The following is a 45,912-nucleotide window of genomic DNA, read 5'->3' as shown; positions in this document are numbered from 1 at the left end:
GTCCGAGCGTTCGAGTCGCATGCGCCGCAGGCGCGAGACTCGAACGCTCGGACGCGAGACAATAGGGGGCCGCGAACACGCGCGCGCCAGCGCGCCAAAAACACAGCCCTGGACCACTGCACCCATCAACACAGCAAGTTCCCAGAAAAGGTCCAGCATCTTCGCAGCTGGCCGGCGCACCATGAATGCATGACTGGTGTGCCCGCGGAGCAGTCCCCCGAGGCCAGAGTGCTGGTGGTGGACGACGAGCCGATGATCCTCGAGCTGCTCTCGGTGAGCCTGCGCTACCAGGGCTTCGAGGTGGAGACCGCGGTCGACGGCGCGCAGGCGCTGGATCGGGCTCGCAGTTTCCGGCCGCAGGCCTTGATCGTCGACGTGATGATGCCCGGCATCGATGGCTTCGGCTTGCTGCCGAGGCTGCGCGCCGACGGCATCGACGCGCCGGTGCTCTTCCTGACCGCGCGCGACGACGTGCAGGACAAGGTGGCCGGCCTGACCTTGGGGGCCGACGACTACATCACCAAGCCGTTCAGCTTGGAGGAGGTGGTGGCCCGGCTGCGGGTGGTGCTGCGCCGCGCGGGGCCGTGCGAATCGGCGAAGGAGAGTTCGCGGATTCGCTTCGAGGACATCGAACTCGACGACGACACCCACGAGGTCTGGAAGGCGGGCGAGCCGGTCACCCTCTCCCCCACCGAGTTCACCCTGCTGCGGTATTTCATGGTCAACGCGGGCACCGTGCTGAGCAAGCCGCGCATCTTGGATCACGTGTGGCGCTACGACTTCGGCGGTGAGGTCGGCGTGGTGGAGACCTATGTGTCGTATCTGCGCAAGAAGGTGGACACCGGCGAGCAGCGACTGATCCACACCTTGCGCGGCGTCGGCTACGTGATGCGGACGTCCCAGCGCGGCCGCCCGACGGGCCCGTGAGCCTGGATTCGGTGCGCGCCGACGCGGATCGGACAGCGCCTGCCCCCAAGCGAATTCGCCCCTCGGCGCAGCGTCGCTCCGCCCGCGAGGCAGGACGGGCCCGCCGAGTCAGGGAAGCGCTCACCCAGCGGCTCGGCGCGGTCCCGCTGCGGGTGACGCTGGTGCTGGCTCTGGTGGCGTTGGCCGGGCTCGGCCTGCTGGCTTCCGGCATAGCGGTCACCTCGTCGCTGGAGGCGTCCCTGCTGAGCCGCACCGATCAGCAGCTGCACGATGCCGCGATGACCCGTGCCAGGACGACGCGCCCGCCGCTGCCGCCGCCGAATCCGCCGCTGGATCAGCGCACCGCGCCGAGCCCGTTCTACATCGTCACCGAGAACAAGAACGGCACGGGCTCTTTCGTGTTGCAGCCGTTCAATGTCGATGCCACGCCCGAGCTGCCGAATCCGCCGTCTCCCGGACCGATGACGGTGGGTTCGGTCGGTGATTCCGACGTCCAGTGGCGCGTGCTGACGATGCACCACCAGGACACGATCACCACGGTCGCATTGCCGCTGACCCACAATCAGCAGACTGTCCAGCGGCTGGTGATGCTCCAGCTGGTGATCGGTCTCGCCGTGCTCGCCGCGCTGGCGCTGGCCGCGTATTTCGTGATCCGGACCAGCCTGCGCCCGCTGCGCCGGGTGGAGAACATCGCGGCGGCCATCGCCAAGGGTGATCTGCACCGCCGGGTTCCGGTGCGCGGCACCGATACCGAGGTGGACCGGCTGTCCCGATCGCTGAACGGCATGCTGGCGCAGATCCAATCCGCGTTCGCCGCGACCGAGGCTTCCGAGGCCTCGGCCCGCGAATCCGAGTCCACCATGCGCCGTTTCGTCGCCGACGCCAGCCACGAACTCCGCACGCCTCTCACCACGATCCGCGGCTTCGCCGAGCTCTACCGCCAGGGCGCCACCGACGACCCTGCCCACTTCATGGACCGCATCGAACACGAGGCCCAGCGCATGGGCCTGCTCGTCGAGGATCTGCTCATGCTGGCCCGCCTGGACGCCCAGCGCCCCCTCGAACTCGGCCCGGTCGACCTGCTCGCCGTCGCCAGCGACGCCGTCCACAATGCCCGCGCCCGCGCAGCGGCGGCGAATCCGACCGGCCCGCGCCGCCCGATCGAACTCGAAATCCGCTCGGGTGAGGGCACGTTGGAAATCACCGGCGACGAAATGCGGCTCCGTCAGGTGCTCGCGAACCTCATCGAGAACGCGCTGACCCACACCCCGCAGGACGCCGCGGTCACCGTCCACCTCACCCCTGAATCGGACGAGGTCCTGCTCGAGGTCGCCGACACCGGCCCTGGCCTGCCCTCCGATCAGGCTGCCCGCGTCTTCGAACGCTTCTACCGCACCGATACCTCGCGCACCCGCGCCAGCGGCGGCACAGGTCTGGGCCTGTCCATCGTGCAGGCCTTGGTCACTGCCCACCGCGGCACCGTCGAAGTCACGAGCACCGTCGGTGTCGGCACAGCGTTCACCGTCCGTCTCCCCCGCGAAAACCCATGACCCCCGCCATATCGGCTGACACCGTCACCTCTATGCGAAATCCGGGGATGGGCCGTCGACGATCCAACGCCATACCGTGATCCCCGTGTGGCGCAGGGCGATCTCGGGCCACATTTGAATGCACTACGCGGGCAACGCATCCGCCAGCCGAACTGTTCCACCGGGGTTATGCGGAATACGGAGGAATATTCCGAATCGAATTTCCCGGCCAGAAGATTCGACCACTACACGGACCGGACGGATCGCACTCTGCGGGTATTCGAACTCACGGAACTGCCGCAGTGACAGCGGGCGGCTTCTTGCGGGCCGATTCGGCCGACCTCTCAGACCGGTGTGACCGCATCGATGAGCCAACGAGAATCCTCGCGCTCGAGCGTGACCCGCACTCGGCTGCCAGTGGTGGTGCCCTGGGCGTTTTCCTTGCTGGTGGTCACCTGATTCAGGAACAACAGGACTACGGCGCGGTCGGAGCTGGCCTCGACGACGCCGCCGGCCTGAGTGGTGGCGTTGACGGTGAGTTGCTTTTCCTTAGCGCCGGGAGCGATAGCCTGGTTGATGAGTTTGAGGTAGTCCGCGCGAAACTCCGGGGATAGGGCCTCGGCGGCTTTCGGGAGTTCCTTGTCGACGGTGTTGTAGTCGTAGGTGAACATGGCGGCGACCGAGCGGCTGGCCACATCGACAACTTCGGTGCGAGCCTTTTCGTCGCGTTCCTGGTCCCAGTAGCGGTAGCCGAAGTAGGCCGTGACAACCAGCGAGACGGCAGCCAGCACGCCGGCCAGGGCGCCGACGGTCAGGGCGAGCGGGCTGAGCTTCGAGATTTTCATGCCACGAACTCCACATTCGACGCGGACAGGCCGGAATCGGTGCGGGTCACGGTGATCCGGAACCGGTAGAAACGGGTCTGCGGCTCCGCGGAGCCCGCGTTGGTCAGGGTCTGCTTGGCGGCGATCAGCACGGTCGCCGAGTCCTCGTCGTCGCGCACCAGCGCGGACTCGACGACTTCGCCGGTGGAGACCACCTTGGCCTGCTTCACGACTTCCATGAAAGGGTCTACGCGGCCGTCGAATTCGTTCTTGAACTTACCCGAGGCGGTGGCCAGGATCCGATCGATGTCCTCTTTGGCGGAGTCGGCGCGGATGGTGGTCAGGTTGAGCACGGCCTGCCGGGCAGCCTGCAGGTACTCGGCCCTGCGGTCCTCGCGCACGTTGTTGTTGTGCACCAAGAAGACCATGACTCCTGCGCCGACCATCAGGGCCAGTACCAGCACCACGCTCGCGGCCAGTGCGACGATGCGCCTGGCACCGAGTTTCGGCTTCGAACCCGACGGGACATCTGCGGCTTCGGGCACATCGGCAGCGTCTGCCTTCGGCTCCACCGGGGATTCCTTGGTGAGCGCCACCTTCTCGGCAACAACTGTGTCCTTGGCGACTCGAGCCGCCGCGGTCACCTCGGCATCCGGCTCCGCGGGAGCGGGCTCGGCGGTAGCGGGCTGAGAGGTAGCGGGCTCCGGGGTCGCCGACTGGGTCTTGGCGACCGAGACAACGGCGGGACTCTTGACCGTGACTTCGCCGGTCCCGGTCTCATCGACCGGGGGCCCCGCTGGACGGCCCGCACGCCGACGCGTGCGGCGAGTGTCGCCGTTGTTCTGGGTCATCGTTGTTGCTCCTCGAACATTGCCTGCCAGCTCGCCGGAATCGTGCCCGATCCGCCGGGCCCGACATCGCCATTACGGTAGGTTCGGCCGTCGGTACCGATGTATACCCCGGTGTTCGGGTCGTAGTTCCGAGCCGCCGCGGGTGTCTGTCCACCATAGGACGCGGGTGCGACCTGAGTCACGTCCGGGGTTTGCGGATCCGTAGCCGGCGCTTGGTACGGGGTGACAGGACCCCAAGCCGGATTGTCACCCTCCGGCACGTAGCCCGTGCGGCAGAGCTCCGGAGTCGGCGCACGCCTGCCCGGGTATTCCATACACGGGGTGTTGCGGATACCGCGCACAGCGATATCCGAATCCTGCGGCACCTTGCAGTACAGCCCGTCAGGAGTATCCATAGGCGAGGTATCGGCGGGCGAGCGGCGCTCGTTCGCGGGCAGGAAGCCCGTCGTGCACGCGGGCGGATCATTCACCACCAGTTGGAAATCCACCATCGCGCCATACTTGGACGGTCCGCGGATAATGGTCTGCAGCGCCGCGATCAGAGGCGGGAATACCACCAGAATCTGCTCCAGCCCAGCGTGGTAAGTGACGCCCACCTGCCCGAGACCGACCAGATTGTTGAGCAGCAGCGGCAGCGTCGGCCGCAGCGATTCGAACTGCGCACTCACCGTCGGCAGGGCCGACGGACCGTTGCGCAGCAGATTGCGCAGCGACGGATCATGTTGGCGCAGTTGATCGGTCACTGTCGCGAGGTTCTGGGTCCAGGACCGGATGGCGGCGTCGGATTCGATCTGGGTGTCCAGCAGGGGCCCGATCTGATCGAGCAGTTTCTTGGTCGGTTCCGCGTTGTCGTTCGCCTCCTGGATCAGCAGCGCCGCCGAATCGATGAAGCGTTGCAGATCCGGGCCCGCGCCGTTGAACGCGAGGAAGGCCTCGTCGAGCACCTGCCGCAGCTGGGTGTCGGTGATCGTGGACAGCAGCTTGTCGGCCTGGTCCAGCAGGGCGCCGACATCCTGGGGCAGCTTGGTGCGTTCCTGTGGGATCACGGCGCCGTCGGACAGGTTGCCACCCTTGGGATCCTCGGCCGGAATCAGGTCGACGTACTGCTCGCCGATGGCGGACACACTGCGCACCCAGGCGTCGACATCGGCGGGGACCTTCTGATCGCTGTCGATGGACAGTTTCGCCTCGACACCATCCGGGGTGAGCCGGACCTCCTGCACCTTGCCGATATTCGTGCCGCGATAGGCAACGTTCGCGGTCTCGTAGAGCCCACCGGTGGCGGCCAGCCGAACCGTCACCTCGTAGCGGCCGATGCCGAACATGGCGGGCACGTGTACGTACACCCCGCCCATAACCACGAGGCCGATCACCGTGAGCACGGCGAAGATGGTCAGCTGGATCCGGACGAAGCGTGTCAGCGTCACCGCGGCCCTCCTTCCGGGGAAGTATTCTCCAGCGGCACCGTGAGACCGGGGATGGCCGGTAGTCCAGGAATCGGGGGCAGGCCGGGAATTGCCGGCGTCACGGTCGGCGCCAGCGGCGCGGTGGCCGGATTGCTCCCCTCGGCCGCGGTATTCGGCGCGAAGCTACCGATAACGCCTTCGACGCCCCCGAACCGGCCACCCAGCGGGGTACCGGTGAGCCAGTTGCTGTCCAACCGCTTTCCGGTCATGTCCACCGTGATCCAGAGGTTCATGTAGTCACCCTTGATCGCATTCCCGATGTTCTTCATCGGGAATGGGAAGGTGGGCAGGATCTTCAGCGCTTCGATGAGGTTGGTTCCGGTACCGGCGAGCGTGTCCAGGATCGGGGACAGGTTGGCCAGGTTGGTCTTCAGGTCCTCGCCGCTGGCCTGGATGATCCGGTCGGTGACGTCGCTGAGGTCGCCGAGTGCGCTGACCGCCGCGGTGATGTTCTTGGTGCGGTCGGCCAGTACGGTCAGCGCCGGGTGGATCTGATCGAGGGCCCTGTCGATGACGTCGGTTTGGTCGGCCAGTTGCCCGCCCAGGTAGTCCAAGCCCTCCATGGCTTCGATGATGTCCGCGGTCTGCTGGTTCAGCCCGGTGGTCAGCGCGTTCAGCTGCGGCAGCAGGTCGCGGATATCGTTCTCGCGCCCGCTCAGCGCCGTATTCAGTTCCCGGGTAATGGTTTCCAGCTGCGCGATACCGCCGCCGTTGAGTACCACCGACAACGACGACAGCACCTGCTCTGTGGTCGGGTAAGCTCCCGCGCGCTCCAGCGGAATGACATCGCCGGCCTTCAGCTCACCGACCGGTGCGACATCCGTCGGCGCGGACAGCTCGACATGATTACTCCCGAGCAGACTGGTCTGCCCGACCTTGGCGATCGCATTGGCGGGCAGCCGCACTCCGGGATCGATCGCGACGGTGACCAGCGCGTGCCAGCCCTCGACGTCGATATCGGTGACCGCTCCGACGACCACGTCCGACACTCGCACCGGCGAATTCCTGGTCAGTGTCGTGACATTCGGCATTTGGATCTTCACTTCGTAAGCCCCGGCCGCGATATCGGCGCCGGGCAGCGGCATCGAGTTCAGCCCGTCCCATTCGCAGCCGGAGACCGACAGCGTCACCGCGACGCCGAGCGCGAGCGCGACGAGACGGTGGGCTGATTTGGTGATCACCGTGCGCCTCCTGGAATAGCTAGTCCGGCCACGCCTTCGGGCACGGTGACCTGCGTCGAAACCTGGGCTTCCACCTGCGGCGTGGTGTACACCAGCTGGTCGGGGAAGGCATGCACGCCGCTCGCCGGGTTCGTCATGATCGGCACGTAGTTCATGGCCAGGGAAGAGATGAGCGGCGCTACCATTTCCGCGCACAGCTGGGCGCTGCGCTCGGAGTCGTTGGTCTCCAAGGCTTCGATCGATCCGCAGAGGAAGCTGAGCGGGTCGGCCGGGTTGTTCAGTGCGGCCATACCGCCGAGGGTGCCTTGCGCGGGGCTGTAGATCTGGTAGAAGTTCACCAGCGCCGTCGGCCCGGAGTGCAGCACCCGCTCGACCTCGGGACGCTTGTCCATCAGGATCTGGGTGACGCCGGCCAGCCGCTCCACACCCTCGGTGAGTTCGGTGCCGCTCCCCTCGATGAAGCGCTTCACATCGGCCAGCGCGATATCCAGATTGTCCAGCCCGGCACCGAGGTCGGTGGAGGTGTCGGCCAGCACCTGCGAGACCGAGGCCAAGCGCCCGCCGAACTGCACGATCTGCTCGTTGCTCGCCGAGAGCACCTCGACGAGCTTTTGCAGATTGCGAATCGTGCCGAACAGATCGGTGCGGCCGTCCGAGAGCGTGGTCAGTGTCGCGGACAGTTCGCGCAGCGCATCGCGGAACTTCTGGCCGTTGCCGTCGAGATTGTCCGCAGCGGTATTGACGAAGCGACCGAAGGACCCCTGCTCGTCGTCGCCGACCGGTCCCAATGTGGTTGCCAGCTTGGATAATTCGGCCTTGATGTCATCCCATTCGACCGGCACCGCGGTGCGCTCGATCGGGATCTCCGCGCCATCGCCGAGCTTCGCGCCGCCGGTGTAGGCCGGCGCCAGCTGAATGAAGCGGGCGGTCACCAGCGACGGCGAAATGATCACGGCCTTCGCGTCGGCGGGGATATCGATCCCCCGATCCAGGGTGAGCTCGACCTTCACCCGATCCCGGCCCGGCTCGATCGAATCGATTCTGCCGACCTTGACCCCGAGCACTCGGACGTCGTCACCCGCGTAAAGTCCGTTCGTGGACGGGAAATACGCGGTGATCGTGGTTTTACCGATCCGGGTGACGCCGTTGTACACCCCGACCACCACCAGCGCGGCGACCACCACACCGGCTACCACCAGCACCCAGCGCGGCAACTTGCCGACCTTGTTCTGCAACGTCATCGCGGCGGATCCTCTTCCGACGGGCGGATGGTGGTGAGGGGATTCGGGTTGAGGAACATGTTGCGCAGATCCTCCGGCAGGTGCTGTGGCCATACCAGCGCGTCCGAAAGCGTCTGCAGCGCCGCGGAGCTCGCGTTTACCACGTAGGCGTTGAACCACGGGCCGCCGCCGACCTGCTCGCCCAACGCGGCGGCGTATGGTCCGAGATTGTCGAGCGCGTCGTTGATGTTCTGTTTGTTGCGCTCGAGCAGTCTCAGCACCGAGTTCAACCGGTCCAGGGTGTTTTTCATCTGCGGTTCGTTGTCGTTGACCAGCCCGGTCAGCTGCTGTGCGACACCGTTGACGTTCACGATCAGCTGCGCGATGGCCGCACGGCGCCGATCCAGTTCACCGAGCAGGTTGTTGCCGTCGAGCAGCAGGGCGTTGATCTGGTTGCTGCGATCGGCCAGGGTCTCGGTGACGCTCTGGGCCCGGGTCAGCAGTTGCGAGAGCGCCTCGTCGCGAGCATTGATGCTGCGCGACAACGCGGTCACCCCGTCCAGCGCCGCGCGCAGCGGCGCTGGGGTGTCGGCGAAGGTCTCCGAGAGCGCGTCCAAGGTCTCGTCGACCTGCTGCATGTCCAGGCCCTGCACCGTGGCGCCCAGCTCGCTCAGTGCGTCGTTGAGCGAATACGGGGAAGTGGTGCGATCCAAAGGAATCGTGTCCGTGGCGCGCAGTGCGCCCTGGCCCTGTGGCAGCAGCTCCAGCGACTTGCGGCCGAGCACGGTGTTGGTCTTGATGGCGGCGGAGGTCTTGTCGCCCAACTCGATCGACTCGTCCAGGCTGAACTCGACAAGCACCTTGTCGCCATCCAGCTCGACCTTGTCCACCTGACCCGACCGGACACCGGCGACCTGCACCGGATCACCCGGCAGCAGTCCGCCCGCGTCGGCGAAGTGCGCGGTGAAGTTCGCGCCGCCCCGGATGAACGGCAGCTGCGTGAACTGCAACGCGCTCAGCGAGATACACACCGCCATCACGATGCCGACGACACCGATCGTGATGGCCGGCGACCTGTTGGTATCAGCCATCGGAGGAGCACCTCCCGGTCGACTGCCCACCTGGCAGCGTCATCTCGATCGGCTTTCCGTCCGGCCCGTCGACGAGCAGCCAGGTCCCGCAGATGTACATCTGCAGGAATGATCCGTAGGAGCCGATCCGGATCAGCTGCTTGTAGGTGTCGGGCAACCGCTCGAGCACCCACTGCATGGTGTCGCTGCCGTTGTCGAGATTGGTGGACAGCCGACCGAGGTTGCCGATGGTCCCCGCCAGATCCGGCCGGGCCTGCGCGAGCAGGTCGGTGAGGTCGCCGGTGGCGCCCGCGATGCGCGGCAACGCGTCGCCGATCGGATCCTTGTTCTCTGCCAAACCGGTTACCAGGCGCTGCAATTCGTCGATCGTGGTGCGGAACTGGTCGCCGCGCTGATCGATGGTCTGCAGCACCGTGTTCAAGTTGTCGATCACGTGGCCGATCAGCTCGTCCCGCTCGGCCAGCGTCTTGCCGAACGAACCGCCGCTGTTGAGCAGCGAGACCAGGGTGCCGCCCTGACCCTGAAAGATCTGTAGCAACGCCGCGGTCAGATCGTTCACCTGGCCCGGGTCGAGGCCGCGCAGCAACGGCTTGAAGCCGCCGAGCAGCATGTCCAGATCCAATGCGGGCGACGTCTTGTCCGTGCCGATGGTGCCGCCCTCGCGCAGCGTGTCCGCGCTACCGGGCCCCTCCAGCAGTTCCATATAGCGGTCGCCGACCAGGTTCTCGTATTTGATCATCGCGCGGGTGCTGGTGAGCAGCCGGTAGCGGCGATCGACATCGAATTCGACGTGCGCGAGATTGTCCTTGCCGACCTTCACCGAGGTGACCGAACCGACCGGCACACCGGCGATGCGGACCTTCGAACCGGGCAGCATGCCCGAGGAACTGGTGAAGACCGCCTTGTATCCGTATTCCCGTGCGAAACGCATCTGGCTGAAGACGACCACCAATCCGGCGAAGACCAGCGTCATCACCAGCGTGAAGATGGTCAGTTTGACCGTTGTCGCGGTGTTTTTCACGGCGTGGGCACCCCCGGCAGACCAGAGAACAGCAGTTGAAAGATCTTGGGCTGGGCGTCGTGGAACCGTGGCGGCGTCGCGTTCGGTGTGAACGGAGTGCCTTGACTGGTATCGGTGACCACGTAGTCGGCATGGCTGTCCGGCACTCGGTTCGTCACACCCTCACAGCGTGGACCGCCGGTCGCGTTCACCTTGGGCAGATCGTCCGGATAGGTGTAAGGCTTGGAGCCCAGCTGGAAGTTGGTGTTCATGCCGACGCCGTCGTACATGCCGCCGAAGATCTCTTCGGCCAGCGGCATCAGCTTGCCGATGCCGTTGATCAGGCATTCGGTGGCCGGGTTGTAGTCGTAGAGCAGCTGCACGGTCGGCGTCATCAAATCCAGCGCCGTGATCAACCGCTGTTCGTTGTCCCGCAGCACCGATCCGGTGGTGTCGGCGAGCCCGATCACATTGGTCAGCAGCTCGTCCACATTGCCGGATTCCGCGGCGATCGTCATGCTGGTGGTGGTGGCGTTGTCCACCGTGCGCAGCAGGTCCCCGACGGTGTCACCGTAAATGCTGGTGACCTCGGCGGTCTTGTTCAAATCCGTCTGCAGCGTAGGCAGATACGGGTTGACGGTGTCCCTCAGATACGCGTCGCTGGTGGACAGCAATTCACCCAGTTTCTGTCCCCGCCCCTGCAGCGCCGTTCCCAGGGCCGACAGGGTCGCGTTCAGCTTGTCCGGCTCCACTTTCGCCAGCAGATCCGACAGATGCTGGAACAATGTGTTGAACTCGACGGTCACCTTGCTCGCGGCGATGGTCGACCCCGGCTTCAGCGAGGATTTCGAAGGCTGTTCCGGCACAATGAAATTCACGTATTTGGCGCCGAACACGGTGGTGGACCGAATGTCCACGGCCACGTTCTCCGGCACCAGTTTCAACTGATCGGGGTCTATTTCCAGGCGCAGCTGCGCGAAATCAGCGCTGTGGTCGACCGAAGCGACCCGGCCGATCTCCACGCCACGGGCCTTCACCTTGGCATCGGTGTCGAGCACCAGGCCACTGCGCGGCGCGGTGACGGTAATGGTCTCGGTCGGGGTGAACCCGCCAACGAACATGATCATCGCGATCGCGACGATCGCGGCCAGCGCGAGCACCATCGCGGCACCGGCCAATTTGAGCTTCATTGTTCCCATACCGCTTATCCGGAGAGGTGGAAGTTGCCGGAGGTGCCGTAGATGGCCAGGGAGATCAGCAGGGTCACCGTGACCACCGCGACCAGGGAGGCACGCACCGCGTTGCCGACCGCGACGCCGACACCCACCGGGCCACCCGCAGCGTGATAGCCGTAGTAAGTGTGAATCATCATGACCGCCAGCGCCATAAAGATCGCTTGCGCGAACGACCACAGAATGTCGCTCGGAATCAGGAAGGTCGAGAAATAGTGGTCGTAGACGCCGGCTGATTGCCCGTAGATTACCACCGTGGCGAACCGTGCGGCCATGAACGAGGCGATCACGGCCAGTGCGTAGAGCGGCACGATCGCGATCATCCCCGCCAGCACCCGGGTGCCGACCAAGTAGGGCACCGGGCGGATCGCCATGGTCTCGAGCGCGTCGATCTCCTCCGAGACCCGCATGGCGCCGAGCTGCGCGGTGGAACCCGCGCCGATGGTGGCCGCGAGGCCGATGCCCGAGATCACCGGCGCGGCGATGCGCACGTTGATGAACGCGGCGAAGAAGCCGGTCAGCGCCTCGACACCGATATTGCCCAGCGAGCTGTAGCCCTGCACCGCGATGGTGCCGCCCGCGAACAGCGTCAGGAAGCCGACGATCACCACCGTGCCGCCGATGACGGCGAGCGCGCCGGTGCCCATGCTGATCTCGGCGATCAGCCGGATGGTCTCGGTCCGGTAGTGGATGAGGGCACGCGGCAGCGAGGCCAGCGCCTGCGCGTAGAACACGGCGTGCTTGCCCACCGTGTCCAGCGAATCCGACATCCGGCGCACCCGCCGCACCGTGCGGGGAAACCGGGACTGGATCACGAAAGCCATCGGATCACCGCACCGTGAACTTGATGCCGACGGCGGTGGCCACCACGTTCACCACGAACAGGGCCATGAAGGCGAAGACGACGGTCTGATTCACCGCATCACCGACACTCTTGGGACCGCCTTTGACGTTCAGGCCGAGGTAACAGGCCACCAGCCCGGCAATCAGCCCGAACAATCCGGCCTTCACTTCGGAGATGACCAGCTCGGGCAGGTGGGTGAGCAGCGTGATGCCGTTGACGAAGGCGCCGGGGTTCACGTCCTGGAGATAGACCGAGAACAAGAAGCCGCCGACGATGCCGATCGTGCACACCAGGCTGTTGAGCATGAGCGCGACGAACATCGAGGCCAGCACCCTTGGCACCACCAGCCGCTGGACCGGGTCGATGCCGAGGACGCGCATCGCGTCGATCTCTTCCCTGATGGTGCGCGCGCCGAGATCCGCGCAGATCGCGGTGGCGCCTGCGCCCGCGACGATGAGCACGGTGACGATCGGTCCGACCTGGGTGACCGAGCCGAAGGCCGCACCCGCGCCGCTGAGGTCGGCCGCGCCGATCTCGCGCAACAGGATGTTCAGCGTGAAGCTCACCAGAACGGTGAACGGGATCGCGACCAGCAGCGTCGGCACGATGGACACGCGCGCGATGAACCAGGACTGATCGATGAACTCACGCGCTTGAAAGGGCCTGCGGACACTCGCGCGGGCCACCTCCGCGGCGAGTTCGAAGAACCCTCCGACGGCCCGCAACGGGACAGCAAGGACCTCGTTCATTCGCGATCCTCCTTGCTCAACTGCACAAATGCTCATGGCGCGACTCGGCAGCATGGCCGCGTCGCCGGATTGATTAGAACATGTTCACATGGTCGCCGTGCAGGTTTTGTCACATTTGAACTGCACGTTTTCTAGTTGAGGGCCCTGGAATATGAAACGCGTGTCATAGAAGAGGGGTGACACCTTGTGAGGCGTCACACACCGGTACCCATGTCTACCAAGTGCCAGACTCATGATCAACAGCTGGACAGTTGATCAGTTGTTCGCCGACGACCGCGGCGAGTGATCGGCGATCAGCCGAGTTCGGTCACCGAGGAAGCCGAGAAGGTCTGCCCGGCGGGGCGCTCGGCGAAGTAGCCCGAGAGCGTGGCCGCGAGATCGGCGGAGTCCCATGCCGGCCCCTCGGCATCGAAGCGCCGCTCGACGACGGGCGCGGCCATCAGCGCCACCATCGGTCCGTAGACCACGAACAACTGCCCGTTGACCGAATCAGCGGCGGGCGAGGCCAGATAGGCGACCAGGCGCGCCACATGCTCGGGCGAAAGCGGATCGACTCCGGTCTCGGGAGCCGCGCTGAACACCGCCTCGGTCATCGCAGTGCGCGCGCGAGGCGCGATCGCATTGGCCCGCACGCCGTAGCGCGACAACGCGCGCGCGGCCGAGAGGGTGAGGGCGGTGATGCCCGCCTTGGCCGCGCCGTAGTTGGCCTGCCCCTCCGGACCGAGCAGGCCCGCCTCGGAGGAGGTGTTGATCAGGCGGCCGTAGACCGCCGCGCCCGCCTCCTTCGACTTCGCGCGCCAGTAGGCGGCGGCATTGCGGGACAAGAGGAAATGCCCGCGCAGATGGACCGCGAGCACCGCGTCGAAGTCCTCGTCGGACATGTTGAACAGCATCCGGTCGCGGGTGATGCCCGCGTTGTTGACCACGATGTCCACGCTGCCGAACGCCTCGTTCGCGGTGCGAATCAGCGCGTCGGCCGTGGCGCGCTCCGCGATGCTGCCCGCGACGAACTCCGCCTTGGCGCCCAGCGCCCGGATCTCGGCCAGCGTCTCGGCGACCGCGTCGGATTCCACGAGGTCGTTGACCACCACGGAGGCGCCCGCGCCCGCCAAGGCGAGCGCCTCGGCCTTGCCGAGTCCAGCGCCCGCGCCGGTCACGATCGCCACACGGCCCGCCAAGCTCAGATCAGTTTCGTTCACCGGCCCGACTTTAGAACGTGTTCCAACCTACTGGCAAGAAACTTTCAGAGAAGCTTCAGCGCGGCTTTCGGGCACTGCGCCACGGCATCCTCGACGTCGCCGAGGCGGTCCTCGGGCACCTCGCCGGTGAGGATGTGCAGTTGGTCCTCGTCATCGAGTTCGAACACGTCGGGGGCGATTCCGACACAGATTCCGTTCGCCTCGCACAGATCCCGATCGACACTGACCTTCATGGAAACTCCTTAACTGAGACTCATCCCAAAGCCTACAAGCCCACGCAGACACGCGCGCCGCCATCGGCCGGATTCCTGAGCAATACTGGAACATGTTTCAGTCGGTATGCAATCATCGGGACAAGCGAATCGAACGACATGAGGTTTTGCCATGCGCATTGCGTACACGCCGCAGCAAGAAGAGCTCCGCGCCGAGTTGCGCGACTACTTCGCGCGGCTGATCACACCGGAGCGCCGGGCCGCGCTGAGCGCGACGACCGGTGAGTACGGGCACGGCAATGTCTACCGCGAGGTCGTCCAAGAGATGGGCCGCGACGGCTGGCTGACGCTGGCCTGGCCCAAGGAGTACGGCGGCCAGGACCGGCCGACCATGGATCAGCTGATCTTCACCGACGAAGCCGCCATCGCGGGCGCGCCCGTGCCGTTCCTGACCATCAACTCGGTGGCGCCGACCATCATGCACTACGGCAGCGAGGAACAGAAGAAGTTCTTCCTGCCCAAGATCGCCGCGGGCGAGCTGCACTTCTCCATCGGCTACTCCGAGCCCGGCGCGGGCACCGACCTGGCCAGCCTGCGCACCTCCGCGGTGCGCGACGGCGACGAGTACGTGATCAACGGCCAGAAGATGTGGACCAGCCTGATCGCCTACGCCGACTACGTCTGGCTCGCGGTGCGCACCGACCCGAACGCCAAGAAGCACAAAGGCATCAGCATGCTCATCGTGCCGACCACCGCCGAGGGCTTCTCCTGGACGCCGGTGCACACGATGGCCGGGCCGGACACCAGCGCCACCTACTACCAGGACGTGCGCGTGCCGGTGAGCTCGCTGGTCGGTCAGGAGAACGGCGGCTGGGCGCTGATCACCAACCAGCTCAACCACGAACGCGTCGCGCTCACCTCGGCGGGCCCGCTGACGGTCGCGCTGAACCAGACCGTCGAGTGGGCGCGCACCACCAAGGCCGGGGACGGGTCGCGCGTCATCGACAAGGAATGGGTGCAGCTGAACCTGGCCAAGGTGCACGCGAAGGTCGAATACCTGAAGCTGCTGAACTGGGAGATCGCCAGCCGCGCCGACGCGGGCGGCGACGCGGCGCCGCGCCCGTGGGACGCATCGACCTGCAAGGTCTACGGCACCGAGCTGGCCACCGAGGCGTACCGGCTGCTGATGGAGGTCCTCGGCCCGCAGGCCTACCTGCGCCAGGACTCCCCCGGCGCCGAACTGCGCGGCCGCCTGGAGCGGTTCCACCGTGCCGCGCTGATCCTGACCTTCGGCGGCGGCACCAACGAGGTGCAGCGCGACATCATCGCCATGACCGCCCTCCGCCAGCCTGCCGCGGCGCGCTGAGCAGAAAGCAGAGACACCACCATGGATTTCACCCCCACCGAAGCCCAGCTCGATCTGGCCCGCCTGACCGGCGAGGTGTGCGGCAAGCTCGTCACCGCCGACCGGTTGCGCGCACTCGACGTGGCGGGCCGGTTCGACGAGCCGCTGTGGAAGTCGTTGGCCGAGACCGGCATTCTCGCCGCGGCGCTGCCGGAGAACGTCGGCGGCAGCGGCCTCGGCGCGCTCGAGCAGACGGCGGTGCTGCGCGAACTCGGCAAGTCGGTCGCCGCGGTGCCGTACCTGTGGTCGATCGTGGTCGGCGCGGGCGCGCTGGCGCGGTTCGGCTCCGAGGACCAGCGCGAACTGGCGACGCAGGCGGGCGAGGGCGGCGCGATCCTCACCGCGGCGCTGGCCGAGGAGCACAACTACGAGCCGGCCAAGCCGACCACCGTCGCCCGCGAGGTCGACGGCGCGTGGCGGCTGACCGGCGCCAAGACCACGGTGCCCTACGCCGACCGCGCCGCGCGAATCCTGGTGCCCGCCACGGTCTCCGGGGTGCCCGCGGTCTTCCTCGTCGACCCCGCCGACGCCTCGGTGCGGGTCACGGCGCAGCAGGTGGTTGACCTCAGCGCCGAATTCGGCGTCGAATTCACCGACACCCCGGCCGAATTGGTCGGCACGGTGGCGGACGGCGCGGAACTGCTGGACTGGATCCTCACCCGCGCCTGGCTCGGGCTCAGCGCCCAGCAGCTCGGCACCGTCGAGAAGGCGCTCGACCTGGTGGCCGACTACGCACGCGAGCGCGAGCAGTTCGGCAAGGCCGTCGGCAGCTTCCAGGCCGTCGCGCAGCGCCTGGCCGACGCCTACATCGACGTGCAGGGCCTGCGCCTCGCGGTCACCCAGGCCGCCTGGCGGCTGGCCGAGGACCTGCCCGCCGCCGAGGCGGTGCACACCGCCAAGTTCTGGGCCGCCGACGCGGGCCACCGCGTCGCCCACACCGTCGTGCACGTGCACGGCGGCGTCGGCATCGACCGCGACCACATCGTGCACAACTACTTCACCGCCGCCAAACACAACGAGTTCGCCCTCGGCGCAGGCACCGACCACCTCCGCGCCCTCGGCGCCCTCCTGGCCAACCCCGCCTGACCGAACCACCACCCCTCCCATCGGCCCGTCGGCACAACCGACGGGCCGATTTCGTTCCGGGGCACCTGCGGAAAAGGGCCGCCCTCGCTCAGCGCGCGAACTTTGTCAGCATCTCGGCGATCGCGGGGACGTCGAGCAATCCCTGGCAGACATCCAGCACGAATCGTTCGGCGGCGTCCACATCGAATCGACCATCCAACGGATGGCCGTTCATGTGCAGAAAGACCCAGGTGGCATACCAGGCCAGCCGCTTGTTGCCGTCGATCAAGCCGTGATTGCGTGCGATCGACTCCATCAACGCGGCTGCTTTCTGCCACACATCCGGATAGGCGTCCTGACCGAACACGCTGGACTGCGGCCTTGCCAGCGCAGAGTCGAGCAAACCGAAGTCACGTACCTCCGGAGTGCCCAGACGCTCAGCGAGCCTCAGCAACTCGGGCAGCGTCAGATACTCCATCAGGCAAGCCTTCGGTTCAGTTCCTCGCTCACTCGTAGAACATGATCAGCAGCCTCGTTGAACAACCGCGAGTGCTCATTGATCGCCCTGGCGACCGCATTGCGCACGAACTGCTGCATGCTCGTCCCCTCTGCCTCTGCGCGCTCACGCAGGGCATTCAGTTCGTCGTCCGAAAACCGAACATTGAGACCCGCCATACTTTCGACGGTACCACGCGGTACCACGACCTCTCCTGTTCGCCGAGGCTGCTCTTGACCTACAGCTCGGATGGGGTGGATGTCAGGTAGCGCTGGAGGGTGGGGGCGATGTCGGCGATGAGGTGGGCGGGGGTCATGGCGACGACCGGGGGTAGGCGAAGGACGTAGCGACACAAGGCCAGGCCGAGTAGTTGGGTGACGACGAGACCGCTGCGGCGGGGTGCGTCGGCCGGGTCGCCGAAGCGAAGTACCGCCGGCAGCACCTGTTCGGCGAAGACCTCGCGGAAGCGGTCGGAGGCGGCGTCGTCGGTGATGGACGAGCGCAGCAGGATCAGCAGGACTGTGTTCTGCTCGTCCTCCCAGATCGCGAGGAAGCGGCGGATCAGCAACTCGCCCAACGTGTCCGGCTCGGCGGCAGCCAGGTCGGGCAGCTCCAGATCGATGTCGACGGCTGCCGCGAACAGGCCGTCCTTGCTGCCGAAATAGCGCATCACCATGGACGGATCGATGGCGGCATCGGCGGCGATGGCGCGGATGGTGGCTTTGCGGAAGCCTTCGGCGGCGAACCGGGCCCGCGCCGCGTCGAGAATCGCGGCGCGGGTCGCGTCGGAGCGGCGCGCGGGTGTGTGATCAGACGTCTTTGTCATGCCAACAATTGTAGGCCAACAACTGTTGACTTTCATCGGCGGACAGACTTATGGTTATGCCAACAAGCGTTGGCCTACAGATGTTGACCTAGGAGCCACCATGAACGCCCCGCAGCTTCCCTCCACCACCTCGGTACTCGTAGTCGGCGCCGGACCCGCCGGACTCACCGCCGCGATCACCCTCGCGGACGCGGGCGTCGATGTGGTCGTGCTCGACCGGCTCGCCGAGGGCGCCAACACTTCCCGCGCCGCCGTCGTGCACGCCCGCACCCTCGAGGTACTCGCCGAACTCGGCATCGCCGACGAACTGATCCTGCGCGGCATTCAGGTTCCGCGTTTCACCGTGCACGACAGCTCGCGCACCCTCGCGACCATCGACTTCGACAATCTTCCGACCCCGTACCCGTACACCCTGATGACCCCGCAGGACATCACCGAGTCAGTCCTCCTCGAGCGCCTGCACAAGGCGGGCGGGCAGGTTCACCGGCCGTACACGGTCACCCTGGTGGTGAACGAAAATGACGGCGTCACCGTCGAGTACACCGATGGAGCGGGCGCACCTGGCACCATCCGCGCCGGCTACGTGATCGCCGCCGACGGCATGCACAGCACCGTGCGCGAGCAGGCGGGCATCGGCTTCACCGGCGATACCTACCCGGCCTCGTTCGTCCTCGCCGACGTGCGCATGGCCTGGCCGATCGCCAGGAACGAAGTGGCGCTGCACCTTTCGCCGGAGGGCGTCACCGTGGTCGCGCCCCTGCCCGACGACGCGGAACCCGATCGCTACCGGGTTGTCGCCACCATGGCCGAAGCGCCCGAACACCCCACCGCCGAGGACATTCAGGCGATCCTCGACGCCCGCGGCCCCGGCGGCGATGTGCGGGTGCGGGAAGTGCTCTGGAGCTCGCGATTCCGCGTACACCACCGGGTGGCCGACCGCTACCGCGCGGGTCGCGTCCTGCTGGCGGGCGACGCCGCGCACGTGCACAGCCCAGCGGGCGGGCAGGGCATGAACACCGGAATCCAGGACGCGGCCGCCCTCGGCCCGTTGCTCGCGCGGGTGCTGGCAGGCGAGCCGCAGACGCTTCTGGACGAGTACGAAGCCACCCGCAGGCCCGTCGCCATGGAGGTGGTGGCGTTCACCGACCGCATGACGAAGATGGCCACCCTGCGCCCCCGAATCGCCAGGCTCGCGCGCAACATCGCACTCTCGACGCTGAGCCGAATCCCCGCGATCCGCACCCGTCTCGCCTTCCGCTTGGCCGAGCTCACCACCCGCTGACCGAAAGACACAGCCAAGCCTCGGCATTCGGACGCACGACGAAGGGCCGCCGCAATGATTGCGGCGGCCCTTCACGTACTGCGGGTCTACTTAGCGTTCGCCTCGGCGTGCTCGTCCGCCGGACGCGCCTCGGTCTGCCCCTTCGCCCAGCGGTAGTCCGGCTTGCCCGCGGGCGAACGCTTGATCTCCTCGACGAACCACAGACTGCGCGGCAGCTTGTACGGCGCGATCTCCTTGGTCAGCACCGGGCGCAGGTCCGCCAAGGTGGGGCGGTTCTCACCGCGACACTGCACCACCGCGACGACACGCTGACCCCATCGCTCGTCGTCGACGCCGACCACCAGCGCGTCGAAGATCTCCGGATGCGACTTCAGCGCGCCCTCGACCTCCTCGGGGAAGATCTTCTCGCCGCCGCTGTTGATGCTGACCGAACCACGGCCGAGCATCGTAACGGTGCCGTCCTCCTCGACCCGCGCGTAGTCGCCGGGAATCGAGTACCGAGTTCCGTTGAACTCCTTGAAGGTCGCGGCCGTCTTGGCCTCGTCCTTGTAGTAGCCGAGCGGAATGTGCCCCTTGCGCGCGAGGATGCCGATCTGGCCCGATCCCGGCGCCACCGGATTGCCCTGCTCGTCGAGCACCTCGGTGGAAGCGTCGATCTTGACCCGCGGCCCGCCGGTGTGCTCCGCACCCTTCGTGACCATGCTCAACCCGCCGAATCCGGTCTCGGAGGACCCGATCGAGTCGGTGATCATCCGGTTCGGCAGCAGATCGAGCAGCTTCTCCTTGATGGCGGGCGAGAACAGCGCCGCGCTGCTGGCGATCGCGAACAGCGTCGAGAGATCATAGGGCGCACCGGTTTCCGGGTTGCCCTCGATCAGCGCGTCCAGCATCGGCCGGGCCATGGCGTCGCCGGTGATGAAGATGAGGTTGATGCCGTGGCGGTCGATGTGCTGCCACACGCCGTGCCCGCTGAACTCGGGGATCATCACGGTCTTGCCGCCGCCGAACAGGCTTTGGAAGGTGGCCCACTGCGAGCCGCCGTGGATCATCGGCGGGATCGGGAACCGGGTCATCGGCGGGTTGGCCGCGCCGAGCTTGGCCAGATCCCATTCGTCGGCGACGTATTCGCCGGTGAGGAAGTGGATGCCGCCGCCGAGCACGCGCCACACGTCCTCCTGCCGCCACATCACGCCCTTGGGCATGCCGGTGGTGCCACCGGTGTAGAGCATGTACAGGTCGTCGGGGGAACGTTCGCCGAAGTCGCGCGCGCCGGAGGACTGCGCGAGGGCCGCCTCGTATTCCACCGAATCCGCTGCGGTGGGGATCGTTCCGGTCGTATCGTCGTCCACGACGATGACGGTGCGCAGCTGCGGGGACGCGGCCCGGACCGCGGCCACCTTGTCGCTGTAGCGGCGCTCGTGAATCAGCGCGACCATGTCCGAATTGTCGAAGATGTATTGCAACTCGTTCTCGACGTATCGGTAGTTCACGTTGATCATCACGGCGCGCGCTTTGAACACCGCAACCATGGCCTCGGCGGCCTCGATGGTGTTGCGCGAGTAGATGCCCACCTTGTCGCCCGGCTGTACGCCTTGTTCCAGCAGGTAGTGAGCCAATTTGTTGGCTCGTTCCTCCAGCTGCGCGTAGGTCACCTCACGGCCGTCGTCGGCCAGCGCGACGCGATCGGGCATGAGGTCGATGGCATGTTCGACGAGGTCGGCTATGTTGTGGCTCACACGCTAAAAATAGAACGTGTTACTGTTCTTGACAAGGTTCGAAAGTCAGGAGAATCAGCAATGCCGCACTGCCTCGTCGAGAAGCGCGATCACGTTCTCATCGTCACCATGAACCGGCCGGAGGCCCGCAACGCGCTGTCGGCCGAGATGATGGCGATCATGCGCGACGCCTGGGACCAGGTGGACAGCGATCCGGACATCCGGGTGGCGATCCTGACCGGCGCGGGCGGGGCTTTCTGCGCCGGCGCGGACCTCAAGGCGATGACCACCCAGCATCCGGGTGATTCGTTCAAGGGCGGCGGCTGGGACCTGTCCAAGATCGAGGCGCTGCTCAAGGGCCGCAGGCTCACCAAGCCGCTGATCGCGGCGGTCGAGGGCCCTGCCATCGCGGGCGGCACCGAGATTCTGCAAGGCACCGACATTCGCGTGGCCGGCGAGAGCGCGAAGTTCGGTGTGTCCGAGGCGCGTTGGGGCCTGTTCCCGCTCGGCGGTTCCGCGGTGCGCCTGGTGCGCCAGATCCCCTACACCGTCGCCGCCGACATCCTGCTCACCGGCAGGCACATCACCGCGCCGGAGGCCAAGGAGATCGGCCTGATCGGGCACGTCGTCCCGGACGGCACCGCGCTGGACAAGGCGCTCGAGCTGGCCGACCTGATCGCAGCCAACGGACCGCTCGCGGTGCAGGCGATTCTGCGCACCATCCGCGACACGGAGGCCATGCACGAGGAAGAGGCCTTCAAAATCGACGCGCAGCTCGGCGCCGAGGTCTTCAAGTCGGCCGACGCCAAGGAGGGACCGAAGGCGTTCGCGGAGAAGCGCAAGCCCACTTTCACCGGTCGGTGACCGAATACGGCTCGGCCCCCGGCGCGTTCGCGCACGGGGGCCGCGTTGCGCTCGGGCGTCAGTTGGCGCCGGGGTAGTCCATCCAGAACGGCTCCCACTGGTGGCCGTCGGGGTCGATGAAGGTGCGGCCGTGCATGCCGACCTGGGCCTCCTGAGCGCGCTTCTCCTCGTTGACCTCCTCGGTGGCGCCCGCGGCGACGGCGGCGTCGGTCAGCTGGTCGACCTCCTGCGCGCTGGACAGCGAGAGGGCGTAGGCGGCCGCGGTGGCCGAGGCGGTGTCAGCGATCGGGCGCTTGCTGAAGGTCGTGAAGTATTCCCGGGTCAGCAGCATCAGGCAGATGTTGTCATCGATGATGATGCAGGAGGCGTTCTCGTCGGTGAAGTCCTGGTTCACCTTCCAGCCCAGTGCCTCGTAGAAGGCCTTCGACCGGTCCAGGTCGGTGACCGGAAGGTTGATGAAGATCATCTTGCTGCTCATGTTCTCGTCCTCTCGAGGCGCATCGGCGTGTTCACACATAGAGACGGACCCGGCGGCGGGAACTCATCGCAGCAGTGGCTTGTGATCGTCATCACTCGAATTTCGCCGATTTCGGTCGCCCGCGACCTGGCTTTCGGCCCTGTTTTGTGTCAGTGGGCTGTGGCATGGTGGCACCCATGAGCGACTCGTCCAGCCCGTCCACCGCCCTCTCCCCCGACGTCCTCGCGTCGTTCGAGAGCCACCGGCGGGAGCTGTGCGCCTACGCGTACCGTATGCTCGGTTCCTCCTTCGAGGCCGAGGACGCGGTGCAGGAGACTTTCACCAGGGCGTGGAAGTCCTACGACTCCTTCGAGGGCCGGGCCAGCGTGCGCTCCTGGCTCTACCGCATCGCCACCAACGTCTGCCTGGACATGCTCGACGGTCCGCAGCGGCGGGCCAGGCCGATGGATCTGTCCGGCCCAGGAAGGCCGGATTCGCCGCTGCCCGCACCGCAGCCCGACTACGTCTGGATCGAGCCGATCCCGAATGCCCTTGCCTTCGGCGCGGATCCGGCCGAACACGCGGCCACCAAGGACACTTTGCGCCTTGCCTTCGTCGCGGCATGTCAGCATCTGCCCGCGACCCAGCGCGCCATCCTGATCATGCGCGAGGTGCTGCGCTTCTCGGCGAACGAAACGGCCGAGGCGCTGACCATGTCACCCGCGTCGGTGAACAGCGCCCTGCAGCGCGCCAGGGCCACCATGTCCAAGGTGCAGCCCACCAGCACCGCCGGCTACGACGAATCCGACGAGAACCAGCGCAAACTGGTCGACGACTTCGTCGCCGCCTTCGAGGCCTACGACATGGACACGCTCACCACCCTGCTGAAAGCCGATGTGGCACTGTCCATGCCGCCCCTCGAGCTGTGGATCTCCGGCCCGGAGAACGTGGCCGAGTTCATGCTGGGCACCGGCAGCGCTTGCGCGGGATCGCGGATGGTCCGGCTGGAAGGCGCGAACGGCCTGCCCGCCTTCGGCCACTACAAGCCGACGGAGGAGCCGGGCGTGTTCGTGCCGTGGTCGATCACGGTGCTGGAGCTCGATGGCGACACCATCGCGGGGCTCAACTTCTTCCTGGACACGGAGCGGTTGTTCCCGATGTTCGGTCTGCCGATGGAGTTGCGCGAAGCTGTCGCGTGAGGGGCCGTGGGTGGTCCGGCAATGGGGGCTGCCAAGGGGTTGAGTGCGGGGGCGATCGGCAGTCGAGTTCTTATGGTCGCCCGGGGGTTGGGCATGGAGCCGGGCGGCAGATTTGGGGTTGCTGCGGCGGCAGGTGGACCGGCGGCCGGGTTCCGATGTGGTCGGCGGGTGCTCGGCCGGCCAGTTGAGCGACATCGACCCAGGTTGAGCTGGGCCAATTGGTCTGCCTACCAGCGTTTCCCTCGAAGCGGTGCTGGGCACGTCGAGTGCCGTACCCGGCTTACCTCCCGCAGCCGGGCGTGCGTCGTTCGGCTTCCAGCGTGGTCGACCGGCTGTGGTTGCGTTTGGTGTGAGTGAGTGGACCGCCCGTCACTTCAGCGCGTCACACACTTTTCGTACGCCTCACAGAGGCGGTGCCTATGTGAGGCGTGCACGCGATGTGTGGGAACGTCGGCGGTGGGGTTGTTGAGGGGTGTTGTGGGCGGGGTTGCCCCGCCTGGTGTTCGAGTGTGGGGTGGCCGACCGCGTGAAGTGAGCGCACCGCAAATCGACGGTAGTCAAATGGTTGCTAGTTGATCTTCGAATGCCGCCATATGACTACCGTCGAATCCATTTCTCTATCGACGGTAGTCAAATGGCGGTTGGGGGGTTAACAGGATCGGGCTCTCTTTCCGCTTGCGCTTTCTAGACGCAACCACAGCCGGTCGACCCGGCCGCAACCGCAGCGTCGCGCTCCTACTGCGGGAGGTAAGCCGGGTACGGCAGACGACGCGCCCAGCACCGTTCGAGGAATACCTGGGTAGGCACACCAACTGGGGTCCCGCGCAATGGGAACCGTCGCCCAACCCAACCCCTACGACGCCGCCACGTACCGATCCCGCAACTTCCGCTTGTACAACTTCCCATTGGGATCCCGTGGCAGCTCATCCAAATAATCGACCGACCGCGGCATCTTGTACTTCGCCAATTGCGTTGCGGCGAAAGCGAGTAAGTCGGCGGTGAGGGCTTCGCTTGGCTCGACGCCTTCCACAGTCTGGACCACCGCCTTCACCTCCTGCCCCCAATCCGGGTGCGGGACACCGAAGACAGCCACATCCGCGACCTTCGGGTGCGTGATGAGCACGCTCTCGATCTCGGCCGGGTAGATGTTCACTCCGCCGGAAAGGATCAGATCCGAGCGGCGGTCGCAGAGGTAGAGGTAGCCGTCCTCGTCGAGGTAGCCGATGTCACCGACGGTGAACAGGTCGCCGACCCTGGCGTCCTCGGTTTTGGCCTTGTCGTGGTGGTATTCGAAGCTGGAAGCGCCCATCTTCATGTACACCAGGCCGGTCTCGCCCGCGGGGACCTCGCTGCCGTCCTCCTCGCTGAGCACCTTGATCACCGACCACGGCCACGACTTGCCGACCGAGCCGGGCTTGCGCAGCCAGTCGGCGCCGTTGATCACCGTGCCGCCGCCCTCGGTCGCCGCGTAGTACTCGGTGACCGTCGGGCCCCACCACTCCAGCATCTGACGCTTGGTCTCCTGCGGGCACGGCGCCGCACCGTGCACCATGCTGCGCAGCGAGGAGACGTCGTACTTCGCGCGCACCGCCTCCGGCAGCGCGAGCAGCCGGTGGAACTGAGTTGGCACCATGTGACTGTGGGTGACCCGGTGCTTGTCGATCAGGCGCAGCATCTCCTCGGCTTCCCACTTGTCCATGAGAACGAGCTTGTGCCCCAACTGGATCGAGATCGTCGCGAAGTTCAACACCGCGGTGTGATACAGCGGCGAACCGCAGATGTGCACGTGATCGTCGTAGGGCGCCAGCTCGAACAAGCCGAAGAAGGCGGTCGTGTGCGGCGGGACCACGTCCGGGTCGGCGCCGGTCAGCGGACGCCGAACTCCCTTGGGGCGCCCCGTGGTTCCTGAGGTGTAGAGCATCGGCGCGCCCGTGCTGCGCTCTGACGGACGACCGGTGTCGGCCGCGCCGAGCCAAGCCACCGACTTGAAGCCCTCGATCTCGCCGACCGAAAAGCGCGCCGTGACAGGCAGACCCGCTTCGTCGGCGGCGGCCTTCGCCACGGCCGTGAACCGGTCGCTGGCGAAGAACGCCTTCGCCTCGCTGTCCTGGAGGATGTAGGCCACCTCGGGGCCGGTGAGATGCCAGTTCACCGCCACGATGTAGAGCCCCGACTGGTAGGCCGCGAAGTAGGCGGCGACCGCCTCGACGCAGTTGTGCACCATGCTCACCAGCACGTCGCCCGTCCGCAGGCCTAGGGCGCGCAGGCCGGTGGCGTAGCGGTCGGCGAGCGTGGCCAGTTCGCGATAAGTCACTTCCCGGCCCGACGGATCGACCATGGCGATCCGATCGGGTTCGGCGTTCGCGATGTTCCACAGACCGAGAATGTCCACCGACTCCTGCACGGGGGGACGGTGAGGAGACGGGGCGGGTGAGGCAGTCACCCCATTGAATTTAGAACGCGTTCTACCGATCGACAAGGGGTGCGAGCCGGTGCAATTGCTCGATGTCCGGAACCGACACGAGCATCATGGTGACACCGGCGGCCTCCCAGACCTTCAATTGCTGTCGCACATGCTCCTCGTCGCCGATGATGGCGGTGTCGAGGATCAGCTCGTCCGGGACCACGGCCGCCGCCTCGGCCTTCTTGCCCACCTGAAACAGCCTGCCGATCTCGTCGACCTCGCGCTCGTAGCCCATCCGCCGGTAGACCTGGGCGTGGAAGTTCAGCTCCGGCGCACCCATGCCGCCGATGTAGAGCGCCATGATCCAGCGCATCCGTTCCAGCTCGGCGGCGGGGTCGTCGGTGATCACCACTTGGCAACTGGCCGCGATCTCGAAGTCCTCGCGCGATCGGCGCGCACCCGCCCTGGCGAACCCTTCGTCGAGCCAGTCGTTGTACATGTTCGCCAGCCGAGGCGCGTAGTAGATCGCCAGCCAGCCGTCGGCGATCTCGGCGGTGAGCGCCACGTTCTTCGGCCCTTCCGCGCCCAGCCAGATCGGCAAATCCGCACGTAGCGGGTGCACGATCGGCTTCAGCGGCTTACCGAGGCCGATCGAGCCCGGCCCGGTGTACGGCAGCGGGTAGTGCGGCCCGTCGCTGGTCACCGGCGCCTCGCGCGCGAGGATGCGGCGGATGATGCCGACGTACTCGCGGGTGCGCTGCAAGGGTTTGGCGAACGGCTGCCCGTACCAGCCCTCCACCACCTGCGGGCCGGACACCCCGAGCCCGAGGATCGCGCGACCGCCGCTGAGGTGATCGAGAGTCAACGCGTGCATCGCGGTCGCGGCGGGCGTGCGCGCCGACATCTGCACCACCGAGGTTCCCAGCCGGACCCGCTCGGTCGACGAACCCCACCAGGTGAGCGGACCGAAGGCGTCCGAACCCCACGATTCGGCAGCGAAGACGGCGTCGAAGCCCGCTTTCTCGGCCGCGACGACCAACTCCCCCGCGTTCCGCGGCGGCTGCGCCATCCAATATCCGAGTTGCAATCCGAACTTCATGGTCGTCCCTTTCCAAGCAACTTCTTGCCACCAGAATAAGAACCTGTTCTACTCGATAGCGTGACTAAGGGGAATACCGCGTCCGGCGTATTCACGGGTGGGGGCCCGAGGAGATGAGTACCGCCGCGAGCTGGGCGGGACGGACCCGGCCGGGCGCGCGGCGCGAGGACGACCGCCGGAACCGCGGCGGGTGATGAAGAGCTGAGAGAGGGTCGGAATTGGACACCAGCACGGCACCCGATGTGCTGAGCGCCCCGCTGCGGGCGCAATTCGACTACACACGGTCGGTGGGACCGACCATCGGCAGATTCCTGACCGGTCTGCGGAGCCGCAAGGTGGTCGGCGTGCGCGGGACGGACGGCCGGGTTCTGGTGCCGCCCGCCGAATACGATCCGGTGACCAGCCTGCCGCTGACGGAGTTCGTCGACGTCGCCGACACCGGCGTCGTCGCCGCCTGGACCTGGGTGCACGATCCGCTGCCCGGCCAGCCCTTCGACCGGCCGTTCGCCTGGGCGCTGATCCAGCTGGACGGCGCGGACACCAGCCTGCTGCACGCCGTCGACGTCGCCGCGCCCGACCAGATGCGGACCGGCATGCGGGTGCGGGCGCGGTGGGCCGAACAGACCGAGGGCAGCATCAAGGACATCGCCTGCTTCGAACCGGGCGAGCAGTCCACCGCCGAACCCGCCGCCGAAATCGGCGAGCCGGTCACGATGATCGTCACGCCGGTCGACCTGTCCTACAAGCACACCGCCTCCCCGCAGGAGACCGTCTATCTGCGCGGACTCGCCGAGGGCAAGCTGATAGGCGCGCGCACCGACGCCGCGGGCAAGGTGTACTTCCCGCCGCGCGGAGCCAACCCGACCGACGGCAGGCCGACCGACGACTACATCGAACTTTCCGATCACGGCACAATCACCACCTTCTGCATTGTGAACGTCCCGTTCCTCGGGCAGCGCATCAAACCGCCGTACGTCGCGGCCTACGTGCTGCTGGACGGCGCCGACATCCCGGTCCTGCACCTCGTGCTCGGCTGCGAGGCAAGCGAAGTGCGGATGGGCATGCGCGTGAAGGCGGTGTGGAAGCCGCGCGAGGAGTGGGGTCACGGCCTGGAGAACGTCGACCACTTCGAGCCGAGCGGCGAGCCGGACGCCGACTACGAGACCTACAAGCACCACCTGTGAGAGGCGCTTACGTTGACTGACAACGCCACCGACATCGCGGTCGTGGGCTTCGCCCACGCACCGCACGTGCCGGAGACCTTCGGCACCACCAACGGTGTCGAGATGCTGGTGCCCTGCTTCCAGCAGCTCTACTCCGATCTGGGCATCACCAAGTCCGATATCGACTTCTGGTGCTCCGGCTCCTCCGATTACCTTGCCGGACGGGCCTTCTCGTTCATCTCGGCGATCGACGCCATCGGCGCCGTGCCGCCCATCAACGAGTCGCACGTCGAGATGGACGCCGCGTGGGCGCTGTACGAGGCGTTCGTGAAGCTGAAGTCCGGACAGGCCCGCACCGCGCTGGTCTACGGGTTCGGCAAGTCGTCCGCGGGCACGCTGCGCCAGGTGCTCACCATGCAGCTCGACCCCTACCTGGTCGCCCCCCTGTGGCCGGACGCGGTGTCCATCGCCGGTCTCCAGGCTCGGGCCGGGCTCGATGCGGGCCGCTGGACCGAGCGCGACATGGCCGCGGTGGCCGCGGGCGCTTCCGGTGATGTCGAAAGCCTGCTCGCCACACCGTATGTGGCCGATCCGCTGCGCGCCCACGACTGTGCGCCGATCACCGACGGCGCGGCCGCCATCGTGCTCGCGGTCGGCGATCGCGCCCGCGAACTCTGCGAGCGACCCGCCTGGATCACCGGCATGGCGCACCGCGTCGACACCCCGGTGCTCGGCGCCCGCGATCTCACCGTCTCCCCCTCGACTTCGGCTGCGGCACAGGCGGTTACCGGCGGCGATCTGAGCGGGTTCGACGTCGCCGAACTGCACGCGCCGTTCAGCCACCAGCAGCTGATTCTCACCGAGGCCATCGGGCTGAAGCCGGAGACCACCGTGAACGCCTCGGGTGGCGCACTGGCCGCCAACCCGATGTTCGCGGCGGGCTTGGAGCGCATCGGCTTCGCTGCCGAAGCCATCATGGCGGGCACCGCGAACCGCGCGCTCGCCCACGCCACCAGCGGGCCCGCGCTGCAACAGAATCTTGTGACCGTTTTGGAGGGTCAGGCATGAGTTCTCCCGCCGCGGTGCTCGGCACCGGACAAACCCATCACGTGACGAAACGAACCGACGTCTCGATGTCGGGCATGTGCCGCGAAGCAATCGATCGCGCGCTGGCCGATGCCGGGCTCACCATCGCCGATATCGACGCGGTGGTAGTCGGTAAGGCGCCGGACCTGTTCGAGGGCGTCATGATGCCCGAACTGCATATGGCCGACGCGCTCGGCGCGACCGGAAAGCCGCTGCTGCGCGTGCACACCGCCGGTTCGGTCGGCGGTTCCACCGGCGTGGTGGCCGCCAACCTGGTGCAGGCGGGCGTGCACAAGCGGGTGCTCGCGGTGGCCTGGGAGAAGCAGTCGGAGTCGAATGCCATGTGGGCGTTGTCGATTCCGGTGCCGTTCACCATGCCGGTCGGCGCGGGCGCGGGCGGCTACTTCGCCCCGCACGTGCGTTCCTACATCCGCAGGTCGAACGCGCCTACCCACATCGGGGCGATGGTCGCGGTGAAGGACCGGCGCAACGGCGCCAAGAACCCGCTGGCCCACCTCCGGCAGCCCGACATCACGCTGGAATCGGTGCTCGCCTCGCAGATGCTGTGGGATCCGATCCGCTTCGACGAGACCTGCCCGTCCTCGGACGGCGCGTGCGCGATCGTCCTCGGCGACGCCGAGGCGGCCGCGGCGGTGCAGGCCGAGGGCAAGAAGGTGGCGTGGGTGCACGGCACCGCGATGCGCACCGAGCCGACCACCTTCGCCGGACGCGACCAGGTCAACCCGCAGGCCGGCCGGGACGCGGCCGCCGCGCTCTGGAAGGCGGCGGGCATCACCGATCCGCTCGAGGAGATCGATGCCGCCGAGATCTACGTGCCGTTCTCCTGGTTCGAGCCGATGTGGCTGGAGAACCTCGGTTTCGCGGCGCCCGGCGACGGCTGGAAGCTCACCGAGAAGGGCGAGACCGAGATCGGCGGACGCATCCCGGTGAACCCGTCGGGTGGCGTGTTGTCCTCCAACCCGATCGGGGCGTCCGGCCTCATCCGGTTCGCGGAGGCGGCCAAGCAGGTGATGGGACGGGCAGGCGACTACCAGGTCGACGGCGCGCGCAAGGCCATGGGCCACGCGTACGGCGGTGGGTCCCAGTACTTCTCGATGTGGGTTGTAGGCGTGGAGAAACCTCGCTGACGCTCGGATTCTCCACGCCTACCGACGTTGGAGGTCGATCGGGGGCGCTTCGCTTCCCCGATCGACGAATACCTGCCATCAGATACGGAGCTCCAATGACCACCGCCGCTACGTCCACCGAGCACCCCGCGCGCGCCGCCGGACTCGCGTCGCAAGCTGCTGTACGCGCCCGTGCCAAAGATGCGTGGCTGGATTTGTTCGCCGCCGACGGGATCGTCGAAGATCCCATCGGCCCTTCGGGTTTCGATCCCGAGGGCAAGGGTCACCGCGGCCGCGACGCCATCGCGGCGTTCTGGGACAAGGCGATCGCGCAGACCGAATCGATCGAGTTCCTGTTCGATGATTCCTTCGCCTGCGGCAAAGAGGTGGCCTTCACCGGCACCATCCGCACCCGCATCGGCGGGCATCGGATCGACGCAGAGGGCGTGTTCACCTACAAGGTCGACGACGCGGGCAAGATCGCCGCACTGCGCGCGTTCTGGGAGGTCGACCGAGCGATGGCGACCACCGTGCGAGTCGACTGATACCAGCTGCCCTCCCCCTTCGGGCAGCAAACGAAAGGGCCCTCGAACCGGCTGGGGACTCCGGCTCGAGGGCCCTTTTCGCGTGATCAGTGCGCGACCGGGCAGCCGCCCTTGGTCTTGTAGTCGACCGGGAATTCCTTGATGCCGTTCAGCCAGCCGGACCGCAGCCGCTTCGGGTCGCCGAGCTTGGTGATGTCGGGCAGGTGGTCGGCGATGGCATTGAAGATCAGATCGATCTCCAGGCGGGCCAGGTTCGCGCCGATGCAGAAGTGCGCGCCGGTGCCGCCGAAGGACAGATGCTGGTTGTCCTTGCGGGTGATGTCGAACTTCGCCGGGTTCTCGAAGACGTCCTCGTCGAAGTTGGCCGACCGGTACAGCATCACCAGCCGCTGGCCCTTCTTGATCTGCACGCCGCCGAGTTCGGTGTCCTCCAGCGCGGTGCGCTGGAACGAGGTGACCGGGGTGGCCCAGCGGATGATCTCGTCGGCGGCGGTGGCAGGGCGCTCCTTCTTGAACAACTCCCACTGGTCGGGGTTGTCCAGGAAGGCCATCATGCCGTGGGTGATGGCGTTGCGGGTGGTCTCGTTGCCCGCGACCGCAAGCATGATGACGAAGAAGCCGAACTCCTCCTCGCTGAGCTTGTCACCGTCGATATCGGCCTCGATCAGCGTCGTCACGATGTCGTCGGCGGGACATGCCTTGCGGGCGGCGGCCATCTGGTACGCGTAGCCGAGGATCTCCGCTGAGGCGGCCACCGGGTCGGCGTCGTTCTCCGGGTCGTCGTAGCCGGTCATTTGGTTGGACCAGGTGAAGACCTTCATCCGATCTTCCTGCGGAACGCCGATCAGCTCGGCGATCGCCTGCAGCGGCAGCTCGCACGCCACCTGGGTGACGAAATCACCCGCCCCCGACTCGGCCGCGCTCTTCACGATCTCCTCGGCCCGCGACGAGAGCTCGGCGCGCAGGCCGTTGATGGCGCGCGGGGTGAAGCCGCGCGAGATGATCTTGCGGAGCTTGGTGTGCTCGGGCGCGTCCATGTTGAGCAGCACGATGCGCTGGAGCTCGATCTGCTCGCGGGTGATGTCGTCGTTGAATCGCGGGATCGCGGTGTTCTCGAAGCTGGAGAACACGTCGCTGCGCCGCGACACCTCCTTGACGTCGGCGTGCTTGCTCACGACCCAGAACCCCTCGTCCTGGAAGCCACCGGTCTCGGGCGACTGCGGGTTCCACCAGATCGGCGCGGTGCGGCGCAGTTCGGCGAATTCTTCGACCGGAACTCGCTCGGCGTAGATGTCCGGGTCCGTGACGTCGAACCCTTCCGGCAGATTCGGGCGGGCGTTCCGAGTCTCAACCACCAGATGTCTCCTTCGACAAACTGAAACACGTTCTACAATCAATTGCAGCACAGCCGGAAGGACTAGTAAAGAAGCGCAGTACATCCGGCTGGCACACGTTTCAGTTTTACTCCCCAGAGGAAGGTTCAAGATGGGCACACCCGTCATCGTCGAGGCCGCTCGCACTCCGATCGGCAAGCGCGGCGGCTGGCTTTCCGGCCTGCACGCCGCCGAACTCCTCGGCCTCGCCCAGCGCGGGCTGCTCGAGCGCGCCCACCTGGATCCGGCCCAGGTGGAGCAGGTCATCGGCGGCTGCGTCACCCAGGCGGGCGAGCAGTCCAACAACGTCACCCGGGTCGCGTGGCTGCACGCGGGACTGCCGTGGCAGGTCGGCGCGACCACGATCGACGCCCAGTGCGGTTCGGCACAGCAGGCCAACCATCTGGTGGCCGGCCTCATCGCCGCGGATGCGATCGATATCGGCATGGCCTGCGGCGTCGAGGCGATGAGCCGAGTTCCATTGGGCGCCAACGTCGGCGAGCACGCCGGTCCGCGCAGGCCCGCGTCGTGGAACATCGACCTGCCCAACCAGTTCGAGGCTGCGGAGCGGATTGCCAAGCGGCGCGGCATCTCTCGCGCGGACGTCGACGAATTCGGCGCGCGCTCACAGCGACTCGCCGGACAAGCATGGGCCGAGGGGCGTTTCGATCGCGAGGTGCTGTCGGTCACCGCCCCCGCGGTGGACAAGGAAGGCAATCTCACCGGCGAGAAGCTGGATGTCACCCGGGATCAGGGTCTGCGCGAGACCACGGCGGAAGGCCTGGCCAAGCTGAAGCCGGTCCTGGAGGGCGGCGTGCACACCGCGGGCAGCTCGTCGCAGATCTCCGACGGCGCGGCCGCGGTGCTGCTGATGGACGAAAAGGCCGCGCAGCGAGCGGGTTTGCGGCCGCGCGCACGGATCGTGACCCAGGCGCTGGTCGGCGCCGAGCCGGAATTCCACCTCGACGGTCCGGTGCAGGCGTGCACCCGCCTGCTCGAGCGCTCGGGCATGAATATCGGCGACATCGACCTTTTCGAGATCAATGAGGCCTTCGCTTCGGTCGCACTTTCATGGGCTTCTGTACACCAGCCGGACATGGACCGGGTGAATGTCAACGGCGGCGCGATCGCGCTCGGCCATCCGGTCGGGTCCACCGGATCCCGGCTCATCACAACGGCTTTGCACGAACTGGAACGCACCGGCGGCAGCACCGCAATGGTTCTCATGTGTGCCGGTGGCGCACTGGCGACAGGTACGATCATCGAGAGGTTGTAGCAACTTCAACCAATTTTCCGCCCATTTGTTGAACGTTCATCCCAGAGCCCGCAAAACGTGTCGTACGCCACACAATGGCCGGTACGCCCGACTAGATGAGATGTCAGCTATCTTCTCGTTAACATCACCTCGATCGGGAAGACCCCCGCGACGGGCCAGAACCGGGTCGTACAGCGTCTTCACTAGAGACGTTGGCGCGACCCGCAAACGCAACCGTCCCAGTGACTTCGCCGACCGCCCACCTAGAAGCTTCAAGGAAATCCTGAATCAGGCGTAGGTTTTCAGTTACTGAGCCGCTAATATCAATGATACGTATCCGAGATAACGACTGTTAGTACAGCGAAGGGAATTGGGCGGCTCACAATGGCTGATTTCGCGGCGCGGCTGAACAAGCTGTTCGAAACCGTGCATCCCCCGGGGCGCAAGCCGCACACCAACGCGGAGGTTGCGGCTGCGCTGACGGCCTCCGGGCATCCGATCTCGAAACCGTATCTCTCGCAGTTGCGGTCGGGCCAACGGACCAACCCGTCGGACGAAACGGTGGCTGCACTGGCCAAGTTCTTCAAGGTCAAGCCGGACTACTTCTTCAACGACATCTATGCCGCCAAGATCGATCACGATCTAGAGCTGCTGTCCCAGCTGCAGGGCTACGGACTGCGTCGGCTGTCGAGTAGGGCGTTCGACCTGTCCGAAGAATCGCAGAACCTTCTCACCTCCATGGCGGAGAAGTTGCGGGCGAGTGAGGGCTTGCCCGAAATTCCTCCGGACGGAACCGAATAAGGTTCTCCCACAGCGCAGCACAGTGCGGCCATCGGTCGCACTGTGCTGCGTTGTGCGCGAACCAGCTTCCCGAGGCCGGGTAGACCACCGCGACACAAGGCTTCCAGCCGAATCCAATTCGGCGTTGTGGGCGCATTCCGTCGTGCCCGCGGATTGCGTGCAGATTCGGTTTCCGCGCTGTGCAAGAACGTTTGAAAGTGCACCGGTCGACCCCTACCGCGCGGGTTGCGAGCGCCATTGCGCAAACGCGTGCCACACAGCGGAAGACAGCGCGAGCAAGTTCGATCTTCGGTCGGTAGCCCCGATTTCAGGGGGCATTACATTCCGCCGATGGACACGGGTCCAACTTCTATCCCGCGCCGTTGCCGTCACGGTGACGATGCCCTCACGACCTTGCGGTGCGCACTGTGAGCAGTCATAGCACCCGCTAGGTCGACGTCATCGAGGGAGACCGGCAACACTCGTGGCCGAAAAACGCGATGCGCGAACGACGCCTGTCATCGCATGCGGAAGCGATACCGACTCGGCGCGGCGTGTGGTCGCCGCCGGTAGGTCATCGTGAAACCGCCTGCTCCGAATGCGCGCCCGCAGTGGACTCGTAGGCGCGCGCGATCGCCTGCACCCAGCCGCGCGGGCTGACACCCTCCGGTGGCGCGATCCATCGTGCGTCTATCACTGTGTCGCCCAATGGATTTCGTGCCCATCGCGCCACTCGACCGGCACGCTCGGGGATGGCGGCGGGCGGCGGGCCCGCGGCCGCCAGCTCGACGCCGCCGCCGGATTGCAGGTAGAGGGCGTCCATGATCTGGGCGACCTGGTCCGATGCTCGCAGCTGCGTCGAGGTTCCGGTCTGGTCGTGCGCAACCACTTCGGGGAACCGGCCGACCATCAGGCGATGCAGCGATCGAGTCCGGCTCAGCAGCACCCTGGCTCGCACCCACAGCTCGACCACGATCCACACCGCGCCGAAAGCGACCAGCAGCGCGGCGATTTCCCACGCCGGCCAGCCCCACGTCGGCTGTCCGGCGGGCGCCCGCGGCTCGTCGGCCAGCGCGCGCCGCACCTGAAGCACCGCGAGCCCGCCGACCAGCGCGGTTCCCCCGGTGTAGACGGCGATGCCGCGGCCGAGCGTCGTCCAGTCCAGATTACGCAGTCCGGTCACGACGATGAAGATCGCGCCGAGTGCGACGAGAAACCAGCCGAACATGTACGACCAAGACAGCGCGATGGCCACCGTGGTCTTACCCGCCGCGTAGATCACCATGGCAATCTGGCGCAGGTTGCGCCGCGAGACCACCGGCCATGCCGCGGCGGCCACCACCGAGGTGGCCGTGGCGAACGCGAGCCATGCCGACACCACGACGCCGTCGGAGAGCAACCCTGAGCGCAGGCCGTGCGGGCGCAGATTGTCTATGGCGAGGGCGATTTCGGGTACCGCGACCGTCGCGCCGAGCGCCACCGCGGCCACCGCGACGACGATCGCCACCCGCGCCGTCGTCGCGGGCTTCACCAGCACGCGCCCCACGCGCGCGCCCGCGGCCACCCAGACCAGCATGGCCGTCAGCCAGAACGTCATCCAAGTGCCTCATCGAATCGAAGGACCGAGACGCCTGCGCCTCGGCTGTTGAAGACGCGCAGCCGGGTCATCAGCATGGCGGCGAAGGTCTCGGCCTCCCATTCGGCCAGTTCGTCGGCGCCGTCGTCGACGATCTGCTGATGGGCACGCTGGCTCAGCATGTAGGCGATCAAGTCGTCGCTCGCCTCCAGCGTCACCTCCGGCGCGGGCGCGCCTTCGTGATCGAAGACGATGTGGCCGAGTTCGTGGGCCAGCGTGTGGTCGCGGCTCGGCAACGCGGTGGCCAGCACGATGACGTCCCGGTCGGGATAGAACCTGCGTTGGCCGCAGACGCCGGGACCGAGCTGAGCGCTGGCGATCTCGATGTCCCGCTCGCGCTCGTCGGCGACCGCGGCGACCACCTCGTCCAGCGTGGTCGCGTCGTAGTCGGCGGCAACGGCGCACACCGCGTCGACCGCGGCCGCCACCCGCCGGTAGGACCGAGAGCCGCTCTGCGTCCTGCTCTCACTCATGGCTGACCCCTCACGACCTCGGGCCGAAGAACTGGGCGCGGGCGGCGTCCACCCTGGCCTGTGCGGCGGAGGCGCTCTGGAAACTGACCGCGCCGGAACCGATTCCGGCGAGCGCGAGCGCGATGAGGCCGCCGACGACCGAGAGCATGTTCGGTGCGGGCAGACCGTCGTCGGCGCTCGTCGGGCGCACGTTGTGGTTCGGATTCGCGGGCGCTTGCGGCGCGGCCGGGGCTGGGTCGGGCGGCGGTGCCTGCTCCGGAACCGCCTCGGGGGCGGGCGGCACGGCGACCGGGACGGGTGCGAGCCGTGGAGCCGGGGCATCGGGGGCGGGCGGAATGATCAGGGGCGCTGAGGGAATCGCCGGGGCCGACGGTGTCGGCAACGGGATCAGCAGGAGCGACAGCGGCGAGGCGGAGCCGACCGCGGCAGAACCGACGGCGGCGGAACTGAGGCCTGCGGAAGCCACACCCGCGGAACCAACACCGGCCGAACCCACACCCGCGGAACCAACACCGGCCGAACCCACACCAACCGAACCGACACCGGCAGAACCGACACCGGCAGAGCCGACAGCTGCGGCCGAACCGACAGCTGCCGAACCGACAGCTGCGGCCGACCCGGTGCCGAGCAGCGCGCCCAATCCGGCAGACCCGGTACCGATTACAGCGCCCAACCCGGCGGAGCCGGTGCCGAGGAGCGCACTCAATCCCGCCGACCCGGTACCGAGCGCAAAGCCCAACCCGACGGAACCGACCGCACCAGCCGAGCCCAACTCGGCGGATCCTGCGGCACCGGCGGAACCGAGTCCGGCGGAACCGGCCGAGCCCAACCGGGCGGACCCTGCGGCACCGGCCGAACCGAGGCCAGCGGACCCTGCGGCGCCCGCCGAGCCCGCGCCGGACAAACCGATCTCCTCGGCGGCGGGCTCGGGAGTCATTGGCACCGGCGGCAATCCGGGGCCCGTGGCGGAGGCGCCCGACGCGGGGACGCGCGGCTGTCCCGGCTCATCGAGCGGTATGCCACCCGGTTGCGCGAGGGCGGCAACCGAACCGACTAGCGCGAAACCGGTCGCAGCTCCGGCTAGTACTACCGCACGGAACGTGCGACCAACGGCCATGCGCCAGCCTTCCCCTCATCTTCGTACAGCGCAGATCTGTGCCCGGTCGCAACACCTCATCCGGGGCTTTTCGACGGACGGGTGCTCATCGTAAACCCCCGCCCCGAACGGCGCAGGAAAAGGACGGCAGGGCACAGCGACGCCCGGAGGGGTCGGGCGTCGCGTCACATGCCGTTAGCTCGAATTTCACTGGGCGAGCCCACGGCCCGCCAACTGAACGAATTGATCAGGCTCCGTACACCGGCTCCGGCGGTGCTGCCTTCGCGATGAGGTCCGCGACGACCGGGCCGAGTTCGGCGGGCTCCCAGCGCGCGCCGCGATCTACCGCGACGCCGTGCCGCCAGCCGTCGGCCAGCGCGACCTTGCCGCCCTCCACCTCGAACATGCGGCCGGTGACACCGGCGGACTGCGGACTGCCGAGCCAGACGACCAGCGGCGAGATGTTCTCCGGAGCCATCGCGTCGAACCCGTTCTCGGGCTTGGCCATCGTCTCGGCGAAGACGGTCTCGGTCATCCTGGTGCGCGCGGCGGGCGCGATGGCGTTGACCGTGACGCCGTACCTGGCGAACTCGGCGGCGGCGGTCAGGGTCAGACCGGCGATGCCCGCCTTCGCGGCGCCGTAGTTGCCCTGGCCGACGCTGCCCTGCAAGCCCGCGCCGGAGCTGGTGTTGATGATGCGGGCGTCGACCGGGCGACCCGCCTTGCTCTCGCCGCGCCAGTACTCGATCGCGTGGCGCATGGTGGCGAAATGGCCCTTGAGGTGCACCCGCACCACCGCGTCCCACTCGTCCTCGCCCAGGTTGACCAGCATCCGGTCGCGCACGAAGCCCGCGTTGTTGACCAGCACGTCGAGGCCGCCGAATGCGTCGACGGCCTGCCGGATCAGGTTGCGCGCGCCCGCCCAGTCCGCGACGTCGTCGCCGTTGGCCACGGCCTGGCCGCCCATCGCCTCGATTTCGGCGACCACCTGCTGGGCAGGCGTCTCGGCGGTGGACGCGCCGTCGAGGGCGGAGCCGAGGTCGTTGACCACCACGCGCGCGCCAGCGGCCGCGAAGGCCAGCGCGTGCGCCCGGCCGATGCCGCGGCCCGCGCCGGTGACGACGACGGTGCGCCCGGCGCAGATCTGCTCACTCATTACCTGTTGTCCTCTTTCGTTCCGTTCGGGATCAGGCCCGCTGCTGGTCGTGCTCCGCGGTGGACGCGGCAAGGAAGGCGGGGCGCTCGCCGCCCCCGTGCACCGGCAGCGAGGCGCCGCTGACGTAGGCGGCGAGGGGTGAGGCCAGGAAGGCCGCGGCGCGGCCGATGTCCTCGGGACGGGCCATCCTGCCGAGCGGAACCGTCGCGGCGACGGCGTCGACGCCATCACGGTCGCCGTAGTGCATTTCGCTGAGCTCGGTCTCGACCAAGCCGACCACCAGTGAGTTCACCCTGACCTTCGGGGCCCACTCGACAGCGAGCGATTGAGTCAGGTTGTCGATGCCCGCCTTGGCCGCGCCGTAGGCCGCGGTGCCCGGGGAGGGCCGGTGGCCGCTGACGCTGGAGATCATCACGATCGATCCGCCGTCGGGCTGTTCCTGCATCACGGCGTTGGCGGCCTGCGAAACCAGCAGCGGGGCGAGGAGATTCAGCTCCACGATCTTGGCGTGGAAATTCTTGCTCGCGGTGGCGGCGAGCGCGAAGGGGGCGCCGCCCGCGTTGTTCACCAGGTGGTCGAGCCGCCCGTGGCGTGCGACCACGGTGTCGATCATGCCCTGGACCGCGTCGGCGTCGCGGACGTCGCAGGGCAGGTACTCGATCTCCCGGCCGTCGTGGACCACCGGCGCGTCGGCCGGACGCCGGGCGCATGCGACCACCGTCGCACCAGCGGCCAGAAATGTCCTGCTGATCCCCGCGCCGACGCCGCGTACGCCGCCGGTGACCAGAACGACGCGATCGGTCAGATCGATTTCGAGTCCCACCGTGCTAACCTACCAAGCAACTGCTTGCTTTGCCAATGCCGGCGATATCCGGCACGCACCACGAGCTCAGAAACGAAGGACATGCGATGGGGATCAACCGTCACTCCGAATCAACCGGCATCACCGTGGTCACGGTCGACTACCCGCCGGTCAACGCCATCCCGACCGACGGCTGGTTCGCCATCGCCGACGCCGTCCGGGCGGCCGGGCGCGACCCAGAGACCAAGGTCGTGGTGCTGCGCGCCGAGAACCGCGGGTTCAACGCCGGCGTCGACATCAAGGAGATCCAGAGCAAGCCGGGCCACCAGGCGCTGATCGACGCCAACCACGGCTGCTTCGAGGCGTTCGCCGCGGTATACGACTGCCCGGTGCCGGTCATCGCGGCGGTGCAGGGCTTCTGCCTCGGCGGCGGTATCGGCCTCGTCGGCAACGCCGACGTCGTCATCGCCTCCGACGACGCCACCTTCGGCCTGCCCGAAGTCGATCGCGGCGCGCTCGGCGCGGCCACCCACCTCTCGCGGCTGGTCCCCCAGCACCTGATGCGCGCGCTGTTCTACACCGCGAGCACCATCACCGCCCAGCAGCTGCAGCACTACGGCTCGGTGTACCAGGTGGTGCCGCGCGCCGAACTCGACGCCGCCGCAATGGAAGTCGCCAAGAACATCGCGGCCAAGGACGGCCGGGTGATCCGCGCGGCCAAACGCGCGCTCAACGGCATCGACGTGCAGGACGTGCATCGCAGCTACCGCTACGAGCAGGGCTTCACTTTCGAGCTGAACCTGGCGGGCGTCGCCGACGAGATCCGCGCCAGGTTCGACGACGACCTCGCGGCACGCAAGGCCGACAAGTAGCCCGCCCACCGGATACAGGAGAACACATGCGGGACAAGCGAATGTCGCTCGACGACGTGGTCGGCGAGCTGCGCAGCGGAATGACCATCGGCATCGGCGGCTGGGGTTCCCGGCGCAAGCCGATGGCGCTGGTGCGGGCCATCCTGCGCTCGGAACTCACCGATCTGACCGTGGTCAGCTACGGCGGCCCAGACCTGGGTCTGCTCTGCTCGGCGGGCAAGGTGCGCAAGGCGTATTACGGGTTCGTGTCGCTGGATTCGGCGCCCTTCTACGATCCGTGGTTCGCCAAGGCGCGCACCGAGGGCGCGATCACGGTCCGCGAGATGGACGAGGGCATGATCAAGTGCGGTCTGCAGGCCGCGGCGGCCCGGCTGCCGTTCCTGCCGATCCGCGCCGGCCTCGGCTCCGCGGTCATGGATTTCTGGGAGGGCGAGCTGAAGACCGTCGCCTCTCCCTACCCCTCGGCCGACGGACGGACCGAAACGCTCGCCGCGATGCCCGCACTGAATCTCGATGCGGCACTGGTCCACCTGGACCTCGGCGACAAGCACGGCAATGCCGCCTACACCGGCGTCGATCCCTACTTCGACGATCTGTACTGCCTGTCCGCCGAACGCCGCTACCTGTCGGTGGATCGGCTGGTCGAGACCGAGGAGCTGGTGAAAGCCGTTCCGCAGCAGGCGATCGTCCTCAACCGCATGATGGTCGACGGCATGGTCGAAGCCCCCGGCGGCGCGCACTTCACCTTTTCCGGCAGCTACGGCCGGGACGAGAAATTCCAGCGTCACTACGTCGCGGCCGCCGGGACGCCCGAGTCGTGGGCCGAGTTCAAGGCCACCTACCTCGACGTCTCCGAGGACGAATACCAGGCGGCCGTCCGCGCTTTCGCCACGCAGGAGGGCTGACCCGATGACCGATACCACCACGAGCACCCGCGCCGAAGTGTGCGTCGTCGCCTGCGCGGAGATCTTCCGCGGCGCGGGCGAGATCATGGCGAGCCCGATGTCGCCGGTCACCACGATCGGCGCGCGACTGGCCCGGCTGACCTTCGAACCGGATCTGCTGCTCTCCGACGGCGAGGCGCTGTATCTGGCCGAAACTCCCGCGCTCGGCGCGAAAGCCCCCATCGAGGGCTGGATTCCGTTCTCCAAGGTCTTCGACGTGGTCGCCTCCGGGCGGCGGCACGTGGTCATGGGCGCCAACCAGCTCGACCGATACGGCAACCAGAACCTGTCCGCCTTCGGCCCACTCCAGCGGCCGATCAGGCAGATGTTCGGTGTCCGCGGCGCGCCGGGCAACACCATCAACCACGCCACCAGCTACTGGGTGCCCAGGCACAACAAGCGGGTGTTCTGCGAGCAGGTCGACATCGTCTCCGGAATCGGTTACGACAAGGTCGATCCGGAGAACCCGGCTTTCCGCTTCCACCACCTGCACCGGGTCGTGAGCAATCTGGGTGTCTTCGATTTCGGCGGGCCTGGCAACACGATGCGGGCGCTCTCGCTGCACCCCGGGGTGAGCGCTGGCGAGGTCGCCGAGAACACCTCGTTCGAGATCGCCGGGCTCGGCGAGGCGGGCGAGACACGGCTGCCGAGCGCGGAGGAACTCCGGATCATCCGAACGGTGCTGGATCCCAAGGGCATTCGAGACAAGGAGGTAGCCTGATGGCCACGCGCCTGCATACCCCGCTGACCGAATTGGTCGGCGTCGAGCATCCCGTCGTCCAGACCGGCATGGGCTGGGTGGCCGGTCCGAGCCTGGTGTCGGCCACCGCCAACGCGGGCGGCCTCGGCATTCTCGCCTCGGCGACCATGACCTTCGCGGAGCTGGAAGCAGCGATCGCGAAGACCAAGTCGCAGACCGACAAGCCGTTCGGCGTGAACATCCGCGCCGACGCCTCCGACGCCAACGAGCGCATCGACCTGCTGATCCGGGAGAAGGTGAAGGTCGCGTCGTTCGCGCTCGCGCCCAAGCAGGATCTCATCGCCAAGCTGAAAGACGCGGGCGTCGTGGTGATTCCGTCGATCGGCGCGGCCAAGCACGCGGTGAAAGTGGCCTCGTGGGGCGCCGACGCGGTGATCGTGCAGGGCGGCGAGGGCGGCGGGCACACCGGCCCGGTGGCGACCACGCTGCTGCTGCCTTCGGTGCTCGACGCGGTCGACATCCCGGTCGTCGCGGCGGGCGGATTCTTCGACGGACGCGGCCTGGCGGCGGCGCTGGCCTACGGCACGGCGGGCGTCGCGATGGGCACCCGCTTCCTGCTGACCCAGGAGAGCTCGGTGCCCGACGCGGTGAAGCAGGAGTACCTGCGCAGACAGTTGCAGGACACCGTGGTCTCGCTGAAAGTCGACGGCATGCCGCATCGAGTGCTGAACACCGAACTGGTGCAGCGGCTGGAGAATTCGGGCCGTTGGCGCGGCCTGGCCGCGGCGGTGTCGAACGCGGCGCGGTTCAAGAGCATGACCGGCATGAAGTGGTCGACCATGGTTCGCGACGGGCTCGCCATGCGAAAGACCAAGGACCTCAGCTGGTCCCAGGTGATCATGGCCGCCAACACCCCGATGCTGTTGCGCGCCGGGCTCGTCGAGGGCAACACCCAGGCGGGCGTGCTGGCGGCGGGGCAGGTCACCGGGATCATCGATGACCTGCCGACCTGCAAGGAACTCATCGATCACGTGGTCGCCGACGCGCTGGCGCGGATCGAGGCGATGTCGGTACTGGCCGGTCAGACGGCTACTCACTGACTCCGATCAGCACCGACCTACAAGGCCGCTCGGTCCCCCGATCGAGCGGCCTTGTCATGACTTCGCAGACGTTTCGCACGGTTCGCAGCGCGTACAGGCCCTGCGAAGCGTGTGGAGGATCTGCGAGGATCCACTGCGCAGTTGGTGGCTGATCGTGTGGGCGCAATGAAAACCGCGCCGGACGAAGGACATTCGCCCGGCGCGGATCGTGCCAGAGTTACAGGCGCTCGATGATGGTGGCGTTGGCGGTGCCGCCACCCTCGCAGATGGTCAGCAGGCCGTAGCGGCCGTTGCGGCGTTCCAGCTCGTTGAGCAGGGTGGCGAAGAGTTTGGCGCCGGTGGCGCCGAGCGGGTGGCCGAGGGCGATGGCGCCGCCGTTGACGTTGACCTTCTCCGGGTCGGCGCCGGTCTCCTTCAGCCAGGCCAGCACGACGGGCGCGAAGGCTTCGTTGATCTCGACAACGTCGATGTCGTCGATGGTGAGGCCGGTCTTCGCCAGCGCCCACTTGGTGGCCGGGATGGGCGCGGTGAGCATGAAGATCGGGTCGGCGCCGCGCGCGCTGACGTGGTGGATGCGGGCGCGCGGCTTCAGGCCGTATTCCTGCACCGCCCACTCGGAGGCGAGCAGCGTTGCGCTCGCGCCGTCGGAGATCTGGCTGGCGACCGCGGCCGTCAGCGGGCTGCCCTCGGCGAGCGCGGGCAGCGAGGCCATCTTCTCCAGCGAGGTCTCGCGCGGGCCCTGGTCGATCCAGAAGTCGCCCACCGGGACGATCTCGTTGTCGAACTTGCCCTCCGTGATGGCCTGGCGGGCGCGCTCGTGGCTGCGCAGCGCCCACTGCTCCATGTCCTGGCGGCTGATGCCCCACTTCTCGGCGATCAGCTGCGCGCCGCGGAACTGGGAGACCTCGTCGGTGCCGTACCGGTGGTCCCAGCCCTGCGCGCCGACGAACGGCGACTCGAAGCCGTACTCCTTGCCCGCCAGCATGGCCGCCGAGATCGGGATGGCGCTCATGTTCTGCACGCCGCCCGCGACGATCACCTCGGCGGTGCCGCTCATGATGGCCTGCGCGCCGAAATTGATGGCCTGCTGGGAAGATCCGCACTGCCGGTCGACGGTGACGCCGGGGACTTCCTCCGGGTAGCCCGCGGTCAGCCACATGGTGCGGCCGATGTTGCCCGCCTGCGGACCGACGTTGTCGACGCAGCCGACGATCACGTCGTCGACGTTGATCGGGTCGATCGGGCTGCGGTCGAACAGTCCTCGCAGCGCGGCCGCACCCAGATCGGCCGGGTGCACACCGGCCAGCGCGCCGCCGCGCTTGCCGACCGGGGTGCGCACCGCGTCGATCACGTAGGCGGCCCGCAGCGGGGTGTAAGGGGGACGGTAGCTGTCGGAGCCTGCGGAGACGGCGGGGCGGGTAGGCCCAGTGCGGCGGGCGGAAGGTGCAGACATGGGGTCTCCTAGTCGGTGTGCCGCGAGGCGGTGAGCCCGTCGAGCACGATGGTGAGGTACTGCTTGGCGAGGTTTTCGACGGTGATGGCGCCGCCCGGCTGGTACCAGCGCACGGCGACCCACACGGTGTCGCGCAGGAAGCGGTAGGCGAGTTCGACGTCGAGCTCGGGACGGAAACTGCCGTCCTTCACACCGTTGGTCAGCACCCGGTGCCAAAGCTCGCGGAACTCGCGGTTGTACTCCTCGATATAGGCGAAACGCTCCGCGTCGCGCAGCCGTTTGGCCTCGGCCTGGTAGATCGCGACCGCCGCGTGGAAGCGGTCGAACGACTCGTAGGACGCGATCACCAAGGCTTCCAAGGTGTCTCGCGAGCTGAGGCCGGAGCCGACGATCTCGCGGTAGCGGCCGAACAGGTCGTCGAGGAAGCCGCGCAGGATCTCGTCCACCATCGACTCCTTGGAATCGAAGTGGTGGTAGAGACTCCCGGATAGAATCCCGGCCGCGTCGGCGATGTCGCGCACCGTGGTCGCGCGCAATCCACGCTGGGCGAACAGGTCGGCCGCCAGCGCGAGCAGTTCGTTGCGTCGTGTGGATTTCGAGGCGTCAGGTGCGGTCACGAAGGTCATGATACAACCAAGCATTTGCTTGGTGCCAGTGTGCGCCGCGAACGGTCGAGATCACCTGCTCGTCGTGGATATGACCCGGCGCGCCATGTCGCCGTGACTGCGCCGTGGCGTATGCGGGCTCCGGCCTGACAGAGGCGCTGACCGACGCCCTCACCCTCGCCGACCCGCCGCAAGGGGGTCAGCCGATTCTTCAGCCGTTGATGTCATCCGAGTCATTGTCGATATCAATGCCCCGGGGGCGGGGTGGCCACGGTGGAGCATCGATCCTTTGTCCCGTCCACGGGTCGACTGCAACGACGGAAAACTCTGCGTGGCCGAGCAGGCCGGAGCGATCCCACAGCGGGGTGTCACCGAAGAATACGGTGGCCGACACCTCGGGATGCCGGTCGGAAACGAATAGTGTCCATCCAGTACCGAATCCGATCCGCACGCTTCCAGATTTGAAAAGGACAGGTGACAGAATTGGCGCAGCGACCATCTGCTCGACGTCAGCCCTAGGCCGTGTCTCCCAATGATTTGAGCCATTCGACGACGAGGGCCAGGACGAATCCGGCACGGTAGGTGATGGCCAGCTTGTCGTAGCGTGTG

The 45,912-nt window shown here is 67.1% G+C and carries 45 protein-coding genes; 17 read left to right on the top strand and 28 right to left on the bottom strand.

The window, feature by feature from the left end:
- Window positions 1-189: 189 nt before the first annotated feature.
- Both AB0H50_RS35105 and AB0H50_RS35100 read left to right on the top strand, forming a co-directional pair.
- A complete protein-coding gene (locus AB0H50_RS35105; protein WP_357461478.1) occupies window positions 190-927 on the top strand; it encodes a response regulator transcription factor in 738 nt (245 codons plus the stop codon).
- Window positions 928-1,079: 152 nt separating this feature from the next.
- Window positions 1,080-2,477, top strand: coding sequence for a HAMP domain-containing sensor histidine kinase (locus AB0H50_RS35100; protein WP_357461483.1), 1,398 nt, complete (start codon window positions 1,080-1,082; stop codon window positions 2,475-2,477).
- Between the two features lie 323 nt (window positions 2,478-2,800).
- On the opposite strand, the gene AB0H50_RS35095 is transcribed toward AB0H50_RS35100, so the two are convergent.
- From AB0H50_RS35095 to AB0H50_RS35040, 12 genes are all read right to left on the bottom strand, one after another.
- On the bottom strand, window positions 2,801-3,301 hold the full coding sequence (locus AB0H50_RS35095; protein WP_357461476.1) for a h domain protein: 501 nt from the start codon (window positions 3,299-3,301) through the stop codon (window positions 2,801-2,803).
- Window positions 3,298-4,131: a hypothetical protein gene (locus AB0H50_RS35090; protein ID WP_357461475.1), complete on the bottom strand. Its 834-nt coding sequence runs from the start codon at window positions 4,129-4,131 to the stop codon at window positions 3,298-3,300. Before AB0H50_RS35090 ends, AB0H50_RS35095 begins: the two co-directional genes overlap by 4 nt.
- Window positions 4,128-5,558: an MlaD family protein gene (locus AB0H50_RS35085; protein WP_357461472.1), complete on the bottom strand. Its 1,431-nt coding sequence runs from the start codon at window positions 5,556-5,558 to the stop codon at window positions 4,128-4,130. The genes AB0H50_RS35090 and AB0H50_RS35085 overlap by 4 nt, the downstream gene beginning before the upstream one ends.
- On the bottom strand, window positions 5,555-6,778 hold the full coding sequence (locus AB0H50_RS35080; RefSeq protein ID WP_357461469.1) for an MCE family protein: 1,224 nt from the start codon (window positions 6,776-6,778) through the stop codon (window positions 5,555-5,557). The genes AB0H50_RS35085 and AB0H50_RS35080 overlap by 4 nt, the downstream gene beginning before the upstream one ends.
- Complete coding sequence (locus AB0H50_RS35075) at window positions 6,775-8,019, bottom strand: MCE family protein (RefSeq protein ID WP_357461466.1); 1,245 nt, start codon at window positions 8,017-8,019, stop codon at window positions 6,775-6,777. The genes AB0H50_RS35080 and AB0H50_RS35075 overlap by 4 nt, the downstream gene beginning before the upstream one ends.
- Window positions 8,016-9,089, bottom strand: coding sequence for an MCE family protein (locus AB0H50_RS35070; protein ID WP_357461464.1), 1,074 nt, complete (start codon window positions 9,087-9,089; stop codon window positions 8,016-8,018). Before AB0H50_RS35070 ends, AB0H50_RS35075 begins: the two co-directional genes overlap by 4 nt.
- On the bottom strand, window positions 9,082-10,110 hold the full coding sequence (locus tag AB0H50_RS35065) for an MCE family protein (RefSeq protein ID WP_357461462.1): 1,029 nt from the start codon (window positions 10,108-10,110) through the stop codon (window positions 9,082-9,084). The genes AB0H50_RS35070 and AB0H50_RS35065 overlap by 8 nt, the downstream gene beginning before the upstream one ends.
- The gene (locus AB0H50_RS35060; RefSeq protein ID WP_357461459.1) at window positions 10,107-11,279 is read right to left on the bottom strand and encodes an MCE family protein; all 1,173 of its coding nucleotides are present in this window, start codon (window positions 11,277-11,279) and stop codon (window positions 10,107-10,109) included. Before AB0H50_RS35060 ends, AB0H50_RS35065 begins: the two co-directional genes overlap by 4 nt.
- A 14-nt stretch (window positions 11,280-11,293) precedes the next feature.
- Entirely contained in the window at window positions 11,294-12,145 is an 852-nt protein-coding gene (locus AB0H50_RS35055) for an ABC transporter permease (protein WP_357461457.1), read from the bottom strand.
- Between the two features lie 4 nt (window positions 12,146-12,149).
- Window positions 12,150-12,914, bottom strand: a complete 765-nt coding sequence (locus tag AB0H50_RS35050; protein WP_357461454.1) for an ABC transporter permease — start codon at window positions 12,912-12,914, stop codon at window positions 12,150-12,152.
- 293 nt (window positions 12,915-13,207) lie between these two features.
- Window positions 13,208-14,113 carry a 3-oxoacyl-ACP reductase gene (locus tag AB0H50_RS35045; RefSeq protein ID WP_357461452.1) on the bottom strand — a complete coding sequence of 302 codons (906 nt, stop codon included), beginning with the start codon at window positions 14,111-14,113 and terminating at the stop codon, window positions 13,208-13,210.
- A 44-nt stretch (window positions 14,114-14,157) separates the two neighbouring features.
- Window positions 14,158-14,346 carry a ferredoxin gene (locus AB0H50_RS35040; protein ID WP_357461449.1) on the bottom strand — a complete coding sequence of 63 codons (189 nt, stop codon included), beginning with the start codon at window positions 14,344-14,346 and terminating at the stop codon, window positions 14,158-14,160.
- 151 nt (window positions 14,347-14,497) lie between these two features.
- On the opposite strand from AB0H50_RS35040, the gene AB0H50_RS35035 reads away from it, so the two are divergent.
- Entirely contained in the window at window positions 14,498-15,691 is a 1,194-nt protein-coding gene (locus AB0H50_RS35035; protein WP_357461446.1) for an acyl-CoA dehydrogenase family protein, read from the top strand.
- Window positions 15,692-15,712: 21 nt separating this feature from the next.
- On the top strand, window positions 15,713-16,816 hold the full coding sequence (locus AB0H50_RS35030; protein WP_357461443.1) for an acyl-CoA dehydrogenase family protein: 1,104 nt from the start codon (window positions 15,713-15,715) through the stop codon (window positions 16,814-16,816).
- An 88-nt stretch (window positions 16,817-16,904) separates the two neighbouring features.
- Here AB0H50_RS35030 and AB0H50_RS35025 read toward each other — a convergent pair whose 3' ends face one another.
- From AB0H50_RS35025 to AB0H50_RS35015, 3 genes are read right to left on the bottom strand one after another with little or no spacing between them, the layout of a single operon-like run.
- A complete protein-coding gene (locus AB0H50_RS35025; protein WP_357461440.1) occupies window positions 16,905-17,273 on the bottom strand; it encodes a Fic family protein in 369 nt (122 codons plus the stop codon).
- The gene (locus tag AB0H50_RS35020) at window positions 17,273-17,470 is read right to left on the bottom strand and encodes a DUF6290 family protein (protein ID WP_357461437.1); all 198 of its coding nucleotides are present in this window, start codon (window positions 17,468-17,470) and stop codon (window positions 17,273-17,275) included. The genes AB0H50_RS35025 and AB0H50_RS35020 overlap by 1 nt, the downstream gene beginning before the upstream one ends.
- Window positions 17,471-17,529: 59 nt before the next feature.
- The gene (locus tag AB0H50_RS35015) at window positions 17,530-18,117 is read right to left on the bottom strand and encodes a TetR family transcriptional regulator (RefSeq protein WP_357461434.1); all 588 of its coding nucleotides are present in this window, start codon (window positions 18,115-18,117) and stop codon (window positions 17,530-17,532) included.
- Window positions 18,118-18,217: 100 nt separating this feature from the next.
- On the opposite strand from AB0H50_RS35015, the gene AB0H50_RS35010 reads away from it, so the two are divergent.
- Window positions 18,218-19,399, top strand: a complete 1,182-nt coding sequence (locus AB0H50_RS35010; RefSeq protein ID WP_357461431.1) for an FAD-dependent monooxygenase — start codon at window positions 18,218-18,220, stop codon at window positions 19,397-19,399.
- A gap of 86 nt (window positions 19,400-19,485) precedes the next feature.
- Here the strand turns inward: AB0H50_RS35010 and AB0H50_RS35005 are convergent, their stop codons facing one another.
- The gene (locus tag AB0H50_RS35005; RefSeq protein ID WP_357461428.1) at window positions 19,486-21,135 is read right to left on the bottom strand and encodes an acyl-CoA synthetase; all 1,650 of its coding nucleotides are present in this window, start codon (window positions 21,133-21,135) and stop codon (window positions 19,486-19,488) included.
- Between the two features lie 60 nt (window positions 21,136-21,195).
- Here AB0H50_RS35005 and AB0H50_RS35000 point away from each other — a divergent pair, with 60 nt between their 5' ends.
- Window positions 21,196-21,978, top strand: coding sequence for a crotonase/enoyl-CoA hydratase family protein (locus tag AB0H50_RS35000; protein ID WP_357461426.1), 783 nt, complete (start codon window positions 21,196-21,198; stop codon window positions 21,976-21,978).
- A 58-nt stretch (window positions 21,979-22,036) separates the two neighbouring features.
- On the opposite strand, the gene AB0H50_RS34995 is transcribed toward AB0H50_RS35000, so the two are convergent.
- Window positions 22,037-22,456 carry a VOC family protein gene (locus tag AB0H50_RS34995; protein ID WP_357461423.1) on the bottom strand — a complete coding sequence of 140 codons (420 nt, stop codon included), beginning with the start codon at window positions 22,454-22,456 and terminating at the stop codon, window positions 22,037-22,039.
- A gap of 176 nt (window positions 22,457-22,632) precedes the next feature.
- On the opposite strand from AB0H50_RS34995, the gene AB0H50_RS34990 reads away from it, so the two are divergent.
- On the top strand, window positions 22,633-23,634 hold the full coding sequence (locus AB0H50_RS34990; protein WP_357461420.1) for a sigma-70 family RNA polymerase sigma factor: 1,002 nt from the start codon (window positions 22,633-22,635) through the stop codon (window positions 23,632-23,634).
- Between the two features lie 853 nt (window positions 23,635-24,487).
- On the opposite strand, the gene AB0H50_RS34985 is transcribed toward AB0H50_RS34990, so the two are convergent.
- Window positions 24,488-26,038: an acyl-CoA synthetase gene (locus tag AB0H50_RS34985; RefSeq protein ID WP_357461417.1), complete on the bottom strand. Its 1,551-nt coding sequence runs from the start codon at window positions 26,036-26,038 to the stop codon at window positions 24,488-24,490.
- Window positions 26,039-26,099: 61 nt separating this feature from the next.
- A complete protein-coding gene (locus tag AB0H50_RS34980; protein ID WP_357461414.1) occupies window positions 26,100-27,137 on the bottom strand; it encodes an LLM class F420-dependent oxidoreductase in 1,038 nt (345 codons plus the stop codon).
- 218 nt (window positions 27,138-27,355) lie between these two features.
- Between AB0H50_RS34980 and AB0H50_RS34975 the strand changes: the two genes are divergently transcribed.
- From AB0H50_RS34975 to AB0H50_RS34960, 4 genes are all read left to right on the top strand, one after another.
- Window positions 27,356-28,321, top strand: a complete 966-nt coding sequence (locus tag AB0H50_RS34975; RefSeq protein WP_357461411.1) for an OB-fold domain-containing protein — start codon at window positions 27,356-27,358, stop codon at window positions 28,319-28,321.
- Window positions 28,322-28,333: 12 nt separating this feature from the next.
- The gene (locus tag AB0H50_RS34970) at window positions 28,334-29,368 is read left to right on the top strand and encodes a thiolase domain-containing protein (protein ID WP_357461408.1); all 1,035 of its coding nucleotides are present in this window, start codon (window positions 28,334-28,336) and stop codon (window positions 29,366-29,368) included.
- The gene (locus AB0H50_RS34965; RefSeq protein ID WP_357461405.1) at window positions 29,365-30,534 is read left to right on the top strand and encodes a thiolase domain-containing protein; all 1,170 of its coding nucleotides are present in this window, start codon (window positions 29,365-29,367) and stop codon (window positions 30,532-30,534) included. The genes AB0H50_RS34970 and AB0H50_RS34965 overlap by 4 nt, the downstream gene beginning before the upstream one ends.
- Window positions 30,535-30,629: 95 nt before the next feature.
- Complete coding sequence (locus tag AB0H50_RS34960; protein WP_357461403.1) at window positions 30,630-31,058, top strand: nuclear transport factor 2 family protein; 429 nt, start codon at window positions 30,630-30,632, stop codon at window positions 31,056-31,058.
- An 86-nt stretch (window positions 31,059-31,144) separates the two neighbouring features.
- Here AB0H50_RS34960 and AB0H50_RS34955 read toward each other — a convergent pair whose 3' ends face one another.
- Complete coding sequence (locus AB0H50_RS34955) at window positions 31,145-32,413, bottom strand: cytochrome P450 (RefSeq protein ID WP_357461400.1); 1,269 nt, start codon at window positions 32,411-32,413, stop codon at window positions 31,145-31,147.
- 130 nt (window positions 32,414-32,543) lie between these two features.
- Here AB0H50_RS34955 and AB0H50_RS34950 point away from each other — a divergent pair, with 130 nt between their 5' ends.
- Both AB0H50_RS34950 and AB0H50_RS34945 read left to right on the top strand, forming a co-directional pair.
- Window positions 32,544-33,707 carry a steroid 3-ketoacyl-CoA thiolase gene (locus tag AB0H50_RS34950; protein ID WP_357461398.1) on the top strand — a complete coding sequence of 388 codons (1,164 nt, stop codon included), beginning with the start codon at window positions 32,544-32,546 and terminating at the stop codon, window positions 33,705-33,707.
- A gap of 363 nt (window positions 33,708-34,070) precedes the next feature.
- Entirely contained in the window at window positions 34,071-34,487 is a 417-nt protein-coding gene (locus AB0H50_RS34945) for a helix-turn-helix domain-containing protein (protein WP_011207048.1), read from the top strand.
- A gap of 553 nt (window positions 34,488-35,040) precedes the next feature.
- Here the strand turns inward: AB0H50_RS34945 and AB0H50_RS34940 are convergent.
- The 5 genes from AB0H50_RS34940 to AB0H50_RS34920 form a co-directional block, all read right to left on the bottom strand.
- Window positions 35,041-36,063 (bottom strand): hypothetical protein, encoded by a 1,023-nt coding sequence (locus AB0H50_RS34940; RefSeq protein ID WP_357461395.1) that lies wholly within the window; start codon window positions 36,061-36,063, stop codon window positions 35,041-35,043.
- Window positions 36,060-36,575, bottom strand: coding sequence for an ImmA/IrrE family metallo-endopeptidase (locus tag AB0H50_RS34935; protein WP_357461392.1), 516 nt, complete (start codon window positions 36,573-36,575; stop codon window positions 36,060-36,062). Before AB0H50_RS34935 ends, AB0H50_RS34940 begins: the two co-directional genes overlap by 4 nt.
- A gap of 10 nt (window positions 36,576-36,585) precedes the next feature.
- Entirely contained in the window at window positions 36,586-37,041 is a 456-nt protein-coding gene (locus AB0H50_RS34930) for a hypothetical protein (protein WP_357461390.1), read from the bottom strand.
- Between the two features lie 877 nt (window positions 37,042-37,918).
- Window positions 37,919-38,827 (bottom strand): SDR family oxidoreductase, encoded by a 909-nt coding sequence (locus AB0H50_RS34925; protein ID WP_357461388.1) that lies wholly within the window; start codon window positions 38,825-38,827, stop codon window positions 37,919-37,921.
- A gap of 31 nt (window positions 38,828-38,858) precedes the next feature.
- Complete coding sequence (locus tag AB0H50_RS34920) at window positions 38,859-39,650, bottom strand: SDR family oxidoreductase (RefSeq protein WP_357461385.1); 792 nt, start codon at window positions 39,648-39,650, stop codon at window positions 38,859-38,861.
- A gap of 86 nt (window positions 39,651-39,736) precedes the next feature.
- Here AB0H50_RS34920 and AB0H50_RS34915 point away from each other — a divergent pair, with 86 nt between their 5' ends.
- Genes AB0H50_RS34915 through AB0H50_RS34900 form a run of 4 tightly spaced genes read left to right on the top strand, consistent with a single transcriptional unit; the run spans window position 39,737 to window position 43,245 of the window.
- Window positions 39,737-40,501, top strand: a complete 765-nt coding sequence (locus AB0H50_RS34915; RefSeq protein WP_357461382.1) for an enoyl-CoA hydratase family protein — start codon at window positions 39,737-39,739, stop codon at window positions 40,499-40,501.
- A 26-nt stretch (window positions 40,502-40,527) separates the two neighbouring features.
- A complete protein-coding gene (locus AB0H50_RS34910) occupies window positions 40,528-41,406 on the top strand; it encodes a CoA-transferase (RefSeq protein ID WP_357461380.1) in 879 nt (292 codons plus the stop codon).
- Between the two features lie 4 nt (window positions 41,407-41,410).
- Entirely contained in the window at window positions 41,411-42,166 is a 756-nt protein-coding gene (locus tag AB0H50_RS34905) for a CoA-transferase (RefSeq protein ID WP_357461378.1), read from the top strand.
- The gene (locus tag AB0H50_RS34900) at window positions 42,166-43,245 is read left to right on the top strand and encodes a nitronate monooxygenase (protein ID WP_357461375.1); all 1,080 of its coding nucleotides are present in this window, start codon (window positions 42,166-42,168) and stop codon (window positions 43,243-43,245) included. The genes AB0H50_RS34905 and AB0H50_RS34900 overlap by 1 nt, the downstream gene beginning before the upstream one ends.
- A gap of 217 nt (window positions 43,246-43,462) precedes the next feature.
- Here the strand turns inward: AB0H50_RS34900 and AB0H50_RS34895 are convergent, their stop codons facing one another.
- The 3 genes from AB0H50_RS34895 to AB0H50_RS34885 all read right to left on the bottom strand — a co-directional run bounded on the left by AB0H50_RS34895 (window position 43,463) and on the right by AB0H50_RS34885 (window position 45,754).
- A complete protein-coding gene (locus AB0H50_RS34895; RefSeq protein WP_357461480.1) occupies window positions 43,463-44,611 on the bottom strand; it encodes an acetyl-CoA C-acetyltransferase in 1,149 nt (382 codons plus the stop codon).
- 95 nt (window positions 44,612-44,706) lie between these two features.
- A complete protein-coding gene (locus AB0H50_RS34890) occupies window positions 44,707-45,324 on the bottom strand; it encodes a TetR/AcrR family transcriptional regulator (protein ID WP_357461372.1) in 618 nt (205 codons plus the stop codon).
- Between the two features lie 190 nt (window positions 45,325-45,514).
- A complete protein-coding gene (locus AB0H50_RS34885) occupies window positions 45,515-45,754 on the bottom strand; it encodes a hypothetical protein (RefSeq protein ID WP_357461370.1) in 240 nt (79 codons plus the stop codon).
- Window positions 45,755-45,912 lie beyond the last annotated feature (158 nt).

The sequence above is a fragment of the Nocardia sp. NPDC050793 genome, from assembly GCF_040654065.1.
Lineage (GTDB): Bacteria > Actinomycetota > Actinomycetes > Mycobacteriales > Mycobacteriaceae > Nocardia.
This window is presented reverse-complemented; position numbering and strand designations above follow the sequence as displayed.

What these genes read in the sequence shown, in the direction of transcription:
- AB0H50_RS34960 (WP_357461403.1), top strand. Translation starts at nt 30,630, where the DNA reads ATGACCACCGCCGCTACGTCCACCGAGCACCCCGCGCGCGCCGCCGGA.
- AB0H50_RS35010 (WP_357461431.1), top strand. Translation starts at nt 18,218, where the DNA reads ATGAACGCCCCGCAGCTTCCCTCCACCACCTCGGTACTCGTAGTCGGC.
- AB0H50_RS35030 (WP_357461443.1), top strand. Translation starts at nt 15,713, where the DNA reads ATGGATTTCACCCCCACCGAAGCCCAGCTCGATCTGGCCCGCCTGACC.
- AB0H50_RS35095 (WP_357461476.1), bottom strand. Translation starts at nt 3,301, where the DNA reads ATGAAAATCTCGAAGCTCAGCCCGCTCGCCCTGACCGTCGGCGCCCTG.
- AB0H50_RS34910 (WP_357461380.1), top strand. Translation starts at nt 40,528, where the DNA reads ATGCGGGACAAGCGAATGTCGCTCGACGACGTGGTCGGCGAGCTGCGC.
- AB0H50_RS34890 (WP_357461372.1), bottom strand. Translation starts at nt 45,324, where the DNA reads ATGACCTTCGTGACCGCACCTGACGCCTCGAAATCCACACGACGCAAC.
- AB0H50_RS35050 (WP_357461454.1), bottom strand. Translation starts at nt 12,914, where the DNA reads ATGAACGAGGTCCTTGCTGTCCCGTTGCGGGCCGTCGGAGGGTTCTTC.
- AB0H50_RS34980 (WP_357461414.1), bottom strand. Translation starts at nt 27,137, where the DNA reads ATGAAGTTCGGATTGCAACTCGGATATTGGATGGCGCAGCCGCCGCGG.
- AB0H50_RS34915 (WP_357461382.1), top strand. Translation starts at nt 39,737, where the DNA reads ATGGGGATCAACCGTCACTCCGAATCAACCGGCATCACCGTGGTCACG.
- AB0H50_RS34905 (WP_357461378.1), top strand. Translation starts at nt 41,411, where the DNA reads ATGACCGATACCACCACGAGCACCCGCGCCGAAGTGTGCGTCGTCGCC.
- AB0H50_RS34995 (WP_357461423.1), bottom strand. Translation starts at nt 22,456, where the DNA reads ATGAGCAGCAAGATGATCTTCATCAACCTTCCGGTCACCGACCTGGAC.
- AB0H50_RS35060 (WP_357461459.1), bottom strand. Translation starts at nt 11,279, where the DNA reads ATGAAGCTCAAATTGGCCGGTGCCGCGATGGTGCTCGCGCTGGCCGCG.
- AB0H50_RS34925 (WP_357461388.1), bottom strand. Translation starts at nt 38,827, where the DNA reads ATGAGTGAGCAGATCTGCGCCGGGCGCACCGTCGTCGTCACCGGCGCG.
- AB0H50_RS35105 (WP_357461478.1), top strand. Translation starts at nt 190, where the DNA reads ATGACTGGTGTGCCCGCGGAGCAGTCCCCCGAGGCCAGAGTGCTGGTG.
- AB0H50_RS35075 (WP_357461466.1), bottom strand. Translation starts at nt 8,019, where the DNA reads ATGACGTTGCAGAACAAGGTCGGCAAGTTGCCGCGCTGGGTGCTGGTG.
- AB0H50_RS35055 (WP_357461457.1), bottom strand. Translation starts at nt 12,145, where the DNA reads ATGGCTTTCGTGATCCAGTCCCGGTTTCCCCGCACGGTGCGGCGGGTG.
- AB0H50_RS34940 (WP_357461395.1), bottom strand. Translation starts at nt 36,063, where the DNA reads ATGACGTTCTGGCTGACGGCCATGCTGGTCTGGGTGGCCGCGGGCGCG.
- AB0H50_RS34990 (WP_357461420.1), top strand. Translation starts at nt 22,633, where the DNA reads ATGAGCGACTCGTCCAGCCCGTCCACCGCCCTCTCCCCCGACGTCCTC.
- AB0H50_RS35025 (WP_357461440.1), bottom strand. Translation starts at nt 17,273, where the DNA reads ATGGAGTATCTGACGCTGCCCGAGTTGCTGAGGCTCGCTGAGCGTCTG.
- AB0H50_RS34935 (WP_357461392.1), bottom strand. Translation starts at nt 36,575, where the DNA reads ATGAGTGAGAGCAGGACGCAGAGCGGCTCTCGGTCCTACCGGCGGGTG.
- AB0H50_RS35090 (WP_357461475.1), bottom strand. Translation starts at nt 4,131, where the DNA reads ATGACCCAGAACAACGGCGACACTCGCCGCACGCGTCGGCGTGCGGGC.
- AB0H50_RS35070 (WP_357461464.1), bottom strand. Translation starts at nt 9,089, where the DNA reads ATGGCTGATACCAACAGGTCGCCGGCCATCACGATCGGTGTCGTCGGC.
- AB0H50_RS34965 (WP_357461405.1), top strand. Translation starts at nt 29,365, where the DNA reads ATGAGTTCTCCCGCCGCGGTGCTCGGCACCGGACAAACCCATCACGTG.
- AB0H50_RS34900 (WP_357461375.1), top strand. Translation starts at nt 42,166, where the DNA reads ATGGCCACGCGCCTGCATACCCCGCTGACCGAATTGGTCGGCGTCGAG.
- AB0H50_RS34950 (WP_357461398.1), top strand. Translation starts at nt 32,544, where the DNA reads ATGGGCACACCCGTCATCGTCGAGGCCGCTCGCACTCCGATCGGCAAG.
- AB0H50_RS35020 (WP_357461437.1), bottom strand. Translation starts at nt 17,470, where the DNA reads ATGGCGGGTCTCAATGTTCGGTTTTCGGACGACGAACTGAATGCCCTG.
- AB0H50_RS35015 (WP_357461434.1), bottom strand. Translation starts at nt 18,117, where the DNA reads ATGACAAAGACGTCTGATCACACACCCGCGCGCCGCTCCGACGCGACC.
- AB0H50_RS35000 (WP_357461426.1), top strand. Translation starts at nt 21,196, where the DNA reads ATGCCGCACTGCCTCGTCGAGAAGCGCGATCACGTTCTCATCGTCACC.
- AB0H50_RS35035 (WP_357461446.1), top strand. Translation starts at nt 14,498, where the DNA reads ATGCGCATTGCGTACACGCCGCAGCAAGAAGAGCTCCGCGCCGAGTTG.
- AB0H50_RS35040 (WP_357461449.1), bottom strand. Translation starts at nt 14,346, where the DNA reads ATGAAGGTCAGTGTCGATCGGGATCTGTGCGAGGCGAACGGAATCTGT.
- AB0H50_RS34945 (WP_011207048.1), top strand. Translation starts at nt 34,071, where the DNA reads ATGGCTGATTTCGCGGCGCGGCTGAACAAGCTGTTCGAAACCGTGCAT.